The following is a 55,700-nucleotide window of genomic DNA, read 5'->3' on the forward strand; positions in this document are numbered from 1 at the left end:
CAGGTTGAAGAACCAGGACCCTAGCCCGATCAGGGTGACGATCAGGGCGGCCACCGCCACCGAGGCGCCCAGGTCGCGGGCAGACAGTGCCACCACCGGGAGGATGGCGCCCTGCCCGATTCCGAAAAGCAGTGTGGGGCCGAAGGCGGCCACCGCAATACTGCGCAGGTTGAAGGGCTCGGGGTCATCCGGGGAAGTCATCAGATTTATCCTATGACCGCCGGATCCGCACCCCCTGCATCGCCGGCTGTCCGCGGCGCCTCGGGTGTCTTAGCGGGCCCGCGGCTCGAGCCCGGCAAGGGCACGGAACAGGTTGACCAGCTCAACAATGGCGCCGATGACCGAGCCCACGATCCCAAGAACCAGGAGCACCCGTACCACAACGGGCCAGCCGGACCAGCTGGCGCCGAAGTCGAACGGGAAGACCTCCCAGAGGCGCATCATGGCGGCCACGCCGACGCCCATGACCACCAGGTTTCCCAATGCCAGCAAGGCCCTGGCGCGAATCACCGCGCAGACCAGGTTCACGATGATGCCCGCGATCAAGGAGGCATTGATGAGGTCCAGGGCGCGGGGCATGTCCGCCGTCAGGAACGGCAGCACCCGCCACCCGGGCCAGACGTTAATCCCGTACAGCAGCAGGGCGTTGACTATGGCGGAGCCAATGCTGCCGCTACGGCTGATGGTCCTGTCCGGCATGCCCACCAGCGTGGCCCGGAGGGTAGCCTGCCCGGAAGTGCCGAAGGTCCCACCCAGCGGGGCCGCCAAATCCATGGCAGGACGACGGGCCGTTTGGCCCTGTTCCGGGGCTGCGGCTGAAAGGAATCTGGCTGGAGGAGGTGGTTGGCAATGTTCACGCTTCGCACCCTTGGCGGGATCGCCCTCCTGATGGCCGGGAGCAGTTGGCTTTGGTTGACGCCCACGTTCGCCACCCGAGGGGTGAACACGTCCGGGATCTGGTGGGGCATCACCATGGTGCTTTCGCTGCTGACAGTCCTGGGCTTCCTGGTGGCCACGTGGGGCCTGTTCGCCCGGTGGAGCTGGTGGGAATACGCGGCCCTCGGGTCGGCGGCGCTCGGCCTGGTCGCGTTGATTCCGTTCTGGGTCGCGGCAACAGGCGGCGGGGAGACCGTGGGGACCGCGGCGTGGAACGTGTTCGTGCACGTGCTGATGGTGGCCGGCGTTGCGGTGTTGTTGCTGGTCCCGCCGCTGGAACGCTGGGTCAACCAGCAGGTAATGGGCTAGCGGAACATCAGTAACCCGCCAGGACCTCGGCGGCCTTGCCGTCCGCCGCCGCGTTGACCAGTTCCTCTGCGACGATATGCAGTTTGGTGTTGGCGTGCTGGCTTCGGGTGGCCAGGACCTGGAAGGCCGCCTGGCCGTCCACACCCCGCAGTGCCATGACGATGCCTTTGGCCTGCTCAATGAGGGCCTTGTGCCCGTACGCACCCTCGATCGCTTCCTCCGCCGCGTGCTGGGATTCGATGCGCAGGCTCTGGGTCACGTCCACCATGAATCCGCGGACATACTCCACCTGCCCCGACGGCTCTGCAACGGCCTGGACCGCGGAGAAGACACGCTGTTCCCTGCCCCGGGCGTCTATGACCCGGTGGAGCAGGGCCCCTTGGCCTCCGCCGTCCAGGAGGTTCGTCCAGAGGGCACGGACCGGCTCCCGGTCCAGCGGGTGCTTGTGGGCCATGAACAGTTCCCAGCTAGGCACCACATCGCCCTTCTTAAGGCCGTGGATGCCGTACATGCCTTCGGACCACTCCATCTTTCCGGAGGGGACGTGCAGTTTAAAGGTCCCCGAGGGACACAGCGCCGGAGGCTGGAGCGGAAAGAGATACGTATCCAGTTTTGACCACATATTTTCCTTCTCAAGTCAGCCGAACCCAGCCGAAAGCAAGGCACCCACCATAACTTTACTTGCCGGCCATATGTCACATTCCATGGCAGGCTCCCCAAAATTGTGGGGGTCACAAAGGGCCCGGCGAGGAGTAGCGTTCGCCTTATGGGGCACTGAAGCGCGTCCCAATCCAAGGGGAGGTCAGTTCATGGGTGAAGTATGGATCCGCACGCTGGGCAACGGGCTGGTCCGGTCAGACCGAGTCACCGAGATTTCATCCACCCGGGGGTCCCTGCACGAGGACCGCGGGTATTCACTGAAGGTCATCGTGGACGGCAAGGGCCACGTACTGATTGACGACGGCGGGCTGCAGGGTTCGCTGCCCGAGCGGCTGGAATATGCCAGGCACATGGAGGACGCCCTGCTGCTGGCCATCGACGAGGCGCGCGAAAGCGACGCGTCCATGGTGATCTCGTACGAGCCGGAACGCGAGCGCTGGTCATCGGCCCCCGTTTCCGTATTAACGGGAAGGCTCCCCGAAGTCGTCTGACCTGGGGAGCGTTCCCGCTGCACACTGTTCAGCTGTGGGTCGGCTCCTCCACCAGCGCCGTGGCGATGCTTGCGGCATCCTCAAGCGCGGCCAGGAAGCGTTCGGCGTCCAGGGCAGCGGCGCAGCCGGTGCCGGCGGCGGTGATGGCCTGCCGGTAGCGGTGGTCCACGGCATCGCCGCAGGCGAAGACGCCGGGCAGGTTGGTGCACGTGGTGGGCGCGTCCACCTTGATGTAACCTTCGTCGTCCAGGTCCACCTGGCCTGCCACGAGTTCCGTGCGCGGCAGGTGGCCGATGGCCACGAAGATGCCGGTGGCGTCCTGGTGCCGGGTCTCACCGGTGCGGGTGTCCGTGAGGGTGACGCCGCTGACTTTTCCGTCGCCGTGAATGGCGGTGACGGCGGAGTTCCAGGCGAAGCGGATCTTGGGGTTGTCCTTGGCGCGTTGCGCCATGATGCGGGAGGCGCGCAGTTCGCCCTTGCGGACGACGACGGTGACGGACTTTCCGAAGCGGGTCAGGAAGGTTGCTTCCTCCATGGCGGAGTCGCCGCCGCCCACCACAATGATGTCCTGCTCGCGGAAGAAGAATCCGTCGCAGGTGGCGCACCAGGAGACGCCGTGCCCGCTGAACTTCTTCTCCTCCGGCAGGCCGAGTTCCTTGTAGGCGGAGCCGGTGGCCAGGATGACGGCCTGGGCCTCGTAGGTCTCCCCGCCGCCGGTGACCACGCGCTTGACGGGACCTTTCAGGTCGACGGACGTGGCGTCGTCGTACTCAATGCGCGCGCCGAACTTTTCCGCCTGCTGCTGCAGCCCGTCCATCAGTTCGGGGCCCTGGACGCCGGCCGGGAAACCCGGGAAGTTTTCCACCTCGGTGGTGTTCATCAGCGCGCCGCCGGCGGTGACGGAACCGGCCAGGACCAGGGGGTTCAGTCCGGCACGGGCGGCGTAGATGGCGGCGGTGTAGCCCGAGGGGCCGGAGCCGATGATGATCAGCTGTTCTTTGCTCATTGCGTGTCCTTCGGTGGCGGTACTGCGGTGCGTCCGCGGGCTGCGCGGGCAGGAGTCGGGTGGTCAGTAGTTTCTGTGCGTGCCCTGATCACCCCGTCCGATTGTTTCATTGCTTGGCGGGCCACGGCCAAGCAGCGGTCCGGGCTGCCAACTGGCGAACCCCAAAGTGATAGGAAACTGCGGTCGATGTAATAAACGTCACCGTGTTGCGCACATCACATCGGTTGCCTAATCTAATTGAGGCTTAAGCAAACAGGCCATGCAAGAAGCTGCAGCGTCGCAGCCAATGCCGGGGAAGGCTTTACATCTTGAACTCTAAGCTGAACATCGTGGTCCGGATCGATCTGGACCACAGCAAGGCCCAGGTGATTGCAAAGGGGCATATCACCATCCACAGCATCAACGCCCTCTACGTAGTGGCAAAGCGCGCCAACTCCCTCAGGGGAGGCCTGGACCTGGAGCTCGATATCTCCAGCGCCTGGGTGGATCCGCAAGCGCTGGATATGCTCCACGCCGCTTCCGAGAGCGGGCAGCTGCCAGCAATGATCGATCCGGACCAGGCACCATGCACCATCAGCGTGCTGGCCGACCGCCGGCATCCACGCACCGCGCCGTCCCGCCTCGCCGCATAGGACTCCCGGCCGCTCGCCGCGCCCACGCTTCGGGCCAGAGCAGGCCGCCAACCACTTCTTCCACCGCTCCAACAACCCGAAGTGCAGCTGCATCTGAACAGACGGATGGCTGCACTTCGGGGCTGTGCGGAGCCCCCGGGCCCCGCGGGGCCCAAAACTTACATCAGCGGTGATCCGCCATCCAGGAATTCCCGGAGCTCCACCGCGCTCAGGCCGGCAGCCCTGCCCAGGGCCCCCTCCCCCGCGCCGTGCTTCGAGGCGTTCCTGACTGCATTCCCGAACTGCTCCTGCGCAGCGTCGAGCTCCCACTGAAGGCTCTCCACCCGTGCCGAAGCCAGCCGGACTGCTTCCAGGGGGTCGCCGGCCGGGCTGCCGTCCTCCGTGTAGCCGCAGGTACAGGACCATTCCGATGCACCGAGCTCAAGCGGCGCCCACCCCAGGGACGCGATCGGAACCGGGCCGGAGGTCATTGCCACGCCGCAATGGAAGGGTGCGGCCGGACCGTCAAGGTCCATGGCCGGCGCCGGACCGTCCAGCAGCGCGGACACCGGGGATTCATCGAACGCACTGGGTTCAGTCGGCTGGAGTTGAAATACGTCATCGGCCTGGACGCGGATCCGTTGTCCCGCTGCCTGAGGTTCAAGTACTGCAGTCATGCGATCCGCCATCCGATAGTTTCTAAACAATGTAGCTAGTCTAACTAGGATTAGCCGCTTGTCTAGCGCAAGCCCACCACGTCACCGGGTACCACCGCATCCACAGCCTCGCGCATGCAACCCAGGAAGTGCATCACCGCTTTGATCTCCTCCACCGAAAGCGACTCGGCGGCCTCAAGCATGCGCTTGTGCATCTGGTTAAGGTTGTGCCGCACCTCCTCGTCGGCACCGGGCGTGGGCCGGATGATGACAGCCCGCCGGTCGGAGGGGTGGGGCTCACGCGTCACATGGCCGGCTGCCACCAGGCGGTCAACGAGGCTGGTCATGGACGCGGAGGTGATGCCCAGGCGGGCCGCAAGCTGGGTGGGGCGGATGCCAACGCCGGCAGCTTCCGCATCGATCAGGTACCGAAGCGCCAACAGGTCGGTCTCCCCCATCGCGGCGGAGGAGCGGGTGCGCCTTCTCATGGCACTTTCAGAGGTCCGGAACTCCCTGAGGGCGTTAATGACGTCAACAGCACCGGGCTGCGCGCCCTCGCGGGGTGGGTACCAGTAGCCTTCGCTTGCACCGTGCGGGTTCATGCGAATTCCTTCGATATCCTACTTGCTTGGCCGTCTAACAAACCCATCGTAGCCCACTTGCCGCGGCGGTGGCTCCACGGGTCAACGGCCGAACGGGTACCCGCGGAGGGCCTGCAGGAAAAGTAGAGTACCGGCTACTCGTGCCGCTGCCGCGCGGGCCCAATAGGTTTTTGTGCAACCCCCAAGGCAGTACGGCCACGGGGCAATCGCAGATGGGGGTGCAGGGTGGCTTTTGGCCCGGCAGATAATAAGGGGCCCGACCGGCAAGGGTTCCTGCTGGATTTAGTGACAGGGGCCGACGGCGAGGCAGAGTCCCTGCAAAAACTCGCCGGCGCAGCGGCCCGCTGGATGAGCACCACGGCGGGCACGCCGGTTGAGTGCGCAGCCGTGCTGCACCGGCAACGGTCCTGTACCGTCACAGCCGGAAGCACGGTGGGCACCGCCGCCCTTGCAGCCTCGGAGGACGAGCACGTGGACGGCCCCACGGCACTGGGCTCCGCCTTGGCCGCTCCGACAGTGATCGGCCAGGCAGGCGCACGCTGGCAGGCCTACCGGAAGCGGTTACTGGAGCACGGCCTCGGCGCAGCCCTTGCCCTCCCCTTGGAACTGCAGCCCGGCTCGTCCGCGGCCCTCGTTTTCCTGGGCCCACCCGACTACGGTTTCCCCGCCAGGATCCTCGCTGACGCGTCATGGTTCGGCGAGGTGGCATCACAGAGCCTGAAACTGGCCCTCGACGTGCACGGCGTAATCCGTGCGGGGGACAACCTCAAGCAGGTACTGGAGAGCAGGACCAGCATCGACGTTGCCTGCGGCGTGCTGATGGCGCAAAACCGCTGCTCCTACGCCGAAGCCTTCAGCAGGCTCGCCGGCACCTCACGGAACCGCAACCTGAAGGTGCGCAGCGTGGCGGACGGCATCCTGAAGGCGATGCCCAGTGGTGCGCCCAGAACCCGTTTCGAACCCCCGGCGATTGCCTAGGAACTGCAGCGAGCTTCCTTGTGGTCCGCGGGAGTTATGCCTGGTGCCGCGACCGCGCCCTGATAAGTCCGGCCGCCACGAGTCCTGCACATCCGAGTGAAGCCAGCATGCCGCCGAGAGCCACGATGTAATCGGTGATGGTCATTGTCCTGCGCTCCTTCCGTCCTGCCTCCGAACTGCCTGATGCGCCCAAACTACGCCGCGAAACTCAGTCTTCGCTGAAGAATCGCCAGCAGCTTTGGTCAAGATCCGGTCACGGGGCATGCGGAAATCCACATGGTTTAGGTGGGCAATCTTTCCTTTACCACGGTGTTCCGTATTATTCATGCATGTGGACTAAACAAAGCCAGAGCTTCTGCCCCACCTGCGGCAGGACCACCAATCACGTCACCCACTTCCAAAAGGACGACGCCGGTTCCCTGGTTGCGGACGTCCGCTGCGCTGAATGCCCCGAGGTCGCCGGAGCGGTCGCCTAGGAAGGTTCGTTCCCCGAAGACTGCAGCCCGGGGCGCACGGCATGAGGACGGACGACGGCGAAGATCACCAAAGCGGCTGCCTGCACTGCCGTGACGGTGATGGCCAGGGCAGGGATTGAGTACTCGTACAGCACACCGATGAGGAAGCTCCCGGCCAGCCAGGCGAGGCCGTAGCACGCAGTGAACATTCCATAGGCGCTCCCCCGCCGTGCCGCCGGAGCCAGGCCCGCCACGCCTGCCCGCATGGTGCTTTCCTGGACGCCCATGGCCGCTCCCCACACCAGCACCCCCGTGACCGCGAGCGCCGTGTTGTTGCTGAAGCCCAGCCACGGCACCGCAGCCGCCAGGACGGGCAGGACCAGAAGGACTTTCAGCCCCACCCGGTCAAAGAGCCAACCGGAGGCCAGGGCGGCCACGGCGTCCACCCCCATGGCCGCGGCGTAGAGGACAGGGACCACCGCCGGCGGGAGGAGCCCGGTGGCCACCAGGTGGAAGGACAACAGCCCGAACGTTGCATAGCCGAACATGGTCAGGCTGCTGAACGCGGCATACAGCCAGTACTGCCGGGGCATGGGAACAGCCTTCACGGAAGCGGGACCGGGTCCGCCAGGAGCAGGGAGCGCGGTGGCCGGTGATGCGTCCGCCGCCTCGTAAACGGCCGGATCCGGGACCCTTCGCCGCAGCCGGAAGAGAATCAGCATGGCCGCCAGGCCTGGAACAGCAAGCAGCAGGAACCCCGGACCATAACTGCCCGACAACGCCAGGGCCACCCCCACCAGCAGCGGCCCCAGCAGCGCTCCCACCTGGTCCAGCGCCTCGTGCAGTGCGAACGCCTTGCCCTGGCCCAGCGCCGAACCTGCCTCGGCCAGCATGGTGTCCTTCGCCGGGCTCCGGACGGCCTTGCCCAGCCGTTCCGCCAGGACCAGGAGGCAGGCAATCCAGAGCGCGTCAGTGATTCCCAGCAACGGCACGGACACGGCCGTCAGCGCGTACCCGCTGATCGCCAGTGCCCACCGCAGCCCGGGCCTGTCCGCCAGCCGCCCGAACACCAGGCGAAGGACCAGGGCCACAGCCTCCCCGGCGCCGGTGACCACGCTGACCAGGAGCGCGGACGCGCCCAGCGCACCGAGGAACGGGCCGGTAACACTCCGTGCGCCCTCGTACACCATGTCCATCAGGGCGCTGATGATCCCGAAGACCAGGATGAAGCGGATGGCGGTCATGGGCGCCGCGGGAACGCTCCCGGCGGCGCTAGCGCTGGTGGGCATGCTCCCGGACCTGCTTCACCGCACGATCAGCCACGGCACCATTCTGCCCGCCACCGTTCTGTCCGGCACCGTTCTGTCCGGCACCGCGCAAGCGGGCCCGGCCCAGGCGGGCGCCGCGGCGGACGGGGGGAGCAGTTCCTTCCGGACGGGTCACGGCAAGGATCACCCCAATCCCGGCCAGGGAGGAGACCATGGCTGAACCGCCGTAGGAGATGAACGGAAGCGGCACGCCGATCACGGGCAGCAGCCCGCTGACCATGGCGATGTTGATCACGGCCTGGCCCAGGATCCACGTGATCACGCTGCAGGCCACGGTCCTCGAGAACGTGTCCGTGGTGCGGGCAATGGTCTTGAACACGGCAATGGCCAGGATGGCGAACAGGCCCAGCACCAGGAGCGAACCGGCCAGGCCCAGTTCCTCGCCGAGGATGGAGAAGATGAAGTCGTTGTGGGCTTCCGGGATCCAGTTCCATTTCTGCCGGCTCTGCCCCAGGCCCACGCCGAACCAGCTGCCGGAGGCCAGGGCGTAGGCGCCGTGCTGCGCCTGGTAGCCCATGCCCTGCGCGTCCTCGTCGGAGCCCATGCCCAGCCAGGAGGAGATCCGGCCCATCCTGTTGCCGCTGGTGGCTGCGAGTACCAGGGCGCCCGCCGCGCAGATCAGGCCGGCCACGGAGAACACCTTCATCCGCACGCCGCCGTAGAACATGGTGGCGGCGAGGATCATCATGATGATCATGGTGGTGCCAAGGTCGTGCCCCAGCGCCACGATGCCCATGATCAGTGCTCCGGCTGGTCCCAGCGGGATGACCGCGTGCTTCCACTGCCCCAGCAGGGCCTGCTTCCGGTCCAGGATCCCGGCGCCCCAGACAATCAGCGACAGTTTGGCGAACTCGGACGGCTGCGCGGTGAAGCCTCCCACGCTCAGCCAGTTCCGGTTGCCGTTCACGGACATGCCCAGCGGCGTGAACACCAGCAGCAGGGCAAACAGGGAACCGATCAGCAGCGGCCAGCCCAGCCAGCGGATCCGCCGCACGGACATGCGCGCCAGCACCAGCATGATCACCACGCCGGCCACGGTCCACATGGCCTGCTTCAGGGGAAGATCGTACGGATTGTTTCCTGCCGCCACGGATTCCACGGACGACGCCGATGCCACCTCCACGAGTCCGATCGCCGAGAGCGTGAGGACCACCGCCAGGATCAGCGGCCGGAGGCGTCCCGGGGAGTCGTCCTCCAGCCACACCGCCAGTTTGCCCAACCCGCGCCGGGCAGGACGGCCCGTCCCGCGCTGCTTTTGTCCTGTATTCATCTGTCCGTTCCTCAGCCTGCACACCAGGGCTTCCCCCATGGCCGGGCCCATCTCCGGGGCGGGTACCGCCGAGAAGAAAGAGTACGCCCCTGCGCCCGGTGCACGGCACCGGGACACCCGCCAGGCCACGTGTTCTGGGCGAATTGCCAGCTTGGGCGTGTAGCGTAGCGGAAACCTGTCCCCTCCCGAAGGTCATTTTGTCGTGTTCGGTTCCAAAAAATCCCCCGGCCCGGAACAGGAAGCCGCCAGCCCCGCCGCCTACCCAGGCCAAGGCGAGCTGTACGCGGCCAGTTCCCGCCGCCGTCGCCCCTTCCGCCGTGCCCCGCGCTGGGTCAAGGCCGTCACCGCACTGGTGTCGGTGCTGCTCCTGGGCGTCCTGGCGTTCGGCGGCTACTGGGCCTGGCGCCTGCAGTCCAACATCAGCACCTCGGAGCTGACCGCCGGCGGCCAGCGCACCGAGGGCGCCGTGAATGACAGCACCGACCGTCTGCAGATTTTGGTGCTGGGCTCGGACACGCGGGAAGGCAACAACAGCCAGTTCGGCACGGCGGACCAGTCCTCCGGGTACGGGCAGTCGGACGTGATGATGCTGCTGGATATCTCGGCGGACAACAAGCACGTCAACGTCATCAGTTTCCCCCGTGACCTGTTGGTGGACGTGCCCGCGTGCACGGATTCCAAGACCAACCAGAAGTATCCCGAGCAGAAGAGCGCCATGATCAACAGCGCCATGGCCCAGGCCGGCATCGGCTGCGCCGTGGACACGGTGAACAAGCTCACGGGCCTGGAAGTGGACCACTTCATGATGGCTGACTTCAACGCCGTGAAGGAGCTCTCCAACGCAGTGGGCGGCGTGGAGGTCTGTGTCACCGCCGCCGTCAACGATCCCGATTCGCACCTGACGCTGCCCGCTGGCAAGTCCCAGGTGCAGGGCGACCAGGCGCTGGCGTTCCTGCGCACCCGGCACGCCTTCGCCAACGGCGGGGACCTGGGCCGCATCCAGGCCCAGCAGGGCTTCCTGGCCTCACTGAGCCGCAAGCTCAAGTCCGAGGGAACCCTGGGCAACCCGCAGAAGACGCTGACCATCGCCGATACCATCACCAAGAACCTGACGGTCGATTCGGGCTTGTCCTCCATCCCGTCGCTGCTCACCATCGCCAACCGGCTGAAGAACATCGATCCAGCCAACATCAACTTCATTACCACCCCCACGGTGCCGTCGCCGCAGGACCCCAACCGGCTGACCCTCGATGAACCGGCGGCGTCCAACTTCTTCGCCGCTCTGCGCAACAGCCCGGACCTGAGCCAGCCTGCCCCCGAGGCGCCCACGGAGACGCCCGCAACACCCGCCGCCCCGGCCTACGACAAGTCGCTGCAGCCGGTCTCCATCGCCAACGGCACCGGGGTCACGGGCCGGAGCAACGCGATTGCCGGCCTGCTCTCGGATGCCGGTTTCACCAAACTGACCAAGTTGCAGGCCCAGGCGCAGAGCCAGACCATGGTCTATTACTCCGCCGGGTTCGAGGACGTCGCTGCCGATGTGGCGGCACTGTTCGGCCTGCCGGCCACCAGCGTCCAGCAGGTGGCGAACATCCAGGGCGTGCAGCTGTACGCCGGCACGGACTTTGCCACCGGCGACAAGCCCGCTGCACCGCCGTCGTCCGCTGACTCCTCCGGCAGCGTGGTGGCGCAGACCGGCAGCGACCAGACCTGCCAGTCAGCCAACCCCACCGGCTACTAAACCAGCCCACGCAAGGGATCCATTTTTGCCTGAATACAGCAACGGCTGTACTTTGGGAGGATGCAGACACTCACCCATGCGCCCGTGCTGGCCCGCTTCGGCTATGCGGTCTCGGACCCCACCCGTGCGCGGGTGCTGTTGGCTCTTGCAGAGTCGCCGTCCTATCCCTCGGACCTGGCGGACAGCCTGAAGGTGTCCCGCCAAAGCATGTCCAACCACCTCACCTGCCTGCGTGGCTGCGGCCTGGTGGTTGCCGTGCCGGATGGGCGGCGGAGCCGGTACGAGCTGGCGGACGCGCAGATCGGTCATGCCATCAAGGACCTGCTGAACGTTGTCCTGGCTGTTGACCCTGCGTGCTGCGCGCCTGACGGGGAGTGCCTGGCGTGACCGGGGCACCTACTGAACCCAGCACGGATCGCCGGCGGATTCTGACCCGGCGGATCAGGCTCTTGGCAGCAGCCACCATCACCTACAACATCATTGAGGCCATCGTGGCACTGTGGGCCGGCGGCGCGGCTGATTCCTCCGCGCTGATCGGCTTCGGCCTGGATTCCGTGATCGAAGTGGCCTCCGCCGTGGCGCTGTCCTGGCAGTTCTCCGCCAAGGACCCCGAGCGGCGCGAGCATCTGACGCTGCGGATCATCGCCGTTTCCTTCTTCGCCCTGGCCGCCTTCGTGGCGGTGGATGCCATCCGGTCCTTGGTCGGGGCCGGGGAAGCGCAGCATTCGGTGCCGGGCATCATCATTGCGGCATTGAGCCTGGCCATCATGCCCATCCTGTCCTGGGCGCAGCGCCGTGCCGGGCGGGAACTTGGCTCCAGGACTGCTGTAGCGGACTCCAAGCAGACGCTGTTGTGCACGTACCTCTCCGCAGTGCTGCTGGTGGGCCTGGTCCTGAACAGCAGCCTGGGCTGGTGGTGGGCCGACGCCGGAGCAGCACTGGTCATCGCCGCCATTGCCGTCCGTGAAGGCATCAACGCCTGGCGCGGGGACTCCTGCTGCGCTGTTCCGCCCCGCGTGGACGCGTTGGAAGAAAGTACGGGCTGCTGCCCGGGCTGCTCCGCGTCCAGTCCCGCGTCCGCTTCTGCCGGCGGACAGCCCCTGGGCCTGCCAACCGTCAGGAACGACGGGTTTTCAGGCAGCGGACAGAGGACCAGCGGCACTTAGCCTGCTGACGCCCCTACGGATGCCCGGGAAGGGCCGGCGGAGGAAGGCACGACGGCGGGCTCCAGCTTCCGGTTCGCCCAGAGCCGGAGCGGCCGCTCAACGAAGCGGAAGGACGCGTACGCCAGCAGCACGGTGAAGGCTGCGGTCAGGGCGATGCGGAGCGGAAGGGCCGGGATGAGGGGCATCAGCAGCAGGTAGACCGGCAGGTGCCAGAGGTACATGGCGTAGGAAAGATCGCGGCCCGGGCGGGCCAGCCAGGGATGGCTGAGGATGCGCGACAGGAAACCGGCAGGCTGCAGGACCAGCGAGCCGATCAAGACGGCCGAGATCAGCGCGAGCGCCGTGGGGCCCACCGTCCAGAACGTGTTGAACCAGGCGCCGGGGGTATCGGGCTCCTTCAGCAGGAACAGCGCGGCCGCCAGGGCCAGGCCGGCAAGCGGGGCACCCCAGCGGGCCACCGATGCCATGGCGTTGTGCAGCCGGGAACCCTGCCGCACCGCGGTGAACAGCAGCGCCAGCGCGCAGCCGATCAGCAGTTCGTCGGCCCGGGTGTCCGGGCCGTTGTAGATGCGGTCCAGCGGCTTGCCCGCGTTGACCAGCAGGAACCGGTTCAGCACGAAGCCTGCGGCCAGGGCCACGGTGGCGATGGCTGTGGTGCGGACCTTCCAGAACCGGAGCATCACCAGCAACAGCAGCGGCCACACCAGGTAGAACTGCTCCTCCACGGCCAGCGTCCACGTGGGGCCCAGGGTTTCGCCGGCAATGGAGTCGCCGAACATGCCAAAATGCGCCAGGTTCATCACGTAGCCGGCAGCGGGTAGGACAAACCCCGCCTGCCCGCCCCAGCCTGAGTCGGGAAACACGACGCCTGCCGCCACGATCACAGCGCAAAGGGCCAACAGCGCCGGCCAGAGGCGGGCCAGGCGCTTGGCGTAGAAGATGCCCAGGTGCAGCCTGCCGGTGGCGATCCGTTCCTTCATGATCAGCAGCGTGATCACAAAGCCGCTGAGCGTGAAGAACACGTCCACGCCGATGGAGCCACCCGGCATGGACTCGGTTGCCGTATGGAAGAAAAACACGCCGGCAACGGCGATGATCCGGAGCCCGTCCAGGGCATGCTTGCGCCCGGCGAGGAGCCCTGTTCCGGGCGCCGCCGGACCTGCTGGTGCTGACAAATTTGCGCTGCTTGACCTCAAAACCACTAAGCAAGCATATATAACGTTTCCATAACTGCGCTGTACGGCAGCTGGGCGGCGGCTGGCAAGAGAGGGTCCGGAGCGCCCTTGTGGAGGCTGGCCGCCGCTTCTACATTGAAGGCATGGTGGACCAGGACATGGCAGAAGACCTCGAAGAGCTTGTGGACCTCATCGCCGGAATGGAGGACATCAAATCCGTCCTCGACGACCTCACCGGATATGCGGCGGCCACCATGACCAGCACCACGGGAGAGCCCATCGAGTGCGCCGTTACCCTGCACCGCCGCAAACGCACCGCCACCATCGGCGGCAGCAGCAGCAGGGCCGTGGTGCTGGACCGGATTGAACAATCGCTGGGAGACGGGCCCTGCATCGAGGCCCTCGAAACCGGGGTTCCTGTCCTGCTGGATGACGTGTCCTCGGACCCGCGGTGGCCTGAGTACCGCACGGCGCTTTCCGCCGCGGGCGTCGCCAGCTCGCTGGGCGTACCCATGAAACTGGATAACGACGCCGGCGCGGTCCTCGATTTCTTTGCTCCCGTCAGCGGACTCTTCAGTTAGCGGGCGGTCGCCGACGCGGCGAGGTTCGGCCACATGGCAGGCAAGGCGCTCCGGCTGGCCGTGCGGATTGCATCAGCGGAGCAGCGCGCCGACAACCTGAAAGCCGCGATGGACACCAGGACCGTCATCGACCTGGCCTGCGGGATCATCATGGCGCAAAACAAGTGCACCAAGGACGAAGCGTTCGACGTCCTCCGCAGCGCCTCCAACAGCAGGAACCAAAAGCTCAACGAGCTCGCCGAGGGACTGGTGAACCGCTTCTCAGGCCGCAAGGATGCGAAGGCCCACTTCGACGACTGAAGAGTCCGTGGCCCGGGGGCCAGCGACGCTGCTGGTCCCCGGAGTGTAAGACGGGATGTGGCCCACCCCCGAAAATTGGATACCCTGGGCCACATCCGCGTCGGCTTCACGGACTGTCGCATGCCTGGGAATGGTTGGCCAGCGGCCCGGAACGAGTCGGGGTGGCTGTGGAGAAGGGTTCCTTAGGCAGCAACAGATGGGCCGCCTGCCTGACCCGGGGATCAGCCTAACAAACCCGTGCCGCCTGGCAATAGGGGGCGGTCCCGCAGTTTTTGCTCAACTTCCTGCGATTAATGCATCTGTGGCGCCCGGAGGGCTCATGAACCCTTCACCGGCCCAAATTTGCCGAACCACGTGCCGAGGGCCTCGGCGAGCCCGTCCGCTGAGCCTTCGCCCACCCAGGCTACGTAACCGTCGGGCCGGACCAGGACTGCCGTTGGCGCGGCAACCGCGCCCAGCACGGGAAGCTGCCACGCGCCGTCGTACGTTGCCCGGACGTGCTGCACGTACCCGGCCCACGCGCCAGGTTCCAGCCCCGGGCCACCGAATTCCAGCAGCACCGGACGGCCCCGGTGCAGTAACCCGTACACCCTGGCCGGCCCGGCGCCAGTGGTGATGTCCAGGTCCGGCATCCGGCGGCCCAGCAGCGGGTGGCCCGGACCCACGTCGTAGGCGACGTCGAGCCCGGTGATGAGTGCCGCGATCGGAGCTCCCGCACCGTCAACGCGGAGCACCTCGCCGAGCAGGTCGCGCAGGGCTTCCTGCCGCGGATCGGACTTCTGAAAGAGGGACTGGGCCATGGTGTACTTGAGCGCCCGCTCCCCCGCCGGGTGGCGCTCCGCGTGGTAGGTGTCCAGCAGCCCGGCGCCGGAGATGCCCTGCAGCACCTGCCCCAGCTTCCAGCCCAGGTTGACGGCGTCCTGCAGCCCCAGGCCGATGCCCAGCCCGCCCGTGGGTGAATGGACATGGGCGGCATCACCGGCCAGCAGCACCCGGCCCTTCCGGTAGGACTCCGATTGCCGGGTGGCGTCCGTGAAGCGCGACAGCCACGTGGGGCTGTGGACCCCGAAGTCGGTGCCGAAGACGTCCGTCAGTGCCTGGCGCAGCTCCGCCAGGGTCGGCTCGGTGGCCGGGCCGAGGGAGCCTTCGGTCACCACCACCCGGACCACACCGCCGCCCATCGGGTACAGCCCATGAATACCGCGCCCGTCCACCTTCCCCTGCTGAACGGGCTCCCCCGCCACCTCCACCTCCGCGATCAGGCTGCTCCGCGTCGCATCCGGACCCACCATCGGAATGCCCGCTGCCCGCCGCACCATGCTGCGCCCACCGTCGGCACCCACGACGTAGCGGGCCCGCACAGGTCCGCCGGCGGCAAGTTGGACCTCCACGCCGTCGTCGTCCGCCGAAACTCCGGTGACCTCCACGCCGCGCCGGATCTCCACGCCCAGCTCCTCCACCCACTCCAGCAGCAGCCGCTCGATGTGGTTCTGGAACAACGCCAGCGTGTACGGGTGACGTGTGGGCAGCCCGCCCAGGTCCAGCTGCGTATTGCCGAAGGAGGCCGTCTGGACGGTCTTGCCCGCGGCGAGGAAGCGCTCCGCGATGCCGCGCTGGTCCAGCAGCTCAATAGTGCGCGAATGGATTCCGCCGCCGCGCGAGCCGGCCAGCTCCGGGGAGGGGCGCCGCTCCAGGACAACCGCGTCCACTCCCGCCAGCCGGAGCTCGCCCGCCAGCATCAACCCCGTGGGTCCGCAGCCCACAATCACCGCGTCATGCATACCGTCCCCGTTCTGTTCGACGGCCAGTATGCGGCCGGACGGGGGCCTTGCGGCAAGGCCCCCACTGCGAGGTACCTTGGAAATGCGGGGAGAATTTGCGTGCTGTTGTCGATTTGTGCGTCCCGTGCACGTCGTATGGGTAGGAGCCCGGTGAAGGGGCTCTGCACAAACGGCAAAGGAGCATGACATGTCCAAGTATTTGATCCTGATCTACCAGGACGAGGCCGTGGCCCGGCAGGCCGAAGGGGAATCCATCAGCGCCAGCTATCAGGAGTTCCAGCAACGGCGCGGCGCGTCCCTGCTCGGCGGCGCAGCCCTGCATCCCTCCTCCACGGCGACGTCAGTCCGCCGCGACGGGGCCGGCGGGTTCCTGGTCACGGACGGCCCGTTCGCCGAGTCGAAGGAAACCCTGGGCGGCTATTACCTCATCGAGGCAGCTGACCTCGATGAGGCGCTTGAGATCGCCAAGGAAGTTCCGGCCGGCGTCGGAGTTGAGGTGTGGCCCGTACGGGTGGCGAACTGATGCCGGAGGCCGCCAGCCCGGAGGTTGCCGCGGCGGTCGCTGACGCGCACCGCCGTGAATGGGCCTTCGTCCTGGCGGCCACGGTCCGTGTTGCCGGCAGCATCGATGACGCCGAGGAAGCCGTCCAGGAGGCGTACGCCAGCGCCTTGGCCACCTGGGGAACGAGCGGCATTCCCCGGAACCCGGGGGCGTGGCTCACGGTGGCGGCACGACGGCGGGCCCTGGACATGCACCGGCGTGCGGCAACGGCTCAACGGGCGCTGCCCAAGCTGCTTGGGCGGGAGGATGACGACGGCGGGCTGCCGGACATGGCGCCCGAAGCGGTCCCCGACGACCGGCTCCGGCTCATCTTCACCTGCTGCCATCCTGCCCTGGCACTCGACGCCCGGGTGGCACTGACGCTGCGGCTGCTGTGCGGGCTGTCCACGGCCGAGGTGGCACGGGCGTTCCTCGTCCCCGACGCGACGATGGCGGCCCGCATCACCCGTGCAAAGAAGAAGATCGCGGCGGCCAATATCCCGTACCGGGTGCCGCCGGCAGCCGAGCTGCCCGGGCGGTTGGATGGCGTGCTGTCGGTGGTGTACCTGGTGTACACCACCGGGCACACCGCCCCGTCGGGCGCTGACCTGATGCGCCGGGACCTCGCCGACCGCGGGCTGGAACTGGCCAGGATGCTGCGCGTCCTGCTTCCCGGGGACCGCGACGTGGCCGGACTCCTGGCCCTGGTCCTGCTCACCGGGGCCCGCAGGGACGCCCGGGTCGATGACCAGCATGAGGTGGTTCTCCTGGAGAACCAGGACCGCTCTAAGTGGGACCGGCAGGCCACCGCGGAAGGCGTGGCGCTCCTGCGGGAATCACTTGCCGGACGGCCTCCGGGGCGTTTCGCCCTCATGGCGGCGATCGCGGCCGTGCATGACGAGAGCCCGTCCTGGCTGGACACCGACTGGCAGGAAATCCTGGGTCTCTACGACCTGCTCATGGACAGGTGGCCATCCCCGGTGGTCCGGCTCAACCGCGCCATCGCCCTGGGTTTCGCGGCGGGTTACGCGGAAGGCCTGGCGGAACTTGATGTCCTGGGAGGCGACCCGCAGCTGGCCCGCTACCCGTATCTGGCTGCCGCACGCGGGGATTTCCTGGTCCGGCTTGGCCGCCCGGAAGAGGCACGGGTGGCGTTCGAGGAGGCGCTGATCCTCACGGACAACGACGCTGAGCGCCGGTTCCTCCATGGCCGGTTGAGCGCGTTGGGCGAGTGACGGCCGCGCATCTGAAGGTCCGCTCCCGCGTCCGCTTTTGCCAGTAGTCCAAGTAGTTCTTTGGCGCCTCGCGGCCGAAAAGACAGGTACCACCTCTTGTATCGAGGCCTGCAGACCGCAACCTAGGCTGACTTCACCGCCAAGGTAGCAACACTGGAACTACAAGTCGCCATCGCAGCACACCTGCCTGGAAGCGAAGACTGCGACTCATCGGGAGCAACCATGTTTTTTGACGTGCAACGGCTGCGGCCCGGCGGCCCACCAGCCCTCGGAAATGCGGCAGACAGCCCCACCATCGTCCCCAGCCGGACCGGCTTGGCATGGCTCATGCCGCCCCGGGACGGGGAGAAATACTCCTATCTGCGCACGCCGCAGCACCGCTGGGTGTTCTGGCTGTCTGCGCTGGCCATGGCCGGTTTTGCGGTCAGCTTCGTCGGCCTGGCCACCCAGTCCTACTGGACCCTGGTGTTCCTTCTGCCACTCGTCCTGCTGGTCACCGAACAGTGCCTCAGCCTCCGGACCTCCACCTACCGCCGGCGCATTTCAATGGCTGACCACGCGGCCACCGTCGAATTGTGGGAACCCACCCAGGTGCCCAGTGTCGACGTCTTCATTCCCACCTGCGGGGAAGATCTGGAGGTGCTGGCCAACACCGCGCACCACGTCCGGAACCTGCAGTGGCCGGGTGTGCTCCGGGTCCATGTACTGGACGACGCCGGGCGCGAGGAAGTGCGTGAACTCGCCGTTGGGAGCGGTTTTGGCTACGTGGCCCGGCCGGGCAACGCCTTCAAGAAGGCCGGGAACCTTCAGCACGCCTTCGAGCGCACGTCCGGCGATCACGTGGTGATCTTCGATGCGGACTTCGTGCCCCGGCCGGACTTCCTGCTGGAGCTCGTGCCGTACCTGGACGATCCGACGGTGGGGATCGTGCAGAGCCCGCAACACTTCTACACCCACAAGTCGATGTCCTGGCTGGAGCGGTGTGCCGGAGCCACCCAGGAGATGTTCTACCGCTTCATCCAGCCCTCGCGGGATGCGGTGGGCGGGGCGATCTGCGTGGGCACATCAGCCGTTTACCGCCGCCAGGCGCTGGAGGCCATCGGAGGTTTCCCGCAGATCGGCCACAGCGAGGACGTCTACACCGGCCTCCACATGAAGGAGCAGGGGTACCAGCTCAAGTATGTGCCGGTGCTGCTCTCCCGGGGCCAGTGCCCTACAGATATCGATTCGTTTATTTCCCAGCAGTACCGCTGGTGTGAGGGATCGATGTCGCTCGTGGCGGCGGATTCATTCCACGACACCCCGTCGCTGACGCTGCCCCAGCGGATGAGCTTTTGGTCAGGTTTCCTGTATTACATGAGTACGGCGATGCTTGCGCTTCTCGCACCCATTCCGTTGATCGTCATGGCGTTCTTTTTCCCGGCGAACATCACGCCGCTCAACTCCCTGCCCCTGCTGGGCGCGATTGTGCAGTGGCTGATCGTGCTGCCGGTGGTTTCCCTGGGCCGCTGGCGGCTGGACGTGCTGCGCGTCCAAACCATTTATGGTTTCGCCCACCTCTTCTGCATCGCCGATATGTTCCGGGGCCTGGTGTCGGAATGGGTGCCCACCGGCAGCGCATCGGCGCAGATCCCCGTCGCCCGGCGGGTAAGGTCCTTCATGGGTCCATACATCCTGGCCACCCAGGCTCTGACTCTGGTGGGTTTGTGCCTGGGGGTCAACCAATACGGGATCGAGCAGTTCTGGGCCGCCATTGTCCTCTTCGCGCTCTCGTCCTACGTGTTCGTTCCGGTGGGGATCCTGGCGATGGGCCGGGGACGCTCCGCCGCAGCCGAACCAGCCGTTGTGGCAATGGCGGAGAGCGCATGAGCACGGGCGTCGCCGCCCGTCCCACGTGGCGGGCGGCGCTGGAGTCGTTCCTTCCGGCCGCCAAACGGCCCAGCGCGGACAAGTACATCCGGCGCATTCCCATCGCCCTGATCCTTTTGGTGCAGGCGGTCTCGGCGCTCCGGCTCAGCAACACCGCTTTCCAGGACGAAGCGCTGTATTTGTACACCGGCGACTGGATCCTGAAGTCCTGGGCGGATCCGCACGTGGTGGTGTACACGCATCCGGAGTCATTCTTCTCCGGTGCACCCATGCTCTACCCGGTGCTGGGTGCACTGCTGGACCGGCTCGGCGGCCTGGCCTTGGCCCGTTTGTTCTCCACGGTCTGCATGCTCAGCGCTACGGCGGCGGTCTACTGGGGCACAAACGTACTGTTCGACCACCACGCCCGGCCACGCACCGCGGGCATCTTCGCCGCTTTCGTCTTCGCCCTCTCTGCGCCGGTCATCTTCCTGTCCAACTTCGCCACCTTCGACGCCCCCAGCTTCGCCCTCATCGCCTGGGCAGCCGCGCTCAGCATCTGGTCCAGCAAGCGCAACCGCTCCATTGTGTGGGGCGTGCCCATCGGGGTCCTCTGCTCCCTGGCCGTGCTGCTGAAATACTCCTCGGCCATCGACGTCCCGTTCGTCATGCTGCTGACCCTGGTCGTGGGGTGGGCGGTCCGCTCCACCCGGGCGAGGGCGGTGGCCCGCGGCGCGGTGGCCGGGCTCACCGCGCTGGTCCTGCTGGTGGGCTCGGCGCTGACCTGGGGGTCGGCGCTGCTGGCGGGCCTCCAGAAGACCACCACGGACCGGGCCGCCATGGTGCACCAGACTTCTGTCCTCACGCTGGTCAGCCAGGTGGGGGTATGGGCCGGTCTCACCTTCGCCCTCATGATCGCCGGCGCCATCTACCTGATGCGCCGCCAACCGGTCCTCGCGGTGCTGATGCTTGCCGGTACCATCGCGGCCACCGGCTACCAGATCTGGATGGGCGAGGCCGTGTCCCTGCACAAGCACCTCACCCTCGGCATCATTTTCGGTGCGCCGCTGGCCGGGGCAGTGCTATCGGCCCTGGTACGCACCGGGCGGAAGGTCACCGTTCTGCTCGTTGCGGCGGCGTGCTACGCCGTGCTGGTGACGGGACTGATGCAGTCCGAGAAGCTGTTCCACGTGTGGCCTGCCACCACTCCCCTGCACAACACGGTCGAGTTCGCCGTGGACTCCATGCCCTGGATCCGCACGCTCGCTGAAGTCCCTGAGCCGTTGATGTATTCGCTGAAGGACAAGACCGGACCCTGGCAGTGGACGGCGACGTACGACGGTTCGTTCTTTTACGACGACCCCGATGAAGGCGACAGGGTCTTCCAGGGGCTCGAGGCCTACCAGCACGCGCTGGAGGACAACTACTTCCAGCTCGTCGTCCTTGACCGGAGCACCCCGATCGGCCAACAGCTGCAGCCGGAGGAGTTCGGCTTCGCACAGACTGACACGGTCACCGACGCCGCGTCCGGCCACACCTGGCGGATCTACCAGAGGTTTGACCACATCCCCCAGTGACTTGGTGTGGCCGTTGCACAACAAAGGGAAGGCCCCTCCTAGGAGGGGCCTTCAACGTAGTGGTCATTTGTCTTCTGGTATCGGTCAGCGGTGATGCGCAATCCCCCTTCCCGGACGCCCCCGGCGCCCATCCGGACTATGACGCTGTCCACTTTAATGAGCTGCTGCCAGTGCGTAAAGACCCTAATCAAGAAAATAAAGCACGACGGCGGCGGCCTGGGCCGGGCGCGGGAAGGAGGTCTGGCGATTGCGGCTCCTTTGTTCTATAACTAATAGAACAAAGGTAGGAAGGTGAAGGGTCGTTGATCCTCAACGTCGATCTGGCTGCTGATGTGCCGATCTACCAGCAGATCCGGGACCAGATCGTGGAAGCAATCGCACACGGCGCACTGACCGAAGGCAGCCCGCTGCCGCCCACCCGGACGCTCGCCGCCGATTTCGGCATCAACTTCCACACAGTCAACAAGGCCTACGATCTCCTTCGCCAAGAGGGGCTGATCCGTCTCAGCCGCGGTACCGGGGCGGTAGTGACCGCGGCGGCCACCGGCCAGCTCCTTCCGTCCGACTGGACCGCGAGGGCCAGGACGCTCCTGGCGGAGGCCGTGGCCCGCGGAATGCCCGCCGACGACGTGCTCCAGGCCTGCCGGACCCTGCTCGATTCATTTGGTGCCGCGGATCAGGAGGACACGCGATGATTGTTTCCGCCGTTCTGGGCTTTGTACTGCTGGGGCTGGTTCTCCTGCTGGCATTGCTGCTGCCGTCCGTCACCAGCAACACCATCCCCTTCGGAGTCCGGATCCCGTCCCGGTATGCCGCCGATCCGGTCATCACCGGGCAGGCGCACTTGTACCGGCGGCGCGTCCTGATCTGCGGGGGCATCATTGCGGCAGCCGGCGTGGTCAGCGTGGCGGTGACCGGGCAACCCCTGCTGCTGCCGTTGTCGGTACTGGTGCTGGTGGCCACCTGGTACGGCTGCTTCTTTCTGGCCCACCAGGAGATCCGGGCAGCGAAGCTTGCCGGCGGCTGGTTCGAAGGTCTGCACCAGGGCATCGCCGTGGACACGGAACTAAGGACCAATCCCCCGCGGTTCCCCTGGCTCTGGTTGGCACCGGCCGCGGTCATCACGGCCTCCACCGCCGTAATTGGCATCCTGATGTACCCGTCCATGCCCCAGACCCTCGCCGTGCACTTTGGCGCCAACGGTGTCCCCAACAGGGTGGAAGCGAAGTCGGTGGGGGCGGCCTTTTCCCTGGTCTTCCTGCAGCTGGGCCTCACAGCATTCCTGGCGGGCATTGCGGCGGCCGTCGTCCGCAGCAGGCCCGACCTTGACCCGGCCCGCCCGATGGGATCCTCGCGCTGGGCCCGGCACTACATGTCGCTTGGCGCCAAGGCCGTGCTGGGGCTGGTAGCCATGATTGACCTGGGACTGATGGGATCCTCGCTGCTGATGTGGACCGGAACGGTGACCCGGTGGGCGCCGTTGGTGATCGTGATCCCGGTCCTGGCTTCCGTGGCGGCAACCGTAGCGGTCCTGGCCAGGAACAACAGGGACCGCAGCGAAAATGGGGAGGACACGGGCCTGACGCACCGCGACGATGACAGGTACTGGCGCGGCGGCCTGATCTACGTCAACCGGGAGGATCCGGTGCTGCTGGTGCCGCGCCGGTTCGGCATTGGATGGACATTGAACTTCGGGAACCCCAGGGCCGCGATGCTGCTGGCTGGAGTGGTTGCGCTGATCGGCTTGGTGCTTGCCCTCCGCTTCGCCGTCTAAGCGGTTACTGTTCAGGCGCTATCCGTCGAGCACCGCAGCGTTGCTTGCCCGCGGCACCACCACATGCACGGCATTGCGCTCGATGGTGAAGTCGGCGGGAGTAGCCGTGGCGATTTCGCCGTCGAGGTTAACCGGCAGGGATGGCTGCGTCACCAAGCGGACGTGCCGGGTCGTCAGGTGGTACACGCCGTCGCGCTCCACAAAGCTGCCATCTTTGAGCAGTCGAGCGATCCGCACATGTTCCCGGAGCGGCGCCCCGGGAATGGCGTACACGTCCAGGATGTGGTCGTCTATGCCTGCCGTCGGCGAAACCGCGTTGCCGCCCCCGTAATGCCTGCCGTTGCCGACGGCCACCTGCAGCACATCCGGCAGCTCGAGCGTTCCATGGTCGCCATCCGGGAATTCGAGCCGGGCGCGGAAGGGCTTGTGCCGGGAATAGGCGCGTACGGCGGCAACCCCGTAGGCCATTGGTCCCAGGTACCGCTTCAGGCGGGGACTGAGGCTTTCCGTAACTCCAACCGAAAGTCCCACCGACGCAACGTTGAGGAAAGGCCAGCCGTTCGCCCGCCCCAGGTCAATGTCCACTACCTTCCCGTCTGCGAGCGCAGTGCACGCGGCGTCCAGGCCGCCCGGAATTTCCAGGGTGCGGGCAAGGTCGTTTGCTGTTCCCAGCGGAAGAATCCCGAGCACTGTTCCCGTCCCCGCCAGCTGGCCGGCGGCGAAGGACACCGTGCCGTCCCCACCTCCCACGACCACCATGTCGTGGCCGCCCGCCACCACCCGCTTGAGTGTCCCCGGCAGTTCGCTGCCCTGCCGGACGTGATGCACAGAGGAAATGGGCAACCCGGCCTTTTGCAGCTTCTCCACCGCCAGGTCGGGTAGCGCCGCCCGGCGCGCGCCGGTATTGATCACCACGGCAACGGAGTTGGCGTCTCGGGCAGCCTTCATGGGGACCATCCTAGGTTGATGGAGCTGGGAGGTCCCTGCACGCGCAGACTGGCACCGGCAGAGGTGAAGCGTACGACGGCGGTATGCGGCCGCCGTCGTACGCCCACTATGCGAGTGGTTGGCGGGCTAGATATCCGCCAGGAGGGACGTGGGGTTTTCGATGGCGTCGGCCACGAAGCGGAGGAAGCCGCCGGCCGTGCCGCCATCGCAGACCCGGTGGTCGAAGGTCAGGGTCAGCTCGGTGACCTTGCGGACGGCCAGCTCCCCGTTGACCACCCACGGCTTGTCGATGATCCGGCCCACGCCGAGGATCCCAACCTCAGGGTGGTTGATGATCGCCGCTGAGCCGTCGACGCCGAACACGCCGTAATTGTTCAGCGTGAACGTTCCGCTGCCCAGCTCAGCCGGGGTCGCCTTGCCGTCGCGCGCCACCTGGGTGAGCCGGCGGATCTCCGCATCCAGCTCCCTGGCGCTGAGCTTCTCCGCCCCGCGCACGGAAGGCACCACCAGGCCGCGGTCGGTCTGCGCCGCGAAACCCAGGTTGATCCCGTCGAAGGCCACGATCTCCTGCGACCCATCGTCAGCAGTCTCAATCCGGGTGTTCAGTTCCGGATACTTCTTCAGCCCCGCCGTGACGAACCGTGCGATGAAAGCCAACAAACCCGGGACCTCCACACCGCTGGCTTTCAGCCCCTCGCGCAGCTCCATCAGGGCCGTGGCGTCCACATCAACCCACACCGTTGCTTCCGGAATCTCGGACCGGCTGCGGGCCATGTTCGCGGCAACGGCCTTACGCACGCCGCGGACAGGCGTGCGGGCCGCGACGGCAAGACCCGTCCGCGCGTCGCGGCCCTGGGCTTCGGCGGACTCAGCAGGACGCACCGGTGCTTCCACAGCTGCTTCAACCGGCTCGACTTCCGGTGCTGCCGCGGGCGCAGCTGCCGGCGCGGCTGTCCGCAGGGCGGCCTCCACGTCACGGCGCATGATCAGCCCGCTGTCACCGGAACCCGAAATATCCCCCAGGTCCACGCCATGCTCCCGAGCCATCCGACGGACCAGCGGAGAGATCACGGCGCCAAGCTTTCCGGGCACCCGGGTACGCAGGAGGGCAAGCTCGTCCTCTTTGGACAACTCGGGAGCAGCGGAGTCGGAACGGTCAGCCACGGCCACGGAAGACTTCGGCGCACGGGTACGCCGGGCAACGCCATGCCCACCGGGAGTTCCATACCCGATCAAAACATTTCCAGATCCAGCTTTTTCTTCCTCCCGGTACGTTTCCGCCTCAGCCGACGCGGATGATGCCGCCCCGGGAGTGGCATCGAAGGAACCGGACGAGGGACCCGATGCGAGCTTGCGAGCATTGGGAAGTCCGGTGCCGCTGTCGGAGCCGGCAGCATCGTCCGCAGGACGAATGCTGCCCGGCGAAGGGGCGGGGGCGGCATCATCCGCGGCCCCTCCCGAAGGCACCAGTTCCGGCAGAGGCGTCACCGAGATCAGCGGCTTCCCTACGTCCAGGGTCTCCCCCGGCTTCCCGTGCAGCTCGGCAACAATCCCGGCATACGGAGACGGCACCTCCACTGCGGACTTGGCGGTCTCCACCTCGGCGATGGGCTGATCGACGGCGATCTCGTCACCCACAGAGACATGCCAGGCCACCAGTTCAGCCTCGGTGAGGCCCTCACCCAGGTCCGGCAGCAAAAATACGCGTGGTTCGCTCATGGTCAGTTCTCCCACTGAAGGTCGTCAACGGCGTCGAGGATGCGGTCCACGCCGGGCAGGTAGTACTTCTCGAGTTTGGGCGCCGGGTACGGGACGTCGAACCCGGTCACGCGGCGGATCGGTGCGGCCAGGTAGTGGAAGCAGCGCTCCTGCACCCGGGCCACGATCTCGGAGGAGACGGACGCGAAGCCATGCGCCTCTGCGATCACCACGGCGCGGCCGGTCTTGCGGACGGACTCGCCCACAGTCTCATCGTCGAACGGGACGATGGTCCGCACGTCGATCACTTCCAGCGAGCGGCCCTCCAGCGCCGCCGCCTCGGCGGCAGCCAAAGCAGTGGGCACGGAGGGACCGTACGCAATCAGCGTCGCGTCGGTGCCGGGACGCGCGACGGCGGCCCTTCCCTCCGAGCTGCGTCCCGCCGTCGTACCTTCCTCATGAAGGCGCCGCAGCTCGCCCAGGTCCACCGAATCCTTGGTCCAGTACATCTTCTTGGGCTCCATGAAGACCACCGGATCGTCGGAGTCGATGGCTTCGCGGAGCATGCGGTAGCCGTCCGCGACGGTGGCCGGGGTGTAGACCTTCAGCCCGGCGGTGTGGGCGTAGTAGGACTCGGAGGAGTCGCAGTGGTGCTCCACTCCCCCGATGCCGCCGCCGTACGGAATCCGGATCACCATGGGCAGCTTGACCATGCCGCGGGTACGGTTGTGCATCTTGGCCACGTGGCTGACGATCTGTTCGAACGCCGGGTATGCGAACGCATCGAACTGCATCTCGATGACGGGCCGCATGCCGTTGATGGCCATACCCACGGCCATGCCCACAATGCCGGACTCGGCCAGCGGGGTGTCGAAGCAGCGCTGTTCGCCGAACGTGGCGGTGAGGCCGTCGGTGATGCGGAAGACGCCGCCCAGGAGCCCTACGTCCTCACCGAACACCAGGACGGAGGAGTCCGCGGACATGGCGTCGGCGAGCGCGGTGTTGAGGGCCTTGGCCATGGTGACCGGCTGCGGGCCGACGGCCTCGGCGGATGCCGCTGCGGAGGCTGCGGCCCGGGCGGTAGCGGCGGAAACGTTGCCGTTGGCCTCGGATGAGGTGGTGATGGTGGGGCTCACTTGCCGGCCTCCTTCAAGTCAGTGGCTGCTGCGTCGCGGGCCAGCTCGTCGGCGAGCATGGCAGACTGTTCCTTCAGCTGCGGGGTCTGCACCGCGAACACGTGGCGGAAGAGCTCCTGCGGGTCCACAGGCACGTCCTCGCCGAGGCCATCGCGCAGCTGCGCGGCAACCGCCTCAGCGTGCGCAGCGATCCGTGCCTCGCCGTCGTCGTCCAGCAGCCCTCGGTCCGTCAGGTAGGTGCGCATCCTGTTCACGGGGTCTTTGGCCCGCCACTCCGCAACCTCGGCGCTTTCCCGGTAGCGGGTGTCGTCGTCGGCGTTGGTGTGGGCCTGCATGCGGTACGTGTTGGCCTCCACCAGCAGGGGGCCGGAGCCTTCCCGGGCCAGTTTCACGGCGCGGTCCAGGACGGCGAGGAGTGCCACGACGTCGTTGCCGTCCACGCGTTCGCCGGCCATGCCGTAGCCCACGGCTTTGTGCGCGAGCGACGGCGCCACGGACTGGTGTGCCAGCGGCACCGAGATGGCGTACTTGTTGTTCTGGACGAAGAAGATGACCGGCAGGTGGAAGACGGCGGCGAAGTTCAGGGCTTCGTGGAAGTCGCCTTCGCTGGTGGCGCCGTCGCCGCACATGGCCAGCACCACGGTGTCCTCACCGCGCAGCTTGGCGGCGTGGGCAACGCCGACGGCGTGCAGCAGCTGGGTGGTCAGCGGGGTGCACTGGATGCCCACCTTGTACTTGAGGGGGTCGTACCCGCCGTGCCAGTCGCCGCGGAAGATGGTCATCACCTGGACGGGGTCCACGCCGCGGGTCATCACGGCCACGGCGTCGCGGTAGGTGGGGAACATCCAGTCGCCGTCGGACAGGCACAGGGCGGCGGCCACCTGGCAGGCTTCCTGGCCGTGGCTGGAGGGGTAGACGGCCATGCGGCCCTGCCGGACCAGGGCGGAATTCTGGTCATTGACGCGGCGGCCGACGACGAGTTGTTCGTACGCGGCGAGCAGTTCCTTGTCGCCGGGCACGGGGTATTCGTGGCCGGGCTGGGTGCCCTGCTCACTGCCGGCCTTGAGCCGGCCGTCCGGGTCCACCATCTGGATCTGGTGCCGGGCGGGGAGCATGTAGTCCTCCACCGTGATGCCGAACTTCTTCACAGCTTCCGTCAGCGCATTGCCTGGCGTTGCGGTGCTGGTGGTGTCCGGCGCGGTGTGGTCTGCGGAGATCGTCATTGGTCCGTCCTTCGGTAGCCACTATTCCCTCCCAGTATCGTCCTGACGCAGGTTTCGTATCCAGCACCTGCGCGAATCGTGGAGAAGCTGCTCAGAACTGCCTATTATGGGAGACGATTTGTAACTGTGACGTGGATTACCGACGGGAGTCGTGGACAAAATGCCGGGCAAGGATGCTGCTGCCGAGGTTCCGCTGGACGATATTGACCGCCGCATCATTGCCGAGCTCACCCGGGACGGCCGGATGTCCGTCACTCAAGTGGCGGAAAACGTTCACATCTCGCGGGCGCATGCGTACTCGCGAATTGCCCGGCTGACCGGCGACGGGGTGCTGACCCGGTTTACGGCGCTGGTGGATCCCATCAAGGCAGGGCTGAAGTCCTCGGCCTACGTGACGCTGAAGCTGAAGCAGGATTCCTGGCGTGAGCTCCGCGACCAGCTGGGCGCCATCCCGGAAGTGCACCACATCGCGCTGGTGGGCGGCGACTTCGACGTCATCCTGCTGGTCCGGGCCGTGGACAACATCGACCTCCGCCGGGTCATCTTCGACCAGCTTCAGACCATGCCCGGCGTGCTCGATACGCAGACGTTCCTGGTGTTCGAGGACGTGGATACGCGGTAGAAAATTCAGCGCCCAGGTCAGTACTTATTCCCGAAATTGATGTTCCAGGTGCGCAAGATTTCCTCAATGTGAGCGCTTCATAGCAGTACCCGAAGTCAGCGGGGACTACTACTTGGATTGCCCCTTTCCGCCTTGAGTCTGCACGGTGTGGGAAGAAACTTCCACGGAATTGCAGCGCGGGGAACGCAGGTAGTGGCAGCGCTTACCGAGTACCCGGCTTCTTGAGGTTTCAGAAACTCAAGTACCGGTACGTGTTGTTGCTCCTTTTCGCTCCGGCAAATATTGGGTCATCGATCCACCGGAAGGCACCTGGATGGAGCCACCAATGGGGGAACGGGTTCTCAACCACACATTCAAGGAGTCTCTCCATGCGCAAAATGACCAAGAAAAACAAGATCGCCGCTGTTGCCCTGTCCGCGACGCTGCTGGCAGCCGGCGGCGGCGCCGCATACGCCTACTGGAGCACCACCGGTTCGGGTGGCGGTTCAGCTGTCGCTTCGTCCGGCACCACGACGTCCACTATCAAGATCACTGCAGCCTTTGCGGACGGTTTGACGCCTGGTGCCACCGAGGACATCACCTACACCGCAACCAACCCGAATTCCTCAAGCACCACGGTGACCTTGGACAAGGCCGTGGTCAGCGCTGACAACGGGTGCGACGCCAGCTGGATCACTGCCTCGGTGCCGACCAACACCACGACTATCGCCGCCGGAGCCACTGAGACGCTCGGTGCGGGCAAGCTGGTCTTCGCTGACACTGCCGGAAACCAGGATCTCTGCAAGGGCGCCAAGATCACCGTAGCGGTCACCAGCCACTAGGCAAACAGCGGGCCGGGGGCGGTGCGAATCCGCCCCCGGCTTGCCGTTATCTGCACCGAAGAAAGAGGGGCACAGGGTGCACGAGCAGGACGGGCATGCGCGGCGTCGCAGGCGGATCGGAATCAAGGCAGCGCTGGTGGCGCTGGTGCTGCTGCTGGCGGGGGCCGGATCGCTGATTGCGGCGGCAAACAATCCAAAGCCCGGCATTACGGTGCAGGTCTCCCCCGCAAGCCAGTCCGTCCAGCAGGGCCAGTCAGCCTCCTACACGGTCACGGTCACCTCCACGGGAGGCTTCAGCGGCGCCGTCAGCCTGGCCGCCGCGGGACTTCCGGCCGCGGCAACGGGCGCCTTCACGCCGTCGTCCATCACCCTCAACTCCGGCAGCAACGCAACGGCCACCCTGAACGCCACCACCGCCGCGACCACGCCGGCGGGGACCAGCTCCATCACCATCACCGCGGCAAGCGGCAAGATCTCCGGCAGCGTGACGGCCAGCCTCACGGTGAACTACAAGATCTCCAGCTCGTTCTCGATGACAGCCACCCCGGACTCGGTCAGCATGCCGCCGGGCGCCACCGCCGTCTACACGCTGCAGCTCAGCCGCAACAACTTCACCGGCCCCATCACCTTCAGCGTCCTGGGCGGACTTCCGGCGGGAGCAACGGCGTCGTTCTCGCCCAACCCGGCCACCGGGACATCCACCACTCTCCAGGTGGCCACCACCAGCGCCTCCCCCACCGGAACCTCCAGCCTGTACCTGGTGGGCACCGGCAAGGACTCCTCCGGGAAGGCGCAGTACGCCTACGCGAATGTCCAGCTGGTGCTGGACTCCACCATCAAGCAGTTCGGCATCTCCGGGAACGTCCCCGGAACCCTGTCCCCGGGCACGTCGGCCGGACTGAACCTGCAGATCAGCAACCCCATCAACAAGCCGCTGTCGCTGACCAACCTCTCGGTCGCCGTCGCGGGCGTCACCCGGAGCGCGGCCGCCGTAACGGGCAACCTGCCCTGCACGCCGGCCGACTTCACCGTCACCCAGTACAGCGGCCCCTACCCGCTGGCCGTGCCGGCCACGGGCGGTTCGCTCCAGGGGCTCAACGTCGCCCAGACCGCCTGGCCGCGGGTGGGAATGCTGGATACGTCCACCAACCAGGACGGCTGCAAAGGCGCCACCCTCCAGCTCAGCTACTCAGGATCAGGACAGGGGAACTGAGATGACCAACCCCAGCAGAGGCCGGGGCCTCAAAGCAGCTGCCCTCGCCGGGCTCCTGGCTACCGCCGGCGCCGGAACCGCCTACGCCTACTGGACTGCCGCGGGATCCGGGTCAGGGTCCGCGGCCGCCGCCACCATGCAGGCCGTCTCAGTGGACGCCCTCGTCGCCAGCGACAACCCGAAGACGGTTCTCTATCCTGGTGGCAGCGCCGACGTCGTCCTCCGCCTGACCAACCCCAACCCGTACTCGGTGCAGGTGTACAGCGTGACAGGCAACGGCCCCGCGGTGGCCGACCCGTCGCACCCCAGCTGCACCACCACCGGCGTCAGCTTTACCGGGACCGCCGCGCCGCTGTCTCCCGCCACATACGTTCCCGCTAATTCGTCAGCACTCATCACCCTTCCCGGAGCGGCCGCCATGGATACCACCTCGCTCGCAGCCTGCCAGGGCGCCACGTTCAGCCTCCCCGTCACGGCGGAGGTCCGGAAATGAGCCTCGCCATCCGCAACGCGTCCCTCTTCACCGGCCGCCTCCCATCCCGCAGGCTGGCCTGGATCATCACCGCGGTCCTGCTCCTGCTCGGCACGGGCACCGCGGCCTACGCATTCTGGGCCTCCACCACCAGCAGCAACAACGCCACCGCCGCAGCCGACGCGCTCTCACCCGGTTCCAAGCCCTCGGTCACTGCCAGCAACACGTCCCTGACGGTCGCCTGGGCCAACGGGACCACCGTCAACGGCCATCCCGCCACCGGCTACACCGTTGCCCGCTACTCAGTGGCCACCGGCGGGACCGCCATCCCGGCCACGGGCGGCTGCGCGGGAACCGTCACCACGCTTACCTGCACCGAGCAGAATGTCCCGGGCGGCACCTGGTACTACACCGTCACCCCGGCCATCGCGCTCTGGACCGGGGCCGAGAGCCCGCGCAGCAACGGCGTCAGCAGCGATGCCACCGCGCCCACAGCATCAGCCACGGTTTCGCCCACCCCGAATGCGGCCGGCTGGAACAACACCAGCCCGGTCGCCGTAACCATCACGGCCGACGACGGGACGTCCGGTTCCGGTGTCGCCTCCATTACCTACGCGGTCGACGGCGGCGCGCAGCAGACGGTCAGCGCGGCCATCGCCACCATTCCGGTCACGGGAGACGGTACGCACACAGTGTCCTACTTCGCGACGGACAAGGTGGGCAACGCCGGGTCCGCGCAGAGCCAGACGGTCAAGATCGATACCCAGGCGCCGGCTGCTCCTGCCTTCAGCACCGTTCCCGCCTACGTAAGCCAGGCGACGGTTTCCGGGGTGGCGGTCAGCGGGACCGCCGAAGCAGGGGCCACGGTCAACCTCGTAGCCAGAGATGGCGCCGGGCATTCAGTGCCGGCGACGGCCACCGCTACGCTGGGCTCCTGGTCCGTCAAAGTTGACCTGACCGGCCTGGACCAGGGCACCGTTACCTACTCGGCAACCGCCACGGATGCCGCAGGCAACACAGGGACCGCCACCACGGCCACGAGCGCGAAGGACACCCTTGCCCCGTCCCCGGCTTCCGGCGTGGGCGTGCCCACCTACGTCTACACCGGCAACGTCTTATCCGTCCCCGTCACCGGCAGCGCAGAAGCCGGGTCTACGGTGACCGTAAGCGCCGCCGACACCGTCGGCACCACCCCTGTCACGGGCACCGCCACTGCTTCCGGCACGGGTGCCTGGTCGCTGAACCTGAACCTCGGAACCCTGGGCCAAGGAGCAATCACCTACACCATCAACGTCGCCGACCCTGCCGGCAACACCAGTAGCGCTGTCACTGCATCGGACACAAAGGACACCGTGCTGTCCCTAAAGCTCAATCCCCTGCCGACGATCTTTTCGGGCAACGTGAAAAACTACCCGGTCAGCGGCACCACCGACTCCGGTTCCACCGTGAACCTTGCGGTCACCGACTCGGCCACCAGCGTCCCGGCAACCGCCTCGGGCTCCGCCTGGACCACGCCCGCACTAGACCTCACCAACCTCCGGGACACCTCAACAAGCAATCCAATCGTCACGGTGACGGTCACAGCCACTACGAGTGACGCCGCGGGCAACACCGCTTCTGTCAGCGCCACTGTCACCAAGGACACCGCCGCGCCGTCCGTCACAGGCGTTGTCCTCACCAACGGCGGGCCGAAGCAGAATTCCGCGGACAAGGGCGACACCCTGACCATCACATACTCCGAGGCCCTGGATCCGGCCAAATTCTGCACCAGCACCAGCGGTGCCACCACCTTCAACGGCATCGCAACGCTGTCTGACAACAACCTGAACGACACCCTCAGCTTCTCAACGACCGACTGCACGGGGCTCAACATCGGCAACATCTCACTGGGCGGCAACTACGTTTCGGCAACAGCCACCTTTGGGCCCAACGGTAACGGATCCGGTGGGGCGTCCACTCTTACGTGGAACCCCACTGCGAAGACGTTCACCATCAAACTCGGGAACTCTGCCAACGGCAGCACCCTGCAGAATGTGACCGCGGGGCAGCCCTCCTATACGCCGTCGTCGAACCTCACTGACGTGGCGGGCAACGCGGCCGTACCTGGACTGGGCACCTGGGGAACTTCAGGTTTCTGACGGTCCGGGCCGCAGGAGGATGCCATTTATCCGTGGGAGGAACCGCCGCCCCAGTACTGGAAGCTGTCATAGCAGTGGCGGGAGCAAAATGCCGCCGATGGAGATGGGGGCAGGGCCATCCCGCAATACCTGCACTTTGGCTTGGATCGCAGGATCTGCTTCACGATTTTCAGCATGAAAGAACGGTAGGTGCCCGCCCCGCAGATGTGACCAGTAATCAATACTTCAATCCAGGTTGCCGCCATACCTACAGGGCTCCTTCCGCGTTGGCGGCCGTGGGAAAAGTGAGGCGACCTTGATGCATTCTTGAGCAAATCCAAGCCCACCCTTGAGGCGGTCCGGGCAAAGTGATGCCCAAGGGGACGGAATGCAGCGTTGCTGCAACTGGGTACTGGGGCCCAGTCAACCGCACCCCGCGTCGGCTACTGCCGATGGTCTCAGACGCCTGGCGGCACCACCAGTGGCGCCGCCAGGCAACCCATTCCACGTTCACCACGGACCAGGGGCCGGCGGCGGAGGCAACGGATCAGCGTCGATTCGAATAAAGCTGCCGGCCCCCCACTTTTACCCGGCGCCCGAAGTGGGCGCCGGCGCCGGGGTCTCGCCCGTCCCGTAGTCCGCGCCGGGTGCCGGCGTCGCATAGCCAACGGACGACGTCGGCTGCGGGCCTTCCGTATATTGCCCCGTCGGCGGCGTGGCCACCCCAGTCGGAGCTGGGTCAGGAGCGAAGGTTTCTGCCGGTACCCCCGCCGGAGCGGACTGGTTACCAGGGGACGATGATGAGGTAGGACCAAGGCCGGGTCCGCCGCTGGGGACGGAGGTGGCTGGAGACGATGCCCCGGAAGTACCCCCGGCAACCGAAGCACCCTTGACGATGGCCGTGATCTGTTCCTTATACCCGTTGAGCGTGGCCTGGATATCGGAGAGCGGTACGTCGCGGATGTTCCGCCCGTATTCGGCGATTTTGGCCCAGAGCGCTTCGAGCTGCTGTTTGCTGTCCCCGTCCAGCGGCCCGTCAAGTGTCAGGACCAGCTGGCTGGCCAGGGCGTAGGTGAGGCAGTCCAGGCAGTTGTAGTTGGCCGCCGCCGAAAGGTTCTGCGGCACGATCACGTCCGTCTGTCCCACCACCAGCACCACCTGGAACCCTACGGCCACCGCCGCGCAGCCCGAACAATTGGCGAAGGCGTAGGCCTCGTTGGTGGTGGTGACGGGCTGGCCATCCTCGGCCCACACGAGGGCGAACGCCACGCTGTACTGGACGGAGCCGTCGGTGGTGTTGACGGCGAGCGCCTGGTTCCCGTCACTCTCGGGGGCAGCCGGCCGGTCGAACGGGAACACCCAGGAGGGCGCCGCAGCAGCGGGACCTGCATCGGAACCGCCGCCGGAAGATGGAGCGGCGGAAGAACCCGCCGGGACCAGCACCATGCTCAGCTGCGGGTTGTCCCGGGTCGGTTTCGCAGCCCCGGCGGGCCACAGCACAACGGTTCGTCCGGCAGCGCCCTGCCGCAATGCCCCGCCGTCGCGCGCGGGAAGGATTGCCCGCGTGGCATCCCCCAGCGTCCCGCGTTCATAGGCCTGTACCGGGCGGTACGTCCCGCCGTCAGGCCACCATGCCCAGGCGAGGCAGCCCAGAAGGACTGCCACGGCGGTCATCGCAGCGGTGCGCTGCAGGGCCTTGCCGCGGGTTTTCTGCCAAAGCCCGGTAACCAGCTGCCGCAGCAGCCGCGCCACGATATACAGCACGCCCAGCACCGGGACGGCCACCACGATCATGGCCAGTGCCCGCACGGCCACGCCCAGGAAGTCCCCGCTGGCGAGCGACGCCGAGAGCGCCTCCTGCTGTTTGCCCACGCTGGCCCAACCGGTGCCCAGCAGCCTCGGCAGGGACAACACCATCATCACCATGCTGAACAGCAGCACCGGCACCGTGACCAGGACCCAAACGGTGACCACGGCCCGCGCCCACGGTTTCAACACCTTGCTTTCCGGGTTTCCCCACCGCCACGGAAGGATCCCCAGAAGGGTCGGCTTGATCCGCTGGAACAGGTCAGGCACTCCGGTGGCGTCGGCCAGGATGTGGTAGCCGTCGTATTTCACCAGCGGGATCAGTTGCCGGACCATCTGCAGGATCTGCGTGACCACCACCAGCAGGAGCGCGTCGAAGCCGGTGGCCCACCACAGGCCCATAATGGCCACCGCCACGATGGCATTGAAGTACAGTCCGCCCAGGTCGGTGCGGATCCTGCCGCCGCGGCCCAGCCGGTACGAATCCGTGACGTCCGTAAAGAACGCGGGCCACAGCAGGTACAGCCCCGCTCCCATGGCTCCGGGCGTCGCCCCGCCCTTGCGGGTGGCTGCGGCGTGGCCGAATTCGTGGAACCCGGCGGAGAGGATGGTGACCGCGAGGATCAGCAGCAGGAGGGCCGGCTGCTCGAAGGCCTCGTGAGTGGCCGAACCCAGTCCCTTCACCATGAGCACCCACCAGCACGCGGCAAGGAACGCGGCCGTCACGGCCACCACGATCAGCGGGTTGAAGAGCACGGCGAATGGCGCCGTGATCCGGCGCGTGCGCTCAGGGTCGGAAACGACGTAGCGGAACCGCAGGCCCAGCAGCGGGTTCGCCTTCTTGACCTCGGGCTGGCTGCCGTCGGCGAGCCGGAGCAGACCCATTGGCAGCAGCTGGGAGTCCATCAACGTGCGGACGTTGTCTGCGCTGACCAGGCGCCCCGAGCCCTCGCTGGCGTGCTTGGCGATAGCGTCAAAGTCACGGGTGCCGTCGGCACCCTCCAGCACCAGGTACAGCAGCCGGGTCAGCTGCAGGGTCTGGCCGTCGGCGCGGCGCACCAGAGCCGGCGGCTCCCGGTAGCCGGAGCCTTCCGCTGGGCCAAGCAACTGCACGCCGTCGGCCAGGGCAGGAAGGTGGGCACCCGCCGTCGTGATGGTCCGGTCCGGCGGGTCCTGGGAAAGGGCAGCGGTCGACGACGGCGGGCCCGCCTGGGAAGGCGGGCCGCCTTGGGTCTGGGTCATCTGGGCTTACTGCTGCAGGTCGGACTGCTGGCCGGCCGCGGCGTTGGCGGCGCCGTCGATGTGCTGCGAGATGGTGGCGCTCTGGTCCGAGATGGCGTACGCCTGGCTGTCGATGGAGCCGATGTTGGCGGCCACGGCCGCGTCGATCGGGGCTGCAACGTTGGCGTTCGCCGCGACGGCACCGTTGATGGGGGCTGCAATGGCGGCGTCGGCATCGAGGTTGACGTCCACGTTGAGCAGGTTCCCGTTCAGTGCACCGGCGGCGTCGGTCAGGCCACCGGTGCTGGTGGGATCCGTCCCGGCGCCTGCCCCGCCGTCCGTGGTCCCGGCGTCGGTTGTGCCCGCGTCCGCGGTGCCGTCGCCCTGGCCGATCACGCTGTCCTGGGTGGAGTCAGCGTTGGCGTCGGCTGTGATCCCCTGGTCAATGGCAGCGTCCTGGCTGGACAAAGCCTGCGCGTCCGAGCCAAACGACAGGATGTTGGCTGACGCGGCGGCGTCGATGGGCGCGGCCACGTTCGCGTTGGCGGCGACGGCCAGGTCAATCGGGGCCGCGGCGTTGATGCCCAGGTCCAGGTCCGCGTTCAGGTCCAGGACGGATGCTACTTCCTTGTCCGGCAGGGCGGTGGCCTGTTCGGACATCAGTTCATCATCGGTAAGGGGACGCATTTCGTTGTCCATGCTTAGAGACCTCCGGTGCCGCGCGGGTGCTCTGCCCCCAGCGGGCAGCCCGCGCCCCACAATGGTAAGCATGATTAGTAGTTTTGCGAAGCTATCCGGGACAGCTTTGCACCGGCCGGCGCAGGCCAATGACCTGCGGCGATAGCGTCGGAGCACCAGGAACACGATGGCGGTCCCCGCATTGAGGCCGTTCCTGGACTCCCGCGGGACGGGCGGAACGGGGAACGTCAAGAAGCCCGGAGGCGGCCTCTGGCGGGAACTGCGGCACCTCCTTAACGCGCCGCCTCACCTCTTCAGGAAGCCTTCAGGACCTTTACTCAAATCATTGGATGTTTATTAATCGATTCAATGGTCCGTTCTTGATTTAGGGCCTTTATTGTCGTGTCCGGGCCGCTCCTCCCTGGAGCGGAACGCGTTCCGCGCACCCAAAAGCTTCCGGGTTTCCCCGCAGGGGTCCACCCGGGTTTGACCGGGGCCGGCGGCGGTGTGTGCCCTCCTGAGACCAGGGCGCATCCCCCCAGTCGCCGTCGGCCCCCCAGCTCCTGGCCACCATCCACACCCCTTACGCTTCACGACGCTGGCGTCACCCGCTGCCCTGGGCGCGGCTGACCGGCCGCGCGTGTTCCCGGGGCAACAGGTTTCGCAGCTCCCGCCTGCCGCCCGAAGGAAGACATGACGTCACTGAAACATCTGCTGCAAGACACCTATGCCCGCCAAATGTTCGTGTTCGTTGTTGTCGGCCTGGCCTTGTCCGCCATGGTGCCGTTCGGCAGCAGGTTCCTTACCGGCGGCTCACCCGTCCTGGTCCTGGCGGCGGCAGTGCTTCCCCTGCTGCTGGCGGTAGCGCTCATCGTCACGCCCCGGATCTCCAAGGCAGACCAGCAGGCCGCAGGCGGTTCGCAGGAACGCCTGGGCGCGGCCCTGCTCCTGTACCTGTCCCCGGTGCTCCTGCTGAACGCCGTCTACCCGCTGGTGAGTCCTGCCATGGCCGGCATCAATGTTGCAGGGGTGCCGCTGACCTACGTGGTCCTGGCATCGTCGGTCACCGTGCCGTGGCTGGCCCAGGCTGCGTGCCTCCCCATTTACCGCGTGCTCGGTGACCTCATGGCCGAGCGCAACCTCGGGGAGATCACCCGCCGGTTCTGCCAGTACTGGCCGCTGATGTTCGTCCAGTCCCTGCCTCTCGTTGCGGTGTTCGCGGTTCCCCTGTGGCTGGCCACCGGCTGGTCCTGGGACGCCATGATGCACTACGTGGTCCTGTGCGTCCTGCACCTGCTGTTCGTGCAATCACTGGTGCTGGCCAACGTGGCCAACCGCCGTGGCCTGTGGGCTGCCGCCTGGTCCGGCTACGCGGCCGCACTGTTCCTCGCTCCCGCCGCCTGGTGGCTGCCGCCTGTGGTCGGAACCGTCACGCAGCTCGTTGCCATGCGCTCGGGCCTGCGCCACCTGGGCATCACCAAGCACCTGGGCGCACGGGTGTTCGGTGCTGACCTGGTCCGCGGCCTGCTTATGGGTGCGGTCCTCTGGGCTGACAAGTATGCGCTGTTCCTGGTGACAGGCGGGGCATTCCAGGTTGTGGCTGTTTTCGCTGCCATGCTCCCGGCAGTCATCGCCTACAACTTCTACTTCGTGCACTTGGCACCTGGCGTGGACCGGGCCCTCGGCAGGCTGCACAAGGACATCGCCACCGCCCCGGTCAGCGTCCTGAAGGGCAGCTCCAGCCGGCTGGTCCGTGTCCTGGACCGCTCGGTGGTCCTCACCGGAGCCATCGCCGGGCTGCTGACCCTCTCGGTGTCGCTGGCAGTGTCCGGCCTGGACCCGGCCAACACGTTACTGACGGTTGCCGCCGCCCTGGCCTCGTGGTCCTTCATGATGCTCACGCTCCTGAACTACGAGCTGGACTTCATCGGGGAGAAAATCACGCCCCAGATCCTCGGCGCCGTGCACCTGGCCGTGTGCATCGCAGCCTTCGCCGGCGGAGCCCACCTGATCGGCACCTCGCTGCATTCCGCCAGCTACCTGATCCTGGGGGCCGCTGACTTCGTCCTTATCGCCGTCGGCTGGTCGCTCTACAAGCGGCACTGGAGCCAGCCCGAATACACCCTCTTTTGGCGGCACGCCACCACGTGGTGACGTGGCTCCCGCCACCGCACGTCCCTCAGTCAGTCCGAAACTCTTGAGCCTTCAGAACACCAGGTGAGGAAACAACCATGTACTCGACCCTTAAGAACCTAAAGACCCGCTGGAACAGCAATCCGGCCCCGTCAGTGCTTTCGGCGGGACCGGCAGCCGCCCCGGCGCCCCGGGATGTCGAGTACCAGGACGTAGACGTGGCCATCGTGATGGAGTCCACCTACCCCTACCTCAAGGGCGGCGTCTCGGCAGTGGTGCACGACATCGTCACGCACAACCCGGACCTCAGCTACGGCATCATCCACATCACCTGGGACTCCAGCGCGCCGCTGACGGACCTCTACGGCATGCCCGGGAACGTCCGCTGGGTCCGGACGGTCTTCCTCAGCATGGAGGAACACCGGCACGACTACATGTCGGTGACCGTCAAGGACCTGGGCATGGACTCCAAACAGCGCGAAGAACTCTCTCACCGGCTTTTTGACGCCATCTACGCCCTGTCAGAACACGGCGAAGTGGAGCCGCTGTGGGACCTGATTGACGAGGGCCTCAACAAGCGGACCCGGCAGTACCCCCTGTGGGCCCTGCTCGGATCCCGGGAATTCATGCAGGCGCTGCAGGACCGGATGCCGCAGCTGAACCTGCCGCTGGCCGAATCCTTCTGGGTGCTGCGGAACTTCTTCTCCCTGGCCTATGCCATCACCGGCGAGACCATGCCCCGCGCCAAGGTCTACCACGCCCACACCACCGGCTACGCATCCCTGCTGGGGGCAGCGGCCGCGCGGGACCACGACACCGCCTTCCTGCTGACCGAACACAACCTGTATGTCCGGGACACCGTGAACACCCTGCTGGACCGCAACATGGCCCTGTCCATCACGGCCGATGACTACCGGCTCTTCGACGTCACGGCGGAACAGCGCGCCTGGATGGCCTGGTGGACGGAAATGGGACGCTTCTGCTACCCCAGCGCCCGCCTGATTACCTACCTCTACCCCAGCGCCATCACAGAGGCAGCCCGCCTGGGAACGGACATCGACAAGTCCGTCGTGGTGCCCAACGGCATGGTCATCGAGGAGTTCGACGGGAAGTACCGGGCGCGCCGGCAGGTCCTGGAAAACCTCCGGCAGGACTCCGCGGAGCACGTCTGGCGCCTGGTCTACATCGCCCGCGTGGTGCCCATCAAGGGGCTGCTTGACCTGCTTTCGAGCATGGAGGTCCTCACGCAGCGCGGCTATCCCAACCTGCACCTGGACGTCCTGGGCCCCACCGAGCACGTGCCCGAATACTACGAAGCGTGCCTGGCCAAGATCGAGGCCCTGGGCCTGCAGGACAAGGTCACCATCCACGGCACCGTCAACGTCAGGGAAATGCTTGACCAGTTCGACCTGCTGGTGCTCCCCAGCTATAACGAGGGCCAGCCCATCGTCATCCTGGAGGCCATGGCCGCCGGCATTCCCACGGTGGGCTCCGACGTTGGCGGCGTGGCCCAGCTCATCGCCGATGACCTGCTGACCACGGACGGGAAGACCATCGGCGCCTGCGGCGAAACGGTGACCCCGGGCAACGTGGTGCAGATGGCGGACGCGGTCCAGGCCGTCATCGGCAACCTGGACTCCTACGGCGAGTATGCAGCCAACGCCCGGACCCGCGTGCAGGAGTTCTTCCAGATGCACGAGGTGATGTCGTCCTACAACCAGATTTACCGCGCCCTCGGAGACCTGCCGGTGGTGGAGCCGGCTGCGGCGGACGTAACAGCGCTGGACATGGCGGCTGCGGAAGAGCTGCCCACCGAAGCCCTTACCGTGGTGCCGCTGTGACGGGAGTGGGTGCGTGGATCCGCTACGGCGATCCCATTTCTCCGGCGCAGATCGATTTCGCCGCGGAGCACTACCGCGCGGCCATCCTCCAGCCGTGGGAGCTGGACGCGGCAGCCGAGCTCAAGCGCCGCCGCCCGGACATGACGGTGCTCTGCTACAAGTGCCTGTCCTCCACCCGTGCCTATGAACCGGGGCCCATCTTCAGTTCCGGGGTGACGTACCGGGAGGCAGAGGACGACGGCGGCACATGGTTCGCCACGCGGCTGGACGGCGCGCGCATCGAGTGGAACGGGTACGGCGGACACTGGCAGATGAAGGTGTGGGACCCGGAGTACCGTGCCCGCTGGGTGCAGAACGTCACCAGCGAGCTGGCAGGCTCTCCCTTTGACGGCGTGATGGCGGACAACGACGTCTTTGACGACTACTACGGCATCCGGCCCCCGGTGCAGGACGCGGCATCCATGGCCGACTTCCGGGACGGCCTGGACAAACTGGTCCACGCTGCGGGGGCTGCATTGAACGGCGTGGGCAAGGTCCTGGTGCCTAACATTGCCGAATCCCGGCGCCTGCCGGGCCGCTGGGATTCCCACGCGGCGTACGGCGGCGGCTTCGAGGAGGTGTGGCTGGGCTACGGGCCGGCGAACCTGTTCGATCCCCGCACGGCCGAGGCACAGCTTGCCCAGGCAGACGGGCCCGGAATTTCGATCCTGCGCGTCCCCACCGACGGCGATGACGCCCACCCCAACTTCCGGTATGGGCTGGCGGCGTTCTGGATCTTCGGCGGCGGCGCGGGTTCCTACACGGCGACCGGCCACGACGACTACAGCCGCACCCAGCACATCGAGGAACTGGACTGGCCCCTTGGGCACCCCGAGGGGCAGCCCCAGGGCCGCCGGCACGTATGGTCGCGGACCTTCAGCGGCGGCTGGGCGGCAGTGAACTTCAACAACGACGGCCGCAGCCGGCGCCGCATCAAAGTCCCGTCCGGGCTGGTTGATGCCGCCGGGCAACCGGCACCCCACCATGTGGTCCTGGCCCCGCAGAGCGGGGTTGTCTATCAGCGAGGGCAGAGACATTAAGGTTCTAGTTACCGGCGGCGCCGGGTACATCGGGTCCCACACCATCCTCCAGCTGCTGGAGGCCGGGCACGACGTCACGGCGGTGGACAACCTCAGCAATTCCCAGATGGAGTCGCTGCTGCGCGTCCAGAAACTCGCCGGACGCAGCCTGGCCTTCCACGAGGCCGACATCACGGACCCCGCGGCGCTGGACGGGGTGTTCGCCGCCGCCGGGGCTGAGGCGGTGATCCACTTCGCGGGTTTGAAGGCCGTGGGCGAATCGGTGTCCCAGCCCCTGCGCTACTACCGGAACAACGTCACCGGGACGCTGAACCTGCTGGAGGCCATGGACGCCCATGACGTGCGGACCCTCGTCTTCAGCTCCTCCGCCACGGTGTACGGGAGCAACCCTCAGATGCCGCTCAAGGAGGACAGCAGGCTGGGGGCCACCAACCCCTACGGCCGGACCAAGCAGCAGATTGAAGAGATCCTCACGGACGTGCAGGCCTCTGACGGCCGGTGGCGGCTGGCCCTCCTCCGCTACTTCAACCCGGTGGGCGCCCACCCGTCCGGCCAGATCGGCGAGGACCCGCAGGGTCCCCCGAACAACCTCTTCCCGTACGTCACCCAGGTGGCGGTGGGCCGCAGGGACATGCTGAACGTCTTCGGCGGCGACTACCCAACATCCGACGGCACCGGGATCCGCGACTACATCCACGTAATGGACCTGGCCGCCGGACACCTGGCGGCACTGAATTACCTCGCTGCCCGCGAGGGGGTCCACACCTGGAACCTGGGCAGCGGCAGCGGCCACTCCGTCCTGGAAATCATCCGCGCCTTTGAAAAGGCTGCGCAGACTGCCATCCCCTACAGCCTGGCGGAGCGGCGCCCGGGAGACGCCCCGGTCAGCCTGGCGGATCCGACGGCGGCCTTCCGCGACCTGGGGTGGAAGGCTGCGGAGACGCTGGAGAACATGTGCGCCGATGCCTGGCGTTGGCAGCAGAACAACCCGAACGGGTACCGCATGGAGGCGGCAGCCAGTTAGCAGTCGGCGGCCGCGGCTTGGCGGTGGTCGGTGGTCAGGATGCGGGGAAGTAGTTGCGTCCCAAGGTTAGCCATCCGGGCAGCGTCTGGTCCTGGGCAGCGTTGGCAAAGCGCAGCGGGACGCCATTGGCCAGCGGGTTCACCGGCCGCAGCACCAGCGTGTAGTAGCCGGCGGGGAGGCCGGCGGTGCTGAGGGGCGCTCCCAGGGTGGGTGCCATGCCGGGTTTGATCGAGGTGAGCCGCCAGGAAGTGGTCCAGGTCCTGGCGATCTTCCCGTCGCCGCCCACGGCAGCCACCTGCACCGGCCAGTCATAGTAGAACGGCGCCGCACCCGTGTTGCGGATGGTGACGCTGAGGTCGCTCTGTCCCTTCACGGTTCCGGGCGTCAGGGAAAAGCCGGTGGCCTGGAACCGGTAGCCCAGCGATTGGGAGGCTGCGGCAGCATTGCTTTGGGCAGCCCCTGCGTACGCTGGGCTGAAGGCGTACTGGTTGAGCAGCCACGAGGCGTGCGTTGCCGCCACGCTCCCCGGAAAGTCCTTCTGGGCCGGGTCGGCCACCCAGGGGCACGGGACGGCGTCGAAAAGGCAGGGCTGCAGCTCGGGGCGGAGTTCGCCGCCCACCGGCTGGGTGAGCCATTTGCCGGTTGCGCCGGCCTGCTGCAGTTTGTCCACGAAGCTCCAGCCGGTTCCGGGCATGGTTTCGGCGGCAAACGAGTCGTCGTGGTAGCCCACGCTGAGGCTGCTGTTCGCGGTGGTGGGGTACCGCACCTGCAGCTTGGTCCTGGTGAAGGCGGCCGTGTAGGCCTGCAGGACAAGTTGTTGCTCGGTGGCCGAGGCAGACCAGTTTTCCGGCGAGGCCCACCCGTCGTGGGGGTAGGTGTGCCATTCGCCCCAGAACCCCAGCAGGCCCGCCTGGATGAAGCCGATGCGCCGGTCGCCGTCGTATTTTGACCCAAAGGCCGCGATGAAGCCGTCCAGCGCCTGTGCCAGGCGCGGGTCGTCGTAGTCGGGGGAAACGCTGATGCCCTGGTTGCCGTAGTCGGTGTAGGAGTGGGTGGCCAATCCGGCGTCCAGGAGGTATTTGGGAACGCCGGTTGGCTTGCCGGGGTAGTCGAGGTAGAACCTGAAGACGGCCTGGTGTCCGCGGGCGGCAATGGCGTTCAGCTGGGATTCCAGGGCGGACCAGTCGTAGTTGCCGGGTCCCGTGACCACTGCGTTCACCGGAATGTAGAACCATTCCATGGAATAGGGCAGGGAACCGTACTTCCCGGCGTAGGGGACAAAGCCCTGCAGCGGGTTGCTGGCCGGCGCCGGACCGGCCGCCAGGGAAACCCACTCCCCCGGTTTGATGTCTGCGGCTGTCGCGCTGGGTACAGTGCCGGCGGAAGGGATGGTGAGGGATATCAGCCCCGCCAACAAGGACAACGCCGCGGCAGGTTTTGCTATCCCTTTGGCCTTTCCGCGCGGGCGGACAATATTCGGAAACGGAACAGCACCCAGCCTGTGCAACGCTTTCACTGAAGCTTCTTCCTAAGGGCGGTGCCAGGGCACCTGCGAGACCAAGAACTGCACGAAAGTCGCCCAGTGCGACGGCGCTAATTCAAACTGAAAACGCAGGGCTCCACAAGTGGCCAAGGGGTTTCCATCATTTCTCAACGCGCCCCGGTCCCCAACACGATGAGCCTTCCGGCCTGCCGCGGTCCTTCCTGGCTGGGTCATGGCCCATTTTTTCAATCGGTTCGTGGTCCAGCAGCAGCACTGATGGAGGGACGCTGCCCGGACCTGTAGGCAGAGGCTATGACGGGTTCGAGTTCGTCCATCACCGTATGGTTGCCGGGGAGCACCACATGGGCCAGAAATTCGGATTCGAGTGTTGCAACACCGGCTGCCGCCGCTGCGAGTTTGGCGTCGGTGGACAAGGCGAAGGCGTGCCAGAACCTCCGGGCATCGAGTTCGAGCACTTTTGCGCTAACCTCCTTGCCGGGGACGTCGGACACTCCACCCGGAACAGCAGGGCTTCGCTCGGTCTGCGGTAATGAGAGGACAATCCGAAATTGCCTTCCGCTGGCTCTGAACGAGATGGCGTTGAGGTGGCCACGTTGGCTGAAGAGAACATCGGTTGCCCCGAAGTCAAGAAGCGAGCGTTCCACGTGTTCCCGCGAAGCTCCAACACTGAAGGAATCACCGCGCGTGTAAAAACTCCGGGAATCGTAGGTTGCCATACTCCAACTATGCCCCGCCCGGCCCCCTTTCGGTCGCAGGGGCCTCGCCCAGTACGTTAATGGCTGGACCCCGGCCCGGTTTGGGTGGCCGGGGTCCCGTGGGTTTAGGGCTGTACAGAGTCGAAGAACCGGTAGGTCGGCTGTGCCGGGGACGGTTCTTCCTGGCGCGTTTTGGACCGGATGAACTCGATGTTTTCCGGTGACAGGACAGTTTCGCCGTGACTATCAGAATCAGCGTCCTCTCCGGATTCGGCATTTATTTCTGCCGAGATGGTCCGGGGCAGAATTACACAACCAGGATTGTCGAGGAGCCACTGCTTGCTGGCCGGGGACAGCCGGTGCCAGTACTTCTCAAGGTGCATGGAAGTCATTGTTTCCTTTGCGGGTTTGGGTTTGTGTGGAGACTTTGAGGAGGCGCGCCTATGCGCGTGTCCCTACTGTCGACTCCGCGGTGCTGGTTACGGGTGTTAGTCGAAGTGGATTTCTGCCGCGGATTGACGGATAGCTTCAAGTCGTTGTTCCTCAAGCAGCCCCAGGGCATCCATTTCTTCAGACCTGTGGGCGCGCTCGGCTTCGGCCTGTACGGAGATGTCCCTTAGTATCGTGCCCACGAGGTGGGCAAGCCCTGACTTGAGGTCCTGCAGATTGGTGTTGGTGATCAAAAGGCGGCGGTCGGAGACCCGCAGTTCGACGTCACTGTATCCTTCCTCCGCAAGGCGCTTGGTGACGCTCTTGTCGTGCAACAAATCGAGTTCCCGCGGCTGGGGCCTGCGGGAAAAAACGACGGGGACGGTGTACCGGGAGGCGGCCGTTGCCGTACCGAGGTCGTGAGGCAGGGCGGAAGCGAGGACGCCGCTGAGCGCGAGGCGCCCCTCGACGTGGACAGGCTGTTCTTGGGTGGTGGTCATGGCATTGCGCCAACGTTTCTTGGAGATGCACTGTCAGAACCGCAGATACGGGCGGATTGACTGTGACTGGGGTTCTAGGGACTCGAAACCGGGCCCCTTATATTGGGAGGGCACGGGCTGAAGGGCCGGCCTGCGTAGCAGGACGGCCAGGGCCGCCCTCGTTGTCCCAACTCATCACCACGTGTTCAGCGCAGTGACGGGATGTCACAGTCGCCGATGCGCCGGCGGCGCACGCGGAGTTGGTTTCATTGCCCGGGAAACCGGATGTCCAGTCACAACGTCCCGATACTCTGACTGTACGCCCTCGTGGGCCGCGACCGGTGAAAACCCACCAATCAGTTCTGTCCGCTTCCAAACCCGGACCTGCCCCTGGCTACGTCCCGTTCCCACAATCCACAGACACAGCAAGGGTGCCGAGGGTCAGATAACAGCCAGGGCGCCCTTCGCGCTCTCCACCAGCACCTGCGTGGCCGCCGGAAGGTGGATGACTTCGCCGTCGATCTGGCAAGGGACAGCATCCCGCGTGGTGAAGGAATAGCTGCTGACGCTGGGCTGGTGGCCCAGTCCCAGCGTCACAGCCCGCAGGGTCATCAGCGCCATCTTCCAGCGCCCGGCATGCGGCAGCGTCACGACCTCGAACAGGCCATCGTCGGGGCTGCCCATCTCGCTGACCGTCCCGTACTTGGCCATACGCGAAATGTTGGCGAGGATCAGGCTGTCGAAGCGCGCGGTGGCCCCGTCTGCACGGACGAGTTCAAAGGGCCTCAACGCAGAGAGTGTGCGGGCGACGGACAGGAGTTCGAGGATTTTCCCCTTGCCGCCCCGCTCGATGCCGATCGCCATCAACGGTGTGAGCCCGAAACCTATGTAGGAGTGGGCGTACTGAATCCGCTCGCGGTGTTCCCCGCCGAACGTGATGCGCAACAGGTCGATGTGGCGGACCGGGCCTTGGCGGACGGCCTCCGGCAACGGCGGCGCGGGCATGCTGCGGTGATGGTCATTGGCGTTTCCTGCCGCAACAACAGTGCACACCGCCCTGCTGCCCGGAACGTCCATTACCCCGTTGACGACCTCGTGGTATCCGCCATCACCACTGACGGAAACAATGAGAGGGGTTCCCTTCGCCGCCACGGAGCGTGCAAGATCACGGGCGTGCCCGGCAAACTCCGTTGGCAGCAACTCAATCGGCAGCTGCGGCAATCCGGCAGTCAGACCCTGTCGTAATTCATCGATCCTGGCAACCATGCCGGGCTTACCCGGATTGAAGACCAGGACTACCCGATCAAAACGGTCCACGGGCGCCCTCACTCGACATAGCCGCCCTTCCAACCGCTGTCACCCAGATTCTGCTCCGGCAGAGGAGTGCCAGTGGGAAACTGTCCGGCCCCTTAGTTCTGGCCCCGCTCGGGAGCGTTGTCAGTGCCGCGCGGGGTTGGCCTTGAGGTGGTGGCCTCAGGGCCATGCACGTTCGTCCGTCGTTCCTGCAAGAGTCTAACGGCGTGAGGCCGGGCGCGGGTAGCCGCCAGGGAATCAGCAAGTCGCATGGCGTCCAATAAAAGCATTCTGTTGGACGGCGGAACACTGCCCGCCTCGCTGGTGCAGATAACCAGCGCCGCGGTGACTTCCGCGATCAGGTCTGTGTCACGGCTGCTCCGGTACTCCTGGGCGAGGTCCCCTGTGTGCTCAAGTTCCCCGGAGACGAACACCGCGACCTCGGTTCTGCGCGACATGTCGAATTTCATCAGCACCGATGAGACCATGTTTTTCACGGTCTTTTCGGCCAAAAACATTTCCTGGCCGATCTGGCCGTTGGTCAACCCCCGGGCAACCCCGCCCGCCACCTTCATTTCCTGCTTTGAAAGCATCCCCAACCGGGCGTCGGGCCCGTTCGTTCCGTCAGCCTGGATCGGAGCCAGGATGCCGGTCTGGAAACGACGGCTGTAGGCTGTGTACCCCTGGATGGCCCGCCGGATCAGCCTGAGCTGCTCCTCATTGTCATCCTGTTGTGACAGACACCCCCATGCGCCGGCCAGGATAGCCCCGATCAGCACCGATTCGTCAGTTTCACCCGTCATCAGGACGCACCGGATGTTGGCACCGGCAGCTGCGATAGTTCGGCAAAGCCCGGCACCGGAACCATCGGGAAGATCATCGTCGATGATGGCCAGATCCGGGCGTACCGCAGGGATCCGCCGCGCCGCCTGGTGGGCAGACGCCGACTCACCGGCAAGGCTGAACCCGTTAACCTCCAGCAGCCTCCGCAAACCCCGCCGGACGAGCTCTTCGCCAGTCACGACATACACGCTCCCAGAAGAAGCCGCTGAACCGGGCTTATGGCCAGTCGCCATATTCGCTTCCGTTCATTCGCCCTTCGAAACCCCAAAGGCGGTTGTTAGTCTCCTGCTGCCACTCTGGCCCACCACGAAAAGGAGAACAGCCACCTGCCCCACAGGTATCTGCTGGAAAAGCGAACGAACTTGCCGACTCACTTACAGGCTAGCCCCATAAGCAGAGTCCCAGCACCCCGTCCGGAACGTTATTTAGTTCTCCTGGTCCATGGGTGCTGCCAGCCGGTAGCCAAATCCGTGAACTGTCTCGATCCAGCGCGGCTTTGCTGCACTGTCGCCCAGTTTCCTGCGCAAATTGGCGATGTGCACCTGGATTACCTGTTCATCTGGGGCACGGTCCGTGGAGTCGTCCACGCTTTGTCCCCCGCGCATCGACTGTGCAAGGTCTTCCTTGCTCAGAACCACCCGTCCGTTGATGAGGATGGTGTTCAGCAGCTCAAACTCGGAGGCGGTAAGTCCGCGAATTTCCGCCCCGTCCACGCTCACGGTCCTGGTGGAGACATGCAGGTGCAGGCCGTTGTGGGCCAGGGCTGCAGGGCCGTCCTGGACATCAGGCGGCGCGTCCGGCCCGGTTGCCGGCGCCGGCTGCAGGGACGAGGCCGTCAAGTGTGGAGTGTCGGTGCGGAGCCGGGGGCGCCGCAGCAGTGCCTCCACCCGGTACCTCAGCTCGCGGGCGCGGAAGGGTTTGGTGAGGTAATCGTCGGCGCCGGCCTCCAGCGCCAGGATGGTGTCCAGTTCCTGGCTGCTGGCTGTCAGGATCAGCACGTAGGCATTGCTGAATGTACGGATGCGCCGGGTCACTTCAAATCCGTCGATGTCCGGCAGTCCGAGATCAACCACCACCACTTCGGGGCTGTGTTTATTGACGGCGTCAACTCCGGCCTGCCCATGGTCGAATGCATGGATGCCGAATCCTGCCTCACGCAGAATTCCGGACACCACAACACTGATGTCCGGATCGTCCTCCACAACCACTACCGTCCCGCGCTCCAACAATTCCCCCGATCAAATCCTTGGCCAAACCCGGCTGATTTCCGCAGACAACAAATTCCAAAACTTAATGTGCCCGCAGCCAAGCTCTTTTTGGCCCTTTTCTACGGTAGTAGGCATTCGAAGCCGTGCATGTGGCGGATCGGTCCAAAGTTATGCAACTCACGCAATTCGTCATTTCCGCCTGTCCCGCGCCCCTGCGCCGGCGCATGCCGGAGCTCCATCGAATTGCAGAATAAGGGCATTTGCCGGGGACGGGCCCCCGTAGTGGCTACCTGTCTTCCGGGAGGGGACTACTTGCCCTCACGCGCACTCACACCATGAAGCCGCAGGTCAACCCGCAGTTTACCCAATGGTAAGCAGGGTTACTACGCAAGCGAAGTTGATGACGTGGCGGCCCGGCAAGATGGCGACCCTACCTGCCCTGGCCCATCCTGACAGGAGTCTCCGCGTCCACGTTCCGGTTGCTGGGTAATTGCTGGGAGCCGCCGCAGGAGGGGGATAAGGAATGGCCATATTGAATACTGGTGCATTTGAGAATCGCCGTGGTTCAATGGCCATTGTGCCCCACGGCACAATGAGGCCCCAACGAGCATCAGGAGGACAGACAGTATGGCTGGAATCAACGCGAAGTTCGACAAGGAATATCTCGACAAGGGCATCGATGATCTGGCTAAAGCGCCGGTCGAGGCCCTGAAGGGACTGTCCGAGAGCGACGCCCAGAAGCTCAAAGAGGCCCTGAATATCAAGACCGTCAAGGATCTGGGCACCAACAAGTTCTTCATCTGGGCGCACTCGGTCGCCAAGCTCGCGGAGTAGCGCGCCCCCTCGCAGTTCGAAGCAAAGCCCCTGGCCTCCACCAGGGGCTTTGCTGTTTAACCCCGCAGCCGGCGTTCCGGGCCTCCTCCACATCCTGAAGTTGATTACCTGCCCATGGGGGTGGTTCCTTACAGTGGAGGGTGGCAACTGTAAAGGGAAGGGTGGCGAGTGGCATGAGTGCTCCGTTCCGCGTCCCCCGTGCCATAGCGTTCACCGCCTCCATGCTGATCCTCGCCGCAGGGGCCCACGTTCTCGCAGGGGGCCTGCTGCCGCAGCCGGCCATCGTCGCAGGAATCGTGGCGCTGGTCCTGGCGCCGGTCACGATCCTGTCAAAGACCAAGATCAGCATGCCCGCGATGATCGGCCTCCTGGGCTCCAGCCAACTGGTCCTGCACTGGGCCTTCGACGCGTTGTCGGTGTCCGCTTCGTTCACTCCCACCGCCGGCGGCCACGTCCATGACGCCTCAGCGGTGTCGCCTGCGGGCGCGGTCCTGATGCCGGAACATGCCGCCGTACCGGGTGCCCTGATGCTGGCCCTGCACGCCGCGGCAACCCTGGCCACGGCGTTGGTCCTGGCCAAGGGCGAAGCAGCCGTCTGGGCCTTGGCCGCCTGGCTGCGGCCACTGGTCCGGATCCTGTCCGCCGTCGCCATTCCTGAGTGGCCGCACCTTCCCGCGCCGGCCGCCGTCGTGATTCCGTCCCGGTGGCGGAACCTGCGCCTGCCTGCGCTGCGCGGGCCGCCGGCCTTCCACGCCGCAACCTAACGCGGCTTCCGACTTTCCGCGCCGCCCCCACCTGCCCACAGGCACCTGCCCCTGGCAGGCATGGGCGGGCCGCGTTGTCCCTTTTTTCTGCGCCGCCGCCGTACGCGGTCCTTTTTGGCGCACCCTTTGGAAGGCTTGCTTTGAACACCTCATTCCGCCGTACCCTCAAGTCCCTCACCGCCGCCGCTGCCGCCGCGGGAATCATCGCTACAGGCGCCACCGCCGCGTCCGCCCACGTGAGCGTGGACCCGGATGACACCGCCGCGAACGGCTACTCCCACCTGACGTTCAACGTCCCCAACGAGTCCCCCACCGCGAAGACCACCAAGCTCGAGGTCACGCTGCCCACCGATACGCCGTTCACCTCCGTCTCCGTCAAGCCTGTGGAAGGCTGGACCGCGCAGGTGGTCACGGGAGACCTGCCCAAGCCGGTCACGGTGGCCGGCGCCACGGTCACCAAGGCGCCGGTCTCGGTGGTCTGGACCGCGGACGAAGCCCACCAGCTGGGCCAGAACCAGTACCAGTCCTTCTCGCTGTCCGTGGGCCGGCTGCCCGCCGAGGGCACCAAGGTCACCCTGAAGGCAGCCCAGAGCTACACCGACGGCAGCGTGGTGAAGTGGGACGAAGAGAGCGCTGAGGGGCAGCCGGAGCCCAAGCATCCGGCCCCGTCCTTCGTGACAACGGCCGACGACGGCGCTGCCGCCGCCGGTGCGTCAGCGGCACCGGGCGCCGAGGCAGTGTCGGAGACGAAGCAGGTTTCCACCGACGCCACGTCCGTGTGGGGCCTGGTCCTGGGCGCGGCAGGCTTCGTGCTCGGCGCAGCGGCCCTGGGGCTGGTCCTTGCCGGACGCCGGACCCGCACTGCCGGCAAGTAGAGCGGGGAAACGAATGAATCCAACGTCCCGCAAGGGCCCGGCGGCCTGGCTGGCATGGGTGCTGCTGGCGCTCACCACAGCCGCGTTCGTGCTCGCTTCATCGGCACCGGCGCAGGCGCATGACTCCCTGGAATCCAGCAACCCGGCCGATGGTTCCACGGTCAGCGCGATGCCCGCGAAGATCGAGCTGACCTTCGACCACACCCCGATCGCCATCAACTCGATCGTGCGGGTGGAGGACGCCACCGGCACCGACCAGGCGGACGGGCCGGTTCAGATCGTGGACAACCAGGTCAGCCAGCCGGTCAAACGGGGCGCTCCCGAAGGAAAGTACACCGTGGTGTGGCGGGTGGTGTCCCCCGACGGGCACCCCATCGAGGGAACCTTCACCTTCACAGCCGGCGGACCGAACACCGCACCCGCCGCCGCCGTTGCCACGCCTGCTGCTGCTGCGGCGAGCTCCGGGCTGCCGGGGCAGCTGGTTGTGGTGGGGATCGTCGCGGGCGTGCTGGTCATCGGGCTGCTGGTTGCCGGGGTCATGATCAGGCGCCGGCTGCGGAACCCGGAAAACGAGGCCTGATAATGGCCAGCGCCGGCACGGCAACCGCCAGAAATGTAGCCGTGCCGGCGCTCCTCGGCTTTTGGGGCGTGCAGCGCTAGGGTGGGCCTTGCCCGGTCCACACCTGCACACACCAGGAGTCCCCATGCCCAAGCCCACTATCGCCCCCGGTGATCCCTGCTGGATCGACCTCATGACGTCCCGCCCGGAAAGGTCCCGCGAGTTCTACACCCGGCTGTTCGGGTGGACCTATGAAGAGGGCGACCAGGAGACATACGGCGGCTACATCACGGCCTTCGCCAATGGATCGCCGGTGGCCGGGATGATGAAGAACGACGACGACTCCGGATATCCCGACGTCTGGACAACGTACCTGCGCGTAGAGGACATTCACGCCACGGCGGAGGCGGCGCTGGCCGCGGGCGGCCAGGTGCTCATGCCGCCCATGGAGGTTCCCGGACAAGGACACATGGCGATGATCGCGGACGTGGGCGGAGCAGCAGTTGGCGCCTGGCAGTTCGGCGGCCACACCGGATTCCAGTCCACGGGCGAACCCGGGACCCCATACTGGCATGAACTCCACACCCGCAACTACGCCCCGTCCGTGAAGTTCTACCAGGACGTCTTTGGCTGGGATACCGACGTCATGAGCGACACCGAGGACTTCCGCTACACCACGCTGGGGTCCGGACGGGACTCCCGGGCCGGCATCATGGACGCCTCCAGCTACCTGCCGGAGGGAGTGCCGTCCAACTGGCAGACCTACTTCGCGATTGAGAACACCGACGCGGGCGTTGAGATCGCCACGTCACTGGGAGGCCAGGTGGTCCACCCCGCCGAGGACACCCCGTTTGGGCGCATTGCAGCCCTGACCGACCCCACAGGTGCACTGTTCAGGATCGCCCAGCGCTAGGTCCGGGTTTCCTCCGGCCCTGGAGGGGGTAAGGTCTGTCCATGATCCAGGCTGCGGCCGTGTCCGCGCTGACGTCCTACCACTGGCTCGGGATTCCCATCGCCGCCGCCGGCGCCGTCCTGCTTGCCCTGGGGACGCTGTTCCAGCACCGCGCCGTGGAAAACCAACCGGCGGCATCCGGACGCGCGGCAGGCAGCATGGGCGGTGGACGCCTCCAGGCGCTGGTCCGGAAACCAGCATGGCTGGCAGGGACGGCGATGCTGGGCGCCGCGATCCTGCTCCAGCTGACCAGCCTCCGGTTCTCGCCCCTGATCGTGGTGCAGCCCATCGGTGCCGTGGCCCTGGTGGTGACCACGCTGGCCACCGCCCGGATGACCCGCAGGTCCCCCGGGCGCCGGGCGCTCACCGCCGTCGCCCTCTGCGTTGGCGGGGTGGGGGTCTTCGTTGCCGTGGCAGCGCTGTCCGCGGAGGACGTGGAGATCAGCGACCGGCACCTGGTGACCATCCTGATCGTCCTCGCCGTCGTCCTGGTGTGCGTCGCCGTGGCCTATCTCTTGTGGCGGCACAGCTCGCACGCCGTGGTCTTCACCGCCGGTGCCGGAATCCTGTTCGGGTTCGTCGCGGCGCTGGCCAAGACCGTGATCGCCCGCCTGTTCCAGGGCGATTTCGAATGGCTGTCCCTGATCTGCCTGGCGGGGCTCGTGGTCGCGGGCCTGGCCGGCAGCTTCCTGGTCCAGAACGCCCACACCCGGGGCACGCCCGAGCTGGTGGTGGCCGGGCTGACGGTCATCGATCCACTCGTCGCCGTCGCCATCGGCATCACCATCCTGGGCGAGGCCGACGCAGCCCCGCCGCTGGCGATCGTCCTGTTCCTCCTGTCGGGGGCCACCGCCGTCGCCGGTGTCCTGCTGCTGGCTACCGTCAAGAAGCCCGTCGAGCCAGGAATCATGCGGTAACACCACCCACGGTTTTATTCGTGCTCGCGGACGTATTCCTCGGGGCTTACATCCTGCGGTTCAATCCCCGCGGCATGTTGTGATTCGAAAATGCTGAACGCCAGGCCCAAGCGGTGCCGCAGCTCCAGCGACGCGTGCTGCCGGAAATCGGTCAGGCCTTCACGTTCCTCCTCTGCCATGTGGTCGCCGTTGGCTTCATTGGCCTTCGCCACCGCCGCCCACCACTCCGGAGTACCCGTTGGGTGCTTGGAAACGTCAGCGATGGCGTCCCGGATTTCGTTGTGGTCGTGGATGGCATCGGTGGTTTCGTCCTCGGCCGAGTCTTTTCCGCCTGCGCCCTTCCCCAGTTCCAGCAGTTCCGGGTAGAAGAGCTCCTCTTCTGCCTTGGCATGGACTTCCAGCAGGATGCGCATCCGCTTCCACACCGCTTCCAGGTCCGGCTGTTCGCAGTTGTGCATTTCATCGAGCAGGGCGAACAGGCGACGTTGCTCGTGGTGGTCATTCAAAATCACTTCAACGATGTCCATGGGGGTCCTTTCGCAGGGCAGGTACGCAACAACCCTTACCCCCAACGAGCCCATCTGCCACCACCTACCACCCGTCGGAACACGATTCCCAGCGCATTCCCAGCAAACAACCACGGATGCGGGCCACCCGCTGGGTACGTCTTCGCTGGGACGCTGATAAGAACCACGCAGGGAGGACGAGACATGGAAGCACTGCCCCTGGCGGTACTGCTCCTGATTTTCGCCGGTGCCGCGGCGGTGATCTGGGTGGCCGGCATCCAACTCTCGAAGCAGACGGATGTCCTTGATGACCGGCTCCGCCTTGGTTCGGCGCTGGGCGGGCTGATCCTGCTGGCCATCGCCACCAACCTGCCGGAGATCGCCATCACCGTCAGCGCTGCCCTGTCCAACAACATCGGCGTGGCGGTAGGGAACATTTTGGGTGGTATCGCCATCCAGACTGTGGTGCTGGTGATCCTGGACGTGTTTGGCACCAGGGGCACCGATCCGCTCAGTTACAAGGCGGCGTCCCTGACCCTGGTCATCGAAGCCGTCACGGTCATCGCGGTGCTGGGCGTGGTGATCGCCGGCAGCCAAATGCCGGGCTCGCTGGTGGCGTTGCACCTGACCCCCGCCGCGGTGCTGATCGCCGTGATCTGGATCCTGGGGCTGGTCCTGGTCCAGCGCTCCCAAAAGGGGCTGCCCTGGCACCAGCAGGGCGACGCCCCCGGCGGCCAGGACCAGCCCAAAGGACACTCCAAGAAGAAGGCCGCAGATAAGAACCGGCAC

Annotated in this window: 56 protein-coding genes (2 of these 56 running past the window's edge); 32 read left to right on the top strand and 24 right to left on the bottom strand. The window is 66.3% G+C overall.

Annotation, left to right across the window (positions count from 1 at the left end):
- Together LDO22_RS08810 and LDO22_RS08815 are read right to left on the bottom strand one after the other, a co-directional pair.
- A protein-coding gene (locus LDO22_RS08810) for an MFS transporter (protein ID WP_224026788.1) crosses the window boundary here: on the bottom strand, window positions 1–201 show its beginning. It extends 1,017 nt beyond the left edge of the window; 201 of the gene's 1,218 nt are visible here — the first part of the coding sequence; the start codon lies at window positions 199–201; its stop codon lies off the left edge, out of view.
- 69 nt (window positions 202–270) lie between these two features.
- Window positions 271–774 (bottom strand): hypothetical protein, encoded by a 504-nt coding sequence (locus tag LDO22_RS08815; RefSeq protein WP_224026789.1) that lies wholly within the window; start codon window positions 772–774, stop codon window positions 271–273.
- A 75-nt stretch (window positions 775–849) separates the two neighbouring features.
- On the opposite strand from LDO22_RS08815, the gene LDO22_RS08820 reads away from it, so the two are divergent.
- Complete coding sequence (locus LDO22_RS08820) at window positions 850–1,245, top strand: calcium uniporter family protein (RefSeq protein WP_224026790.1); 396 nt, start codon at window positions 850–852, stop codon at window positions 1,243–1,245.
- A gap of 7 nt (window positions 1,246–1,252) precedes the next feature.
- Here LDO22_RS08820 and LDO22_RS08825 read toward each other — a convergent pair whose 3' ends face one another.
- Complete coding sequence (locus LDO22_RS08825; protein ID WP_224026791.1) at window positions 1,253–1,774, bottom strand: PAS and ANTAR domain-containing protein; 522 nt, start codon at window positions 1,772–1,774, stop codon at window positions 1,253–1,255.
- Between the two features lie 280 nt (window positions 1,775–2,054).
- Here LDO22_RS08825 and LDO22_RS08830 point away from each other — a divergent pair, with 280 nt between their 5' ends.
- Entirely contained in the window at window positions 2,055–2,396 is a 342-nt protein-coding gene (locus tag LDO22_RS08830; protein WP_159631106.1) for a hypothetical protein, read from the top strand.
- A 28-nt stretch (window positions 2,397–2,424) separates the two neighbouring features.
- Here the strand turns inward: LDO22_RS08830 and trxB are convergent, their stop codons facing one another.
- Window positions 2,425–3,402: a thioredoxin-disulfide reductase gene (gene trxB / locus LDO22_RS08835; protein ID WP_159631104.1), complete on the bottom strand. Its 978-nt coding sequence runs from the start codon at window positions 3,400–3,402 to the stop codon at window positions 2,425–2,427.
- A 308-nt stretch (window positions 3,403–3,710) separates the two neighbouring features.
- Between trxB and LDO22_RS08840 the strand changes: the two genes are divergently transcribed.
- Window positions 3,711–4,034 carry a hypothetical protein gene (locus LDO22_RS08840; RefSeq protein WP_224026792.1) on the top strand — a complete coding sequence of 108 codons (324 nt, stop codon included), beginning with the start codon at window positions 3,711–3,713 and terminating at the stop codon, window positions 4,032–4,034.
- Between the two features lie 158 nt (window positions 4,035–4,192).
- Here the strand turns inward: LDO22_RS08840 and LDO22_RS08845 are convergent, their stop codons facing one another.
- Together LDO22_RS08845 and LDO22_RS08850 are read right to left on the bottom strand one after the other, a co-directional pair.
- Window positions 4,193–4,690 carry a hypothetical protein gene (locus LDO22_RS08845; RefSeq protein ID WP_224026793.1) on the bottom strand — a complete coding sequence of 166 codons (498 nt, stop codon included), beginning with the start codon at window positions 4,688–4,690 and terminating at the stop codon, window positions 4,193–4,195.
- A 62-nt stretch (window positions 4,691–4,752) separates the two neighbouring features.
- Window positions 4,753–5,271, bottom strand: a complete 519-nt coding sequence (locus tag LDO22_RS08850; RefSeq protein ID WP_159631088.1) for a MarR family transcriptional regulator — start codon at window positions 5,269–5,271, stop codon at window positions 4,753–4,755.
- A gap of 285 nt (window positions 5,272–5,556) precedes the next feature.
- Here LDO22_RS08850 and LDO22_RS08855 point away from each other — a divergent pair, with 285 nt between their 5' ends.
- Both LDO22_RS08855 and LDO22_RS08860 read left to right on the top strand, forming a co-directional pair.
- Window positions 5,557–6,249, top strand: coding sequence for an ANTAR domain-containing protein (locus tag LDO22_RS08855; RefSeq protein ID WP_224026794.1), 693 nt, complete (start codon window positions 5,557–5,559; stop codon window positions 6,247–6,249).
- A 329-nt stretch (window positions 6,250–6,578) separates the two neighbouring features.
- Window positions 6,579–6,725, top strand: a complete 147-nt coding sequence (locus LDO22_RS08860) for a hypothetical protein (RefSeq protein ID WP_159631085.1) — start codon at window positions 6,579–6,581, stop codon at window positions 6,723–6,725.
- On the opposite strand, the gene LDO22_RS08865 is transcribed toward LDO22_RS08860, so the two are convergent.
- Window positions 6,722–7,993, bottom strand: a complete 1,272-nt coding sequence (locus LDO22_RS08865) for an MFS transporter (protein WP_224026795.1) — start codon at window positions 7,991–7,993, stop codon at window positions 6,722–6,724. The genes LDO22_RS08860 and LDO22_RS08865 overlap by 4 nt on opposite strands.
- Window positions 7,977–9,302, bottom strand: coding sequence for a putative lipid II flippase FtsW (gene ftsW, locus LDO22_RS08870; RefSeq protein ID WP_224026796.1), 1,326 nt, complete (start codon window positions 9,300–9,302; stop codon window positions 7,977–7,979). Before ftsW ends, LDO22_RS08865 begins: the two co-directional genes overlap by 17 nt.
- A 202-nt stretch (window positions 9,303–9,504) precedes the next feature.
- Here ftsW and LDO22_RS08875 point away from each other — a divergent pair, with 202 nt between their 5' ends.
- The 3 genes from LDO22_RS08875 to LDO22_RS08885 are packed head-to-tail and all read left to right on the top strand — an operon-like array spanning window position 9,505 to window position 12,209.
- On the top strand, window positions 9,505–11,043 hold the full coding sequence (locus LDO22_RS08875; RefSeq protein WP_224026797.1) for an LCP family protein: 1,539 nt from the start codon (window positions 9,505–9,507) through the stop codon (window positions 11,041–11,043).
- Between the two features lie 60 nt (window positions 11,044–11,103).
- Window positions 11,104–11,430, top strand: coding sequence for a winged helix-turn-helix domain-containing protein (locus LDO22_RS08880; RefSeq protein WP_224026798.1), 327 nt, complete (start codon window positions 11,104–11,106; stop codon window positions 11,428–11,430).
- Entirely contained in the window at window positions 11,427–12,209 is a 783-nt protein-coding gene (locus LDO22_RS08885) for a cation transporter (protein WP_159631079.1), read from the top strand. Before LDO22_RS08880 ends, LDO22_RS08885 begins: the two co-directional genes overlap by 4 nt.
- On the opposite strand, the gene LDO22_RS08890 is transcribed toward LDO22_RS08885, so the two are convergent.
- Window positions 12,206–13,384: an acyltransferase gene (locus LDO22_RS08890; RefSeq protein WP_224026799.1), complete on the bottom strand. Its 1,179-nt coding sequence runs from the start codon at window positions 13,382–13,384 to the stop codon at window positions 12,206–12,208. The two genes, LDO22_RS08885 and LDO22_RS08890, sit on opposite strands and share 4 nt — an antisense overlap.
- A gap of 143 nt (window positions 13,385–13,527) precedes the next feature.
- Between LDO22_RS08890 and LDO22_RS21835 the strand changes: the two genes are divergently transcribed.
- Window positions 13,528–13,965, top strand: coding sequence for a GAF domain-containing protein (locus LDO22_RS21835; RefSeq protein ID WP_346347082.1), 438 nt, complete (start codon window positions 13,528–13,530; stop codon window positions 13,963–13,965).
- A gap of 33 nt (window positions 13,966–13,998) precedes the next feature.
- Complete coding sequence (locus LDO22_RS21840; protein WP_346347083.1) at window positions 13,999–14,265, top strand: ANTAR domain-containing protein; 267 nt, start codon at window positions 13,999–14,001, stop codon at window positions 14,263–14,265.
- A 317-nt stretch (window positions 14,266–14,582) separates the two neighbouring features.
- On the opposite strand, the gene LDO22_RS08900 is transcribed toward LDO22_RS21840, so the two are convergent.
- Complete coding sequence (locus LDO22_RS08900) at window positions 14,583–16,046, bottom strand: FAD-dependent monooxygenase (protein ID WP_224026800.1); 1,464 nt, start codon at window positions 16,044–16,046, stop codon at window positions 14,583–14,585.
- 187 nt (window positions 16,047–16,233) lie between these two features.
- Between LDO22_RS08900 and LDO22_RS08905 the strand changes: the two genes are divergently transcribed.
- The 6 genes from LDO22_RS08905 (at window position 16,234) to LDO22_RS08930 (ending at window position 23,021) form a co-directional block, all read left to right on the top strand.
- Window positions 16,234–16,569, top strand: a complete 336-nt coding sequence (locus LDO22_RS08905; RefSeq protein WP_224026801.1) for a YciI family protein — start codon at window positions 16,234–16,236, stop codon at window positions 16,567–16,569.
- Window positions 16,545–17,822, top strand: coding sequence for a DUF6596 domain-containing protein (locus LDO22_RS08910; RefSeq protein ID WP_224026802.1), 1,278 nt, complete (start codon window positions 16,545–16,547; stop codon window positions 17,820–17,822). The genes LDO22_RS08905 and LDO22_RS08910 overlap by 25 nt, the downstream gene beginning before the upstream one ends.
- Before the next feature lie 222 nt (window positions 17,823–18,044).
- Window positions 18,045–19,691, top strand: coding sequence for a cellulose synthase catalytic subunit (locus LDO22_RS08915; RefSeq protein WP_224026803.1), 1,647 nt, complete (start codon window positions 18,045–18,047; stop codon window positions 19,689–19,691).
- Window positions 19,688–21,247, top strand: coding sequence for a hypothetical protein (locus LDO22_RS08920; protein WP_224026804.1), 1,560 nt, complete (start codon window positions 19,688–19,690; stop codon window positions 21,245–21,247). The genes LDO22_RS08915 and LDO22_RS08920 overlap by 4 nt, the downstream gene beginning before the upstream one ends.
- Before the next feature lie 302 nt (window positions 21,248–21,549).
- On the top strand, window positions 21,550–21,942 hold the full coding sequence (locus tag LDO22_RS08925; protein ID WP_224026805.1) for a GntR family transcriptional regulator: 393 nt from the start codon (window positions 21,550–21,552) through the stop codon (window positions 21,940–21,942).
- Window positions 21,939–23,021, top strand: a complete 1,083-nt coding sequence (locus LDO22_RS08930) for a DUF5808 domain-containing protein (protein WP_224026806.1) — start codon at window positions 21,939–21,941, stop codon at window positions 23,019–23,021. The genes LDO22_RS08925 and LDO22_RS08930 overlap by 4 nt, the downstream gene beginning before the upstream one ends.
- 18 nt (window positions 23,022–23,039) lie before the next feature.
- Here the strand turns inward: LDO22_RS08930 and LDO22_RS08935 are convergent, their stop codons facing one another.
- The 4 genes from LDO22_RS08935 to pdhA form a co-directional block, all read right to left on the bottom strand.
- On the bottom strand, window positions 23,040–23,969 hold the full coding sequence (locus LDO22_RS08935; RefSeq protein WP_224026807.1) for a lipid kinase: 930 nt from the start codon (window positions 23,967–23,969) through the stop codon (window positions 23,040–23,042).
- Window positions 23,970–24,095: 126 nt separating this feature from the next.
- On the bottom strand, window positions 24,096–25,688 hold the full coding sequence (locus LDO22_RS08940; RefSeq protein ID WP_224026808.1) for a dihydrolipoamide acetyltransferase family protein: 1,593 nt from the start codon (window positions 25,686–25,688) through the stop codon (window positions 24,096–24,098).
- 2 nt (window positions 25,689–25,690) lie between these two features.
- Entirely contained in the window at window positions 25,691–26,803 is a 1,113-nt protein-coding gene (locus LDO22_RS08945; RefSeq protein ID WP_224026809.1) for an alpha-ketoacid dehydrogenase subunit beta, read from the bottom strand.
- The gene (gene pdhA / locus LDO22_RS08950) at window positions 26,800–28,026 is read right to left on the bottom strand and encodes a pyruvate dehydrogenase (acetyl-transferring) E1 component subunit alpha (protein ID WP_224026810.1); all 1,227 of its coding nucleotides are present in this window, start codon (window positions 28,024–28,026) and stop codon (window positions 26,800–26,802) included. Before pdhA ends, LDO22_RS08945 begins: the two co-directional genes overlap by 4 nt.
- Window positions 28,027–28,186: 160 nt before the next feature.
- Between pdhA and LDO22_RS08955 the strand changes: the two genes are divergently transcribed.
- The 5 genes from LDO22_RS08955 (at window position 28,187) to LDO22_RS08975 (ending at window position 33,292) form a co-directional block, all read left to right on the top strand.
- Entirely contained in the window at window positions 28,187–28,648 is a 462-nt protein-coding gene (locus tag LDO22_RS08955; protein WP_224027203.1) for an Lrp/AsnC family transcriptional regulator, read from the top strand.
- A 368-nt stretch (window positions 28,649–29,016) separates the two neighbouring features.
- Window positions 29,017–29,469 carry a hypothetical protein gene (locus LDO22_RS08960; RefSeq protein WP_224026811.1) on the top strand — a complete coding sequence of 151 codons (453 nt, stop codon included), beginning with the start codon at window positions 29,017–29,019 and terminating at the stop codon, window positions 29,467–29,469.
- 76 nt (window positions 29,470–29,545) lie between these two features.
- On the top strand, window positions 29,546–30,682 hold the full coding sequence (locus LDO22_RS08965) for a hypothetical protein (protein ID WP_224026812.1): 1,137 nt from the start codon (window positions 29,546–29,548) through the stop codon (window positions 30,680–30,682).
- 1 nt (window position 30,683) lies between these two features.
- Window positions 30,684–31,175 carry a hypothetical protein gene (locus LDO22_RS08970; RefSeq protein ID WP_224026813.1) on the top strand — a complete coding sequence of 164 codons (492 nt, stop codon included), beginning with the start codon at window positions 30,684–30,686 and terminating at the stop codon, window positions 31,173–31,175.
- Window positions 31,172–33,292, top strand: a complete 2,121-nt coding sequence (locus LDO22_RS08975; RefSeq protein ID WP_224026814.1) for a hypothetical protein — start codon at window positions 31,172–31,174, stop codon at window positions 33,290–33,292. The genes LDO22_RS08970 and LDO22_RS08975 overlap by 4 nt, the downstream gene beginning before the upstream one ends.
- 564 nt (window positions 33,293–33,856) lie before the next feature.
- Here the strand turns inward: LDO22_RS08975 and LDO22_RS08980 are convergent.
- Window positions 33,857–36,319: a hypothetical protein gene (locus LDO22_RS08980; RefSeq protein ID WP_224026815.1), complete on the bottom strand. Its 2,463-nt coding sequence runs from the start codon at window positions 36,317–36,319 to the stop codon at window positions 33,857–33,859.
- Between the two features lie 6 nt (window positions 36,320–36,325).
- The gene (locus tag LDO22_RS08985; RefSeq protein ID WP_224026816.1) at window positions 36,326–36,997 is read right to left on the bottom strand and encodes a peptidoglycan-binding protein; all 672 of its coding nucleotides are present in this window, start codon (window positions 36,995–36,997) and stop codon (window positions 36,326–36,328) included.
- Window positions 36,998–37,669: 672 nt separating this feature from the next.
- Between LDO22_RS08985 and LDO22_RS08990 the strand changes: the two genes are divergently transcribed.
- From LDO22_RS08990 to galE, 4 genes are all read left to right on the top strand, one after another.
- Entirely contained in the window at window positions 37,670–39,130 is a 1,461-nt protein-coding gene (locus LDO22_RS08990) for a hypothetical protein (protein ID WP_224026817.1), read from the top strand.
- 77 nt (window positions 39,131–39,207) lie between these two features.
- On the top strand, window positions 39,208–40,950 hold the full coding sequence (gene pelF / locus LDO22_RS08995) for a GT4 family glycosyltransferase PelF (protein ID WP_224026818.1): 1,743 nt from the start codon (window positions 39,208–39,210) through the stop codon (window positions 40,948–40,950).
- A complete protein-coding gene (locus tag LDO22_RS09000; protein ID WP_224026819.1) occupies window positions 40,947–42,029 on the top strand; it encodes a putative glycoside hydrolase in 1,083 nt (360 codons plus the stop codon). Before pelF ends, LDO22_RS09000 begins: the two co-directional genes overlap by 4 nt.
- The gene (galE, locus tag LDO22_RS09005; protein ID WP_224027204.1) at window positions 42,025–43,053 is read left to right on the top strand and encodes a UDP-glucose 4-epimerase GalE; all 1,029 of its coding nucleotides are present in this window, start codon (window positions 42,025–42,027) and stop codon (window positions 43,051–43,053) included. Before LDO22_RS09000 ends, galE begins: the two co-directional genes overlap by 5 nt.
- 34 nt (window positions 43,054–43,087) lie before the next feature.
- On the opposite strand, the gene LDO22_RS09010 is transcribed toward galE, so the two are convergent.
- From LDO22_RS09010 to LDO22_RS09040, 7 genes are all read right to left on the bottom strand, one after another.
- Window positions 43,088–44,569 carry a DUF4832 domain-containing protein gene (locus LDO22_RS09010; RefSeq protein ID WP_224026820.1) on the bottom strand — a complete coding sequence of 494 codons (1,482 nt, stop codon included), beginning with the start codon at window positions 44,567–44,569 and terminating at the stop codon, window positions 43,088–43,090.
- 212 nt (window positions 44,570–44,781) lie between these two features.
- Window positions 44,782–45,273: a hypothetical protein gene (locus LDO22_RS09015; RefSeq protein ID WP_159631023.1), complete on the bottom strand. Its 492-nt coding sequence runs from the start codon at window positions 45,271–45,273 to the stop codon at window positions 44,782–44,784.
- A gap of 104 nt (window positions 45,274–45,377) precedes the next feature.
- Window positions 45,378–45,644: a hypothetical protein gene (locus LDO22_RS09020; protein ID WP_224026821.1), complete on the bottom strand. Its 267-nt coding sequence runs from the start codon at window positions 45,642–45,644 to the stop codon at window positions 45,378–45,380.
- A 96-nt stretch (window positions 45,645–45,740) separates the two neighbouring features.
- Window positions 45,741–46,181, bottom strand: a complete 441-nt coding sequence (locus tag LDO22_RS09025) for a hypothetical protein (RefSeq protein ID WP_224026822.1) — start codon at window positions 46,179–46,181, stop codon at window positions 45,741–45,743.
- Window positions 46,182–46,601: 420 nt separating this feature from the next.
- Window positions 46,602–47,426: a diacylglycerol kinase family protein gene (locus LDO22_RS09030; protein WP_224027205.1), complete on the bottom strand. Its 825-nt coding sequence runs from the start codon at window positions 47,424–47,426 to the stop codon at window positions 46,602–46,604.
- A 143-nt stretch (window positions 47,427–47,569) separates the two neighbouring features.
- Complete coding sequence (locus LDO22_RS09035) at window positions 47,570–48,475, bottom strand: response regulator transcription factor (RefSeq protein WP_263422198.1); 906 nt, start codon at window positions 48,473–48,475, stop codon at window positions 47,570–47,572.
- Between the two features lie 246 nt (window positions 48,476–48,721).
- Window positions 48,722–49,525 carry a response regulator transcription factor gene (locus tag LDO22_RS09040; RefSeq protein WP_224026824.1) on the bottom strand — a complete coding sequence of 268 codons (804 nt, stop codon included), beginning with the start codon at window positions 49,523–49,525 and terminating at the stop codon, window positions 48,722–48,724.
- Between the two features lie 606 nt (window positions 49,526–50,131).
- Between LDO22_RS09040 and LDO22_RS09045 the strand changes: the two genes are divergently transcribed.
- The 6 genes from LDO22_RS09045 (at window position 50,132) to LDO22_RS09070 (ending at window position 54,405) form a co-directional block, all read left to right on the top strand.
- Window positions 50,132–50,338 carry a hypothetical protein gene (locus LDO22_RS09045; protein ID WP_159631017.1) on the top strand — a complete coding sequence of 69 codons (207 nt, stop codon included), beginning with the start codon at window positions 50,132–50,134 and terminating at the stop codon, window positions 50,336–50,338.
- A gap of 173 nt (window positions 50,339–50,511) precedes the next feature.
- Window positions 50,512–51,102 (top strand): hypothetical protein, encoded by a 591-nt coding sequence (locus LDO22_RS09050; RefSeq protein ID WP_224026825.1) that lies wholly within the window; start codon window positions 50,512–50,514, stop codon window positions 51,100–51,102.
- 140 nt (window positions 51,103–51,242) lie between these two features.
- Window positions 51,243–51,977 carry a YcnI family protein gene (locus LDO22_RS09055; protein WP_224026826.1) on the top strand — a complete coding sequence of 245 codons (735 nt, stop codon included), beginning with the start codon at window positions 51,243–51,245 and terminating at the stop codon, window positions 51,975–51,977.
- 13 nt (window positions 51,978–51,990) lie between these two features.
- On the top strand, window positions 51,991–52,557 hold the full coding sequence (locus LDO22_RS09060) for a copper resistance protein CopC (RefSeq protein ID WP_224026827.1): 567 nt from the start codon (window positions 51,991–51,993) through the stop codon (window positions 52,555–52,557).
- A gap of 124 nt (window positions 52,558–52,681) precedes the next feature.
- A complete protein-coding gene (locus tag LDO22_RS09065; protein ID WP_224026828.1) occupies window positions 52,682–53,449 on the top strand; it encodes a VOC family protein in 768 nt (255 codons plus the stop codon).
- Between the two features lie 41 nt (window positions 53,450–53,490).
- Window positions 53,491–54,405, top strand: coding sequence for a DMT family transporter (locus tag LDO22_RS09070; protein WP_224026829.1), 915 nt, complete (start codon window positions 53,491–53,493; stop codon window positions 54,403–54,405).
- A gap of 14 nt (window positions 54,406–54,419) precedes the next feature.
- On the opposite strand, the gene LDO22_RS09075 is transcribed toward LDO22_RS09070, so the two are convergent.
- Complete coding sequence (locus LDO22_RS09075; RefSeq protein WP_224026830.1) at window positions 54,420–54,932, bottom strand: hemerythrin domain-containing protein; 513 nt, start codon at window positions 54,930–54,932, stop codon at window positions 54,420–54,422.
- A 183-nt stretch (window positions 54,933–55,115) separates the two neighbouring features.
- On the opposite strand from LDO22_RS09075, the gene LDO22_RS09080 reads away from it, so the two are divergent.
- Window positions 55,116–55,700: the 5' portion of a sodium:calcium antiporter gene (locus tag LDO22_RS09080; protein WP_224026831.1), read on the top strand. The gene runs 480 nt beyond the window's last position; 585 of the gene's 1,065 nt are visible here — the first part of the coding sequence; it begins with the start codon at window positions 55,116–55,118; its stop codon lies beyond the right edge, outside the window.

This window comes from Arthrobacter sp. NicSoilC5, from assembly GCF_019977395.1.
Taxonomy (GTDB): domain Bacteria; phylum Actinomycetota; class Actinomycetes; order Actinomycetales; family Micrococcaceae; genus Arthrobacter.

What these genes read in the sequence shown, in the direction of transcription:
- LDO22_RS08815 (WP_224026789.1), bottom strand. Translation starts at nt 774, where the DNA reads ATGGATTTGGCGGCCCCGCTGGGTGGGACCTTCGGCACTTCCGGGCAG.
- LDO22_RS08820 (WP_224026790.1), top strand. Translation starts at nt 850, where the DNA reads ATGTTCACGCTTCGCACCCTTGGCGGGATCGCCCTCCTGATGGCCGGG.
- LDO22_RS08825 (WP_224026791.1), bottom strand. Translation starts at nt 1,774, where the DNA reads ATGGAGTGGTCCGAAGGCATGTACGGCATCCACGGCCTTAAGAAGGGC.
- LDO22_RS08830 (WP_159631106.1), top strand. Translation starts at nt 2,055, where the DNA reads ATGGGTGAAGTATGGATCCGCACGCTGGGCAACGGGCTGGTCCGGTCA.
- trxB (WP_159631104.1), bottom strand. Translation starts at nt 3,402, where the DNA reads ATGAGCAAAGAACAGCTGATCATCATCGGCTCCGGCCCCTCGGGCTAC.
- LDO22_RS08845 (WP_224026793.1), bottom strand. Translation starts at nt 4,690, where the DNA reads ATGACTGCAGTACTTGAACCTCAGGCAGCGGGACAACGGATCCGCGTC.
- LDO22_RS08850 (WP_159631088.1), bottom strand. Translation starts at nt 5,271, where the DNA reads ATGAACCCGCACGGTGCAAGCGAAGGCTACTGGTACCCACCCCGCGAG.
- LDO22_RS08860 (WP_159631085.1), top strand. Translation starts at nt 6,579, where the DNA reads ATGTGGACTAAACAAAGCCAGAGCTTCTGCCCCACCTGCGGCAGGACC.
- LDO22_RS08865 (WP_224026795.1), bottom strand. Translation starts at nt 7,993, where the DNA reads ATGCCCACCAGCGCTAGCGCCGCCGGGAGCGTTCCCGCGGCGCCCATG.
- ftsW (WP_224026796.1), bottom strand. Translation starts at nt 9,302, where the DNA reads ATGAATACAGGACAAAAGCAGCGCGGGACGGGCCGTCCTGCCCGGCGC.
- LDO22_RS08880 (WP_224026798.1), top strand. Translation starts at nt 11,104, where the DNA reads ATGCAGACACTCACCCATGCGCCCGTGCTGGCCCGCTTCGGCTATGCG.
- LDO22_RS21835 (WP_346347082.1), top strand. Translation starts at nt 13,528, where the DNA reads ATGGTGGACCAGGACATGGCAGAAGACCTCGAAGAGCTTGTGGACCTC.
- LDO22_RS21840 (WP_346347083.1), top strand. Translation starts at nt 13,999, where the DNA reads ATGGCAGGCAAGGCGCTCCGGCTGGCCGTGCGGATTGCATCAGCGGAG.
- LDO22_RS08900 (WP_224026800.1), bottom strand. Translation starts at nt 16,046, where the DNA reads ATGCATGACGCGGTGATTGTGGGCTGCGGACCCACGGGGTTGATGCTG.
- LDO22_RS08905 (WP_224026801.1), top strand. Translation starts at nt 16,234, where the DNA reads ATGTCCAAGTATTTGATCCTGATCTACCAGGACGAGGCCGTGGCCCGG.
- LDO22_RS08915 (WP_224026803.1), top strand. Translation starts at nt 18,045, where the DNA reads ATGTTTTTTGACGTGCAACGGCTGCGGCCCGGCGGCCCACCAGCCCTC.
- LDO22_RS08920 (WP_224026804.1), top strand. Translation starts at nt 19,688, where the DNA reads ATGAGCACGGGCGTCGCCGCCCGTCCCACGTGGCGGGCGGCGCTGGAG.
- LDO22_RS08930 (WP_224026806.1), top strand. Translation starts at nt 21,939, where the DNA reads ATGATTGTTTCCGCCGTTCTGGGCTTTGTACTGCTGGGGCTGGTTCTC.
- LDO22_RS08935 (WP_224026807.1), bottom strand. Translation starts at nt 23,969, where the DNA reads ATGAAGGCTGCCCGAGACGCCAACTCCGTTGCCGTGGTGATCAATACC.
- LDO22_RS08940 (WP_224026808.1), bottom strand. Translation starts at nt 25,688, where the DNA reads ATGAGCGAACCACGCGTATTTTTGCTGCCGGACCTGGGTGAGGGCCTC.
- pdhA (WP_224026810.1), bottom strand. Translation starts at nt 28,026, where the DNA reads ATGACGATCTCCGCAGACCACACCGCGCCGGACACCACCAGCACCGCA.
- LDO22_RS08955 (WP_224027203.1), top strand. Translation starts at nt 28,187, where the DNA reads ATGCCGGGCAAGGATGCTGCTGCCGAGGTTCCGCTGGACGATATTGAC.
- LDO22_RS08960 (WP_224026811.1), top strand. Translation starts at nt 29,017, where the DNA reads ATGCGCAAAATGACCAAGAAAAACAAGATCGCCGCTGTTGCCCTGTCC.
- LDO22_RS08970 (WP_224026813.1), top strand. Translation starts at nt 30,684, where the DNA reads ATGACCAACCCCAGCAGAGGCCGGGGCCTCAAAGCAGCTGCCCTCGCC.
- LDO22_RS08975 (WP_224026814.1), top strand. Translation starts at nt 31,172, where the DNA reads ATGAGCCTCGCCATCCGCAACGCGTCCCTCTTCACCGGCCGCCTCCCA.
- LDO22_RS08980 (WP_224026815.1), bottom strand. Translation starts at nt 36,319, where the DNA reads ATGACCCAGACCCAAGGCGGCCCGCCTTCCCAGGCGGGCCCGCCGTCG.
- LDO22_RS08985 (WP_224026816.1), bottom strand. Translation starts at nt 36,997, where the DNA reads ATGGACAACGAAATGCGTCCCCTTACCGATGATGAACTGATGTCCGAA.
- LDO22_RS08990 (WP_224026817.1), top strand. Translation starts at nt 37,670, where the DNA reads ATGACGTCACTGAAACATCTGCTGCAAGACACCTATGCCCGCCAAATG.
- pelF (WP_224026818.1), top strand. Translation starts at nt 39,208, where the DNA reads ATGTACTCGACCCTTAAGAACCTAAAGACCCGCTGGAACAGCAATCCG.
- LDO22_RS09015 (WP_159631023.1), bottom strand. Translation starts at nt 45,273, where the DNA reads ATGGCAACCTACGATTCCCGGAGTTTTTACACGCGCGGTGATTCCTTC.
- LDO22_RS09020 (WP_224026821.1), bottom strand. Translation starts at nt 45,644, where the DNA reads ATGACTTCCATGCACCTTGAGAAGTACTGGCACCGGCTGTCCCCGGCC.
- LDO22_RS09025 (WP_224026822.1), bottom strand. Translation starts at nt 46,181, where the DNA reads ATGACCACCACCCAAGAACAGCCTGTCCACGTCGAGGGGCGCCTCGCG.
- LDO22_RS09030 (WP_224027205.1), bottom strand. Translation starts at nt 47,426, where the DNA reads ATGGTTGCCAGGATCGATGAATTACGACAGGGTCTGACTGCCGGATTG.
- LDO22_RS09045 (WP_159631017.1), top strand. Translation starts at nt 50,132, where the DNA reads ATGGCTGGAATCAACGCGAAGTTCGACAAGGAATATCTCGACAAGGGC.
- LDO22_RS09050 (WP_224026825.1), top strand. Translation starts at nt 50,512, where the DNA reads ATGAGTGCTCCGTTCCGCGTCCCCCGTGCCATAGCGTTCACCGCCTCC.
- LDO22_RS09060 (WP_224026827.1), top strand. Translation starts at nt 51,991, where the DNA reads ATGAATCCAACGTCCCGCAAGGGCCCGGCGGCCTGGCTGGCATGGGTG.
- LDO22_RS09065 (WP_224026828.1), top strand. Translation starts at nt 52,682, where the DNA reads ATGCCCAAGCCCACTATCGCCCCCGGTGATCCCTGCTGGATCGACCTC.
- LDO22_RS09070 (WP_224026829.1), top strand. Translation starts at nt 53,491, where the DNA reads ATGATCCAGGCTGCGGCCGTGTCCGCGCTGACGTCCTACCACTGGCTC.
- LDO22_RS09075 (WP_224026830.1), bottom strand. Translation starts at nt 54,932, where the DNA reads ATGGACATCGTTGAAGTGATTTTGAATGACCACCACGAGCAACGTCGC.